The organism is Bradyrhizobium sp. SSBR45G, assembly GCF_030159255.1.
Lineage (GTDB): Bacteria > Pseudomonadota > Alphaproteobacteria > Rhizobiales > Xanthobacteraceae > Bradyrhizobium.
In genome coordinates this window covers 1-55,757 of the sequence record NZ_BSCT01000047.1, presented here as the reverse complement: position 1 = coordinate 55,757, position 55,757 = coordinate 1, and the positions used below count along the sequence as shown (strand labels likewise).

Sequence of the window (55,757 nt, the reverse complement as noted above, 5' to 3'; positions counted from 1 at the left end):
TGGCAACCGCACTGTCACTGAGATTATCGTGTCTCACTTGAGGGGTGCAGTCCAGCACTGTCACCAAATTGGCAAAGAACTCGAACAAGCAGGCGAGTTCGCCGCCTAGCCATTCATTGCGATGTCGGATCTCGTTGAGGCTGCGAACCCCTCGATATTTGGCAGGCGCAGCGAGAGGCTCACCTCGGGCTCAGGCCGGGCGCGTCTCCACGCCGAGCGAGCGCAGCGCATCCCAATAGCCGGGATAGGTCTTGCCGACGCAGGCGGGGTCGAGGATGACGATGCCGCCGATCCGCAAGGCGGCGAGCGCGAGGCTCATGGCGATGCGATGGTCCTCGTAGGTTTCGATGCGCGCCGGCAGCGTCTGCCCGGCGAGCGCCGGATCGGCGGCGACGACGAGGTCGTCGCCGTCCTCGCGGCCGAGGCCGGGACGGATGCGCGACAGCTCCGTGGCCAGCGCGCGGATGCGATCGCATTCCTTGACGCGGAGGTTGGCGATGCCGGTGAAACGGACCGGCGTGGCGTTGAAGGCGGCGAGCACCGCCAGCGTCGGCACGGCGTCCTGCATCTGCGACCCGTCGATCACCGCAGGCAGGTGCGGAAACGTCCTGATCAGCCGCGCGGCCTGCGCGTCGGGCTGGGTGAAGGCCTCGATCGGCACGCCGAGGTCGATGCGGCCTTCCGTCAGCACTTCGGCCGCCCACAGATAGGTCGAGGCCGAGGCATCGGGCTCGATGACGAAGTCGGTCGCGCGGTAGCCGGTCGGCTCGACGCGCCAGGTGGTGCGGTCGACCGCCGTCACCCTGGCTCCGAACGCCGTCATCGCGGCGACCGTGAGGTCGACATAGCCGCGCGCGTCGAGGTCCTGGCCGGCGAGCGCGACATCGATCGGACCTTCGCCGCAGGCCGCCGCCATCAGCAGCGCCGAGACGTACTGGCTCGACAGCGAGCCGTCGATCTCGACCCGGCCCGCACCGAAATGCCCGCGTCCCTCCACCGTCACCGGCGGGCAGCCGGTCGCCGCGCCGGCCGCGATGCCGAGCGACCGCATCGCCACGAGAAGCGGGCCGATCGGGCGCTTGCGCATGGCGTCGTCGCCATCGAGAACGACGGTCCCCCGGCACAGCGCCACGGCCGCCGTGAGAAAGCGCATCGCCGTTCCGGCATTGCCGAGCATCAGCGGTCCGTCCGGCCTGCTCAACGCCCCTGGGCTCGTGACGACGAAGCTGGTGTCGTCGGGCTCGTCGACAGCAACCCCCATCTGCCGCAGGGCCGCCGCCATCAGCGTCGTATCCCTGGACTTCAGCGCACCGGTGAGATGGCTCCTGCCGCGCGCAAGCGCGGCCAGCAGCAAGGCGCGGTTGGTGATCGACTTGCTGCCGGGCGGCGTGACCCTGCCGACGAGCGGATGCGTGGGCGGAATGATGGCGAGCGGGGGCGAGGACATGACCATGCCAGTGGCACAGGCTTGCGATGGCCGCAAGTGACGGCGGCGCGAGCCGTGGTCCTGCACCAGCGGACCGCACGGATCCCCAACCGCGCTTGTAAAACTTGCAACCCGCTCAGCGCGGATGACGACGCCTTGAGCGCACGCCATCCCGCTGCCAAAACCGCCCCGTGCTGCCCAATGCGCTCCGACCTTGCCAGCTTGAGGCCGGATGCTTGCCCACGGCCCTCCCGCACACCGCTCACTTTTTTGTACGGCTTGAATGTCAGGTCGACGTGTCTCTTATCGCGTCCTTCAACGGCACTTAGACATGCCTAGGCGCAAGCTAACCTGGGCTGCGCCGGCCGGTGCATGTCACCGACTTCGGCTGCGACTCCAAGGCGAGTTCGCATCGACACGACTTGCCTCCGTACCGTCTGGCAGACTCAACAACTCAATCAATGAAGAATCAAAGTCGAAGAGATGCCCAATGCCAACAACGCGGCATTCAGAAGGTTCGTGGGAAGATCCACACAAGAATTGCCAAACTCCATCTGTGTGATCCACCAGCAAAATTGGTCTGTGACGCAAAGCTACGTGAATGCAGGCGTAAGCTTTACTGTGGTAGTCTTTGAAAGTTACCTCTGTCAATTCCAACTCCGTCGCAGCCTAAACCACTTTCCCCTGGACCGTTGCTTACCCGACACGCGGCTTCCACATTAAACGCCGTCGATGCGCCACCTTTCGAAAAGGACCACCAATGATCATATTGTTTTGAGTCTGGTGATCCAGGATTCGGATCGAGTTATTTGACGCGGTAGAAGCACTCTCGTTTTCCGGTTGCAGGATTTCGAGTACGGCGCCTTTAGCACGCGCCGCCCCTTCGGCTGCGATATTAAGTGCACTGTCACCGAATTGACCTACCCTCGCTCGTTCAGCATCGGGAAGCCGCGCTGGTGCCAGACCGGATAGGCTGGCGGGGTGTCGCTGGCGGCGTCGAGGCGGGCGATTTGCTCGGGGGTCAGGCTCCAGCCGACGGCGCCGATGTTCTCGATCAGCTGGGCCTCGTTGCGCGCGCCGACGATCAGGGTCGAGACGGTCGGACGCTGCAGCAGCCAGTTCAGCGCCACCTGCGGGATGGTCTTGCCGGTGTCCTTGGCGGCGGCGTCGAGCGCATCGACGATGCGATAGAGCCGCGCTTCCTCGAACTGCGGACCGGTGCCGGCGATGTCATGGGCGCGGGTGCCGGGCTTGGCCGGCTGCCCCCTGCGGATCTTGCCGGTCAGCTTGCCCCAGCCGAGCGGGCTCCAGATCACCGCGCCGACGCCCTGGTCGCGGCCGAGCGGCATCAGCTCCCACTCATAGTCGCGGTTCAGCAGCGAGTAGTAGGCCTGGTGCGCGACATAGCGCTGAGTGCCGTAGCGCTCGGACGACGCCAGCGACTTCATCAGGTGCCAGCCGGAAAAATTCGAGCAGCCGATGTAGCGGATCTTGCCGGCGCGCACGAAGCCGTCGAGCACAGCCAGGGTCTCCTCGACCGGCGTGTTGTAGTCCTGGCCGTGCAGCTGGAACAGATCGATGTGGTCGACGCCGAGCCGCTTCAGCGAGCCGTCGACGGCGTCGATCAGATGCTGGCGCGACGAGCCGTAATCGTTCGGACCGCCGCCCCTCGGAAACGTCGCCTTGGTCGAGATCAGGAGCCGGTCGCGCTTGCCCTTGATGGCCTGGCCGAGAATGCTCTCGGCGAGGCCATCCGAATAGACGTCGGCGCTGTCGAACATCGAGATGCCGTGATCGAGGCAGACGTCGATCAGCCTCGCGGCGCCGCCCGCGTCGGTGGCGCCCCAGGCCTTGAAGAAGTCGTTGCTGCCGCCGAAGGTCGCGGTGCCGAAGCTGAGCACCGGCACCCGCAGGCCGGAATGGCCGAGCCGTCGATAGTCCATCATCTCGCTCCGTCGTATCGCCCGGTCTCGCCGGGCGGTTCCTGGCGCAATCCATACGCCGCCGCCCGGCCCGCGACCATCGGGCGATGCGCATGGCTTTGTTGCGCGCGGAACCGCAGACGCGAGGCTCATGGAACGGTGGTGATCGCACGCGCGCTCTGCCTTTGCCGCTGCAGGCGGAGGTCGTCGCGGCCGCGAGGACGATTCCGGCCGCCGATTGAGCGGGTTGCGCCCTACTCCGTCTTGGCCGCCCCCTTGATCTCCTCCTTGGACTTGCTCTCGTCCTTGGTCTCGTCCTTGGCGGCGTCGAGCATCTTCTTGCAGGCGTCCGCCAGCTGCGCATAGTTGCGCGTGAGGCAGCCGATGATGCGGCCGCCGCCGGGGATCATGCCGAGGCAGAACCTGTCATAGTCGGCCTGGCAGGCGGCGCGCTGCGCGTCGGTCGGCACCATCTGCGCGCGCGCAGCGGTGACGGCCACCGACAGCGTGAACAAAACAGCAAGTGCGAGCTTGAACATCCGGCCTTCTCCCAGCGCTTTCGGCATCATGAAGATCGCGACCTTCAACATCAACAACATCCGGCGCCGCCTCCCGAACCTGCTGCGCTGGCTGCGCGCGGCCAGGCCGGACATCGTCTGCCTGCAGGAGCTCAAATGCACGCAGGCCGATTTCCCGGCGGATGAGATCGCCAAGGCCGGCTACAGCGCGGTGTGGCAGGGCCAGAGGACCTGGAACGGGGTCGCGATCCTGGCGCGCAAGGCCGAGCCGGTGCTGACCCGCACCGCTTTGCCCGGCGATCCCAGCGACACGGACGCCCGCTACATCGAGGCCGCCGTGCGCGGCATCGTCATCGGCTGTCTCTATCTGCCGAACGGCAATCCGCAGCCGGGACCGAAATTCGACCATAAGCTCGCCTGGTTCAGGCGGCTGCACAAGCATGCGGCCAAGTTCATCAAGGACGATCTGCCGGTCGTGCTCGCCGGCGACTACAACGTCGCGCCTGATACGCTCGACATCTACCCGACGAGATCATGGGACAAGGATGCGCTGGTCCAGCCGAAGAGCCGGGCGGCGTTCAAGGCCCTGGTCGACCAGGGCTGGTGCGACGCGATCCGCACCTTGCACCCGGACGCACCGATGTTCACTTTCTGGGACTACAAGCGCAACCGCTGGCCGCGCGATGCCGGCCTGCGGCTCGATCACCTGCTGCTGAGCCCGCAAGCCGCGCCTCGCCTCACCAAGGCCGGCGTCGACCGCGCCATCCGCGGCGAGGACGGCGCCAGCGATCACGCACCGGCCTGGATCGTGTTGCAATCGACCCGCGCCTCTCCGTGAGCACGCTGCTTATGACCAAACTGCTGCGGCGATCTCGGAACCCGCCCCTCATGGTGAGGAGCGCCGCGCCGACAAAGCCGATTGCCAAGCAAGGTCATCGTTCGCGGCGCGTCTCGAACCATGAGGCCGCGCCGAGGCCTCGCCCTTCGAGACGCCCGCCTTGAGGGCGGTCTCCTCAGGGTGAGGAGCAAAAGTGGTGCGAGAGGGAAACGAACAAACAGAACTAACAAACAGGACGAACAAATAGGACGAGATCGCGAGATCTGATCAGCTGCGATCCGGCCAGATCTGCTCGAGGTTGGTCGAGCGCTCCGGCAGGCCCTCGGTCAGTACCGCCATGCCGCCGCACACCGGTAGATGCACGACGAGGCTCGCGGCATCCGGGACGTTCGACCGCGGCGTCACGTTCCACAGCATGATCTCCTGGCGCGTGCGGCGGATCTCCTTGAACTCGTAGGTGAAGGTCTCGGCTCCGCGCGGATATTCGCGCCAGATGTTGCCCTCCTTGCGGAAGCTGCTCTGCGTGCCGCCGAAGCGATCGGGATAGGTCAGGCAGGCGGGGAGGTTCAGCGTCTCCAGCACGGCGGCGCCGATGTTCGACGCGGCGGGGATGACGCTGTTCACCGCGCCGATCGTTGCGAACACCGTGGTCAGCACGCCGGCCGCCATCGCGAGCCAGCCCGTCTTGGATCCGCCGGGCTGCGAAGCGTTGGCCTTGGAAGCGAGAACCTTGGACGACGACGTCAGATGGAGCTGGGCCATGACTGCGATCTCCGATGTTTCGGGAATGCTGACCAACCGGGTCCGTTCATCGGAGATTAATCTTGCAGGTCTCGACCCCGGCGAATGTGAGGCGGATCACAACCAGGACTATTGGCCAGCGGCCGCCACACGGCTGACGGTCAGCACCCCTGCCCTGTGTCAATCCCGGCCCGCATCCATGATCGCCTGCGCGAGCCTGCCGGGATCGGAGAAGCACAGCTCGTGGCTGCCCGGCACCTGAACCAGCCGGAACAGGCCGAGCTTGCCGGACAGACGCGGATGCCACGGCAGGCTGTGCGGCAGCGCCGTGTCCTCGGTGCAGTTGATGTAGGATTTGGCGATGGCCATCTCGGCCGGATTGGTGGTCAGCCTGATCGGGTCGGTGAAGGTCTTGTTCGGATGCGGATTGAGCACCTCATAGGTGCGCGTCGCGGTGGCGAGGTCGGCATCGTTGATGAAGGCCTCGCGCCAAATCGGGAACGGCAGCACCACCGAGCCGTCGCCACGCTCGGCTGCGACGGCGTCGAACAGCGCGACGTAATGCGGCGGCACCATGTCGTTCAGGCATTCGCCATCGTTGGGCACGAACGCGTTCCAGTAGATCAGCCGGCGGATGCGCTCCGGGATGCGGTCGGCGACACCGGTGATGACCATGCCGCCATAGGAATGCCCCATCAGGACGGCGTCGGTGAGGTCGTGCGCGGTAAAGTAGTCGCAGATCGAGGTGATGGCCTCGTCGAGCCCGGTGGTCTTGACGTCACCGGGGCGGTTGCCGCGGATGGTCGGCAGATGCACGACATGACCGGCCGCGCGGATCGGCGCCGCGACCGGCTCGAGCTGGGCGCCGGTATGCCAGGCGCCGTGGACGAGGACGTAGGTTGACATGATGGAGCTCCCCTGCACTGTTGATGGCGGTGCAAGGATGATGGCCGGTCGGCGCCTTCAGCGCTTGGCTGCAACTGAACCCAATTGGTCTCGGAGTGAACCGATGCCGGGCGCGGAGCAGGAACGTCAGCGGAGCTGGAATACGGCCATGGTGCGGCCGAAAGAGCAGTTCGCCTACTATCGCGAGGCGATCTGCCAGTCCTTCATGAACCTCACGCCGGAGCCGACCCGCGGCATCGGCTTTGCTGCAAATGTGCAGAGCGTCACCGTGGCGGACGGCGCGATCAACCGCGTCATTTTTCCCGAGCACATCGTGCGCCGCTCGCGCAGCGATATCGCGGCCTCCGGCCAGCGCTGCTTCTATCTCAATCTCAAGCTCGCCGGGCGCTGCACGATCCAGCAGGACGACTGCGAGGTCAGCCTGTCCGCCGGACAGGTCGGCATCTTCGACAGCGACCGCACCTTCGTGCTGCAGCACGATCGCGGGCCCTCGCTCGGCGTCATCTCGTTCCGCGTCCCGGCCGATGCACTGTTCGGCCGCTTGCCAACGGTGCTGGACATCGCGCCGACGCGGCTGTCGGACGATCCTTGCGTCGGCGCGCTGATCGTCGAGACGGCGCGCTCGCTCAACGCCAATGCGCTGCGCCTTGCGCCCGATGAGGCCGCCGCGCTGTTCGGCGTACTGCTCGATCTGGTCGCGCTGGGCCTGTCGCGCGGCAGCCGCAGCGAGGCGCATGCCACCGCCTCCTTCGCCGACGCCACCACGTTGGCGCTGCGGCGCGCCATTGACGCGCGGCTGCGCGAGCCGGGGCTGACGGTGGCTGCGATCGCAGCGACGGTCGGGATCAGCGAGCGCTACGTGCACAAGCTGCTGGCCCGTGCCGGCACCAGCTTCTCCGAGCTCGTGATGGCGCGCCGGCTCGACGGCGTCGCCCGCGACCTGCGCGATCCCGGCTGCGCGGGCCGCGACATCGGCGCCATCGCCTTCGACTGGGGCTTTTCGGACCTGTCGCACTTCTCGCGCCGCTTCAAGCAGCGCTTCGCCATGCGGCCGCGCGACTGGCGCGCGCAGCTCGATCGGCCCGCCCGCTGACGACGCCTGACGTCAGCGCGGATGGGGTTCGCGTGCCAGGCCCCACAACCAGATCGCCGCCAGCAGCACCAGCGAGCCGACGAACGCTGCAACGACGTCGCGCAGCGAAATGACGATGCTGCCCATCCCTGCAAACAGCCCAAACAGGTTGAACAAGACTCCCCCGATGAGGGCGCCGACACATCCCAACCCGATGTTGGTCAGAAGCCCGAACCCTGCCCGGCGGCGCTTCACCAGAATTCCGGCAAGGCCGCCGCCGATCAAGCCGACGACGAGCCAAGTGCCTGCGTGTGCCAGTGTGAACATTCCTCACTCCGTCAGTCTGCCATCGCCCCTGCTCCGGACCCCATGGCCAAGCCGCGAGATCATGAGGGTAAGCCGCAGAGCAAGGCGCGACCGTCCGGTGCGACATCGGCGCGGCCGGATCAGGGGGCTTGCTCAAGGAGCCACACGACTCGCTCGCCGACAGCTTACATGGATTTCATTGCCGTCCACTGAACTCTGCCGGCATCAACTCCAAATAGGCGTCCCGGTGCTTGCTTCGAGCTGGCAAGTTCGCTTCGTCGCGTCGTTCATTCGCGCAAAATGACACTCATTTGAATCCAATGTTCGATGCATCGATCGTCGCTTATGCAAGCCATTCTCGATCATTTCCGCCAACTACGTAGTTCACCCGAGTTCATACCGGCGTCGGAATCAGAAACAATGCCTCCCGCAGAGCGTGTGAGGACGACCGCATGTGTATGGCGTATGATTGGGCCAGATTGCGTGGCTCGCGACGGCATCATCTGAACGCCGTCGACCAGACCGAACCGCCACCACGCCAGTCGGTGCAGGCCGGCGTTGCATCGCTGTCCGTTCCGCTCTGCACGACATTCACCAGACCAAGGTGCTGATCACCATCATGGACGGTCGGGCGAGGCCCGAACGACAAGCCTTTGGCCCAGCGCCTTCGCGGACCGTCACCCCAATGACGACATCGACGCCCGGACCGATCTTCGAGAATGCGGAGACCCACATGATTGATAGAAGAACGCTCATCAAAGGCGCAGGCGCTGCGCTTGCCGCCTCCGGGCTCGGTCTTCCGGCCGCGCGCGCCGAGTCTCCCGATCCGCTCTGCTACGCGTCGGTCGGCGAGCTCATCGCGATGTTCCAGGCCAGGAAGGCGTCACCGGTCGATCTCTTGAAGGCGCAGATCAAGCGGATCGAAGCCTACAACACCAAGGTCAACTGCATCACCTACGAGCACTTCGATCAGGCGCTCAAGGAGGCCAAGCAGTCCGAGGACCGCTATCGGCGCGGGACCGCAAGGCCACTCGAGGGGATCACGGTCGCCATCAAGGACGAATTCAGCAGGCCGGGTTGGCGGATCACGCAGGGCTCGCTCATCTACAAGGACTCGCCGCCCGCGACGGAGAACTCCGCGATCACCGACGCGCTCGATGCGGCCGGCGCCGTCATGCCGTTCCAGACGACGGTGCCGGAGTTCTACCTTTTCCTCGGCGCGTCGACCCGCGCCTGGGGCACGACACGCAATCCGTGGAATCTCGAATACTCCCCGGGCGGATCGTCCGCCGGATCGGCGGCGGCGCTGGCCGCAGGCTTCGCCACGCTCGCGGTGGGTTCGGACATGGGCGGCTCGATCCGAATTCCGGCCTCGCAATGCGGCGTCTATGGCTTCAGGCCACCGTTCGGGCGGGTCGCGGGTGGCGAAATCCCCTACTCGACGTCCGGCCCGCTGGCGCGACGCTTCGACGACCTCGTCCGCTTCCAGAACGCGATCGTCGGTCCGTCCGATCGGGTCATGGCCGCGATGCGCCCTCGCCTCGACTATCCCATGCGCTATCAGCGCCTGTCGGGATGGCGTATCGCCGTGGACTGGGGCGACGGCATTGCCGACGTCATTCCGTCCGTGAAGGCGGCGATGCGCAAGGGCATCGCGGCGTTGCGCGCTGCCGGCTGCACCGTGGACGAGGTCGACTGCGGCCTGACGAAGGCCCACAAGATGGTCTTCATACGCGGGCTGATGGCGACATCCATTGGCACCGCGATCGAGATCTCGAATTCCCATCGAGATCAGCTCTCGCCCTATGTGACCGAATTGCTCGACCAGGTCGGCCCCGTCGGACCGCGCCAGGCTGAAGAAGCCGAGGAGTTGCTGCAACGACTGCACCGCCAGGTCCAGCAGCGCGTGTTCGGGAAGGGCTACCGCATCCTGCTGATGCCGACCATGGCGACGCCTCTCGTCGCAGCCGACATGTTCAAGAGCAAGGAGAACAAGGTGGACCCCTGGGTGGGCACCGGTCTGGGGTTGGCGCTGACGTGGCATTGGAATTTGCTCAACCGCTATCCGGTCGTCGATGTCCCTCTCGGCGTGGTCGAAAACCGCATGCCGTCGGGCATGCAGGTCATCGGCCAGACCTTCACCGATCTCGACACGTTCCAGTTCGCGTCGAACTGGTCTCGCCTGCGGCCGTCGCTGTTCGCGGGCGAGCGCTTCCCGACCTTCACATGACACAGCGGACCGGACGGGGGCGCTGCGAGGCAACCGCTGCAAGCGCAGCGCTTCGAGAGCGAGGTCGGCAATGATGCGTAGAGTTTTTCGACTTGCGGTTCTGCTGGTCCTGATCTCAGCGCTGTGTCCTGGCGCCGGCGCCTTGGCACAGCAGGCCAAGACGCCGTCTCTCGAAGATCTGGCCAAGGCGGCGCAGAACCCGATCGCGGACACGATCAGCGTTGGCCTCGAGACGATCGCCATGCCGAACACGGGTCCATACCGGCAGACGGCCGGCGTCTTCAAGATCGAGCCGGTCATCCCGTTCCAGCTCAATGCCGATTGGAATCTGGTGACACGCACCACCATTCCCGGCATCGCCCAGGTTCGCTTTTCGCCTGGGCAGGGCCGGATCGGCGGGGTCGGCGACATCAACCAGATCTTCGCGCTCACCCCGTCTCATTCGGGTCCCCTCATCTGGGGGCTCGGCCCGACCTTGTCCTATCCGTCCGCAACCGACCCGTCTCTCGGCTCCGGCAAATGGAGCGCCGGTCCGACCATCGTCGCGCTGACCATGCCGGGTCCATGGGTGCTGGGAGTGCTCGCCAACAACATCTGGTCGTTTGCGGGTCCGAGCGACCGCGCGCCGGTGAACCAGATGATGCTGCAGTATTTCATCACCTACAATTTTTCCGACGGCTCCTACATCAGCTCGAGTCCCATCATCAATGCAAACTGGCTGGCGAAGGGCAATGACCGCTGGGTCGTTCCGGTCGGTGCGGCAATAGGCAAGCTCTTCATGGTCGACAAGCAGCCGATCAACGCCGAGATCGGTGTCTACTACAATGTGCTGAAGCCGGACCTGGCGTCGCGATGGCAGTTTCGCGCCAGCCTGGCTTTCCTGTTCCCGAAGTGATGCTGCTCTCGGATGTGGCGTCGACCCGATCTTCTGCGGAGCTAACGAGGCGCGCCGATGTCGAAACGTGACCGGTGGTTGATCCTCCTGACCGTCTCCAGCGCGCTCGCGCTCGTCGTGATCGACATGACGGTGCTGTATACGGCGCTGCCCAGCCTGACCCACGAGCTCGGAGCAACGGCCTCGGAGAAATTGTGGATCGTCATGGCCTACGGGCTCGTCGTCGCCGGCCTGCTTCCCGGCTTCGGCTCGCTTGGCGATCGCGTCGGTCACAAGAGGACATTCGTTGCCGGCCTCATCGTCTTCGGACTGGCCTCGGTGGTCGCCGCCTATGCGCCGACCGCCCCGGTCCTGATCGGCGGGCGCGTCCTGCTCGCTGTCGGCGCCGCGCTGATGATGCCGGCGACGCTGTCGATCATTCGCATCACCTTTTCGGATGATCACGAACGCGCGCTGGCCATCGCGATCTGGGGCGCCGTCGCGTCCAGCGGAGCGGCGGTCGGCCCCCTGGTCGGCGGCGTGCTGCTGGAATATTTCTGGTGGGGCTCGGTCTTTCTCATCAACGTGCCGCTGGTCGTCCTCTCGCTGATCGCCGGCCTCGTGCTGATTCCTGCGCCGGCAGATCGTGCTGACCGCGACTGGGACCTGGTCGGTTCCGCGCAGGTCATGGCCGGATTGATCGGGTTTGCCTATGTCGTCGAGGAGCTCGGCAGCCCCCATTCCTCTTATGCCGTCGTCGCTGCCGCAGCCGTCGCGACGATCATCATGCTGACCATCTTCGTGCGCCGCCAATTGCGCCTCAAGGATCCCTTGATCGACTTCACCCTGTTCCAGAACGGCGAGTTCACGCTCAGCGTCGTGACCGCGATCGTCGCCTCGCTCGCGATCGCCGGCACGGAGCTGGCGATCAGCCAGCGCTTGCAGCTCGTCCTCGGCTATTCGCCGCTGCAGGCCGCGCTGTACATCCTGCCGGCGCCGGTCGGCGCGTTCGTCGGCGGACCGATCGCGAGCCTGATGCTCCGTCACGTCGGGGCCGCCACCACGATGTCCTGCGCGCTGTTGATCGCCAGCATCGGCGCGGCCGGCTACCTCCTCTGCTACGACGGCAACCTGGTGCTGCAATTGATCTGCATCGCGGTCAACGGCCTCGGGCTCGGTGCATCGATTGCAGCCGCCTCAAACGCCGTGATGAATCACGCACCCGAAGGCCGCGAAGGCATGGCCGCATCGATCGAGGAAGTGTCGTTCGAGCTCGGCGGCACAATCGGCATCAGCATTTTCGGAAGCATCCTGTCCGGAGTCTATACGGCATACATGGTGCTGCCCGACGGCCTCGGCATTCCCGCGGCTGCCCGCGACAGCATCGACGAGGCGCTGATCGCCGCTGAGCGCCTTCCGACCGAGCTCGCTGCCCTCGTTACCTCACATGCCCATCGCGCCTTCAATCAGGCGTTTCTGATTGTGGTCCTGGTTGCGATGCTCGTCCTGCTCGGCACCGCTCTCCTGGTCCGGCCCAGAACAGAACGAACAAGATCGAACGAGGCTCGCCAGCCTGTGCATTAGACAGACAACGACGGCGCATCATGTGCCGTCGTCGCTCGTGGCAATCGACACGCTCGCCAACGCAATGTCGCCATCCGTCACGTAGTGATTGACGCGTTCGGGCAGGCTCTCACCAGCCTTGTACAGCTCCACGGTCTCGATCGATCGCGTCCTGATCAGCTCGGCCATGATGTAGTCCCGCTCGGCGTTGGCATCAGGATCGGTGGCGTGCGTGACCTGGAACGTCAGCCGGGTGAACGACAGGCCAGTGTCCTTCGTGCCGGCACCGACCCAGAGAACGGCTTCATCGGCTGCCGGCTGGTCGGTGTTTGACCAGAAATCGCCGGTGTTCCAGCTCTTCTCCGCGCGTGCCAGGCCAACGGCCCAGAACCGGACGTGATGGCGCTGTCGCGGGCTATTGCCGATGGCCTTCTGAAAGCCGATGTCCTGGCCGCGTCCGAACAGATAGAGCGTGCTGAATGGCGCGGTGGGGTATGGCGTGCCGAGGACGAAGGCGCGGATCATGCCCCACGAGCTCGCCAGCCCCAATCGGTCCGCCTCAGACCAACCGACCGCCGCAAAGCTGGCACGAAGCTGTTGAAGCGTTCCGATCAGAGCGACATTGACGGGATCGCCGGGCAGCCCATCGCCCGTGATCGTGTAGCTGGGCACCCGCCGATTCTGGAGAATCCTGAGGCTCAGCCGGATCACGCGCGGAAGAACAACATAGGCAGCGAATGCGTAGCTGACGCCGACGGCGAGAATCCAGGGCAGCCTTCGGTTCGCCGTCTCGAACACCACGAACACGATCAGCCAGACCGTGAAGATGCCCAACCCGGCGACCAGCACGCGTTGCACAAGGCGTATGACCAGTCGCACCTGGAGTGGTCCGGCGAAAACGAGGTGATCAGCAATCGCGTTCTCGGCAGCGTGTCCGATCTTCCCTTCGATGGCAACACCGCACGCGGAGGCATGGGGCGGCCCGGCCGCCGGCGCTACGGCAGGCTTGTCCGCGCCGGGTAGCGCGACGTCTGCCGGCCGTAGCAGGCAGTCCCGAGGAAGCCGGATTGTGCGTGCTTACGCCGACAGCCGCTCGGCGTTGGCCGCGACATAGTCTCGATAGAGATCGACGATCGCCGCCGGGCTTGCGCCGGCCATCAGCTTCGCCGTCGCCTCCAAGGCCGCGGCGATCTTCTCGCGGACCATCAGCTCCGCCTCCTCGCCCGCATCGGCCTCGCCGCGCGCGAACTTCTCCAGCCGCAGCCGGATCACCTCGCTGGCTTCCATGGCCAGCATCGCGGCCGTGAACCAGGGAAACTTCGCATCGGCGGTTGCCGTCGTGGACGGCTGCATCTGCAAGGACATTGGCTTTTTGCTCGTCGTCATCGTCCGAAAACAGCAGCGGACATGCGATGAATACGCTTCAACTTTTAAAGGTGCAGACGCACAATCATCGCTGATTTCGATTCTCGCCGAACCATTCGTTAACCACGGACTGATCTCTCCCCCGTCATTGCGAGGAGCGAAGCGACGAAGCAATCCAGGGCCACGCCCGTCGCCCTGGATTGCTTCGCTTCGCTCGCAATGACGGAGGAGGGAGTCGTCAGCGTCGCGGAGGCGACATCTTGGGCTTTCTGTTCGTCCTCGCGGTCGGCCTCGTCGCCGGCACCCTGTCCGGCATCGTCGGCACCGGCTCGTCGATCATGCTGATGCCGGTGCTGGCCTATGAGTATGGGCCGAAGGAAGCGGTGCCGATCATGGCCGTGGCGGCTGTGATGGCCAATTTCTCACGCATCCTGGCGTGGTGGCGCGAGGTCGACTGGCGCGCCTGCGCTGCCTATTCGGTGACGGGCATTCCGGCGGCGGTGCTCGGCGCACGCACCTTGCTGATCCTGCCGTCAAGCGCTGTGGACATCACCATCGGCCTGTTTCTGATCGCGATGGTGCCGATGCGTCACATCCTGGCGCGCTACGCGCTCAAGGCCAATCTGTGGCACCTCGCGCTCGGCGGTGCGGTGATCGGCTTTCTGACCGGCATCGTGGTCTCGACCGGGCCGCTCAGCGTGCCCTTGTTCCTGTTCTACGGGCTGTCGAAAGGGGCCTTCCTCGCCACCGAGGCCGCCAGCTCGCTCGGGCTCTATCTGGCGAAATCCGTCACGTTCCAGCGCTTCGGCGCGCTGACGCCGGACATCCTGCTCAAGGGCCTGATCGCCGGCGGCTCGCTGATGGCCGGCGCCTTCGTCGCCAAGCGATTCGTGCTGCACATGAAGCCCGACGTGTTCCGGCTGGTCATGGATGGCATCATGATCGCCGCCGGCCTATCTATGCTATGGAACGCCACCCACTCCTGACAGCAACGATTCTCCCCCTCCATGGCCAAGACCACGCTCTCCTTCGTCTGCCAGAACTGTGGCGCGGCCTACGGCCGCTGGCAGGGCAAGTGCGAGGCCTGCGGCGAGTGGAACACGCTCGCCGAAGAGGACACCACGGGCGCGACATCGGCGCCGGTCTCGCTGCGCTCCAAGCGCAAGGGACGGACCTTCCAGCTGGAATCGCTGAGCGGCAAGAGCATCGATGCGCCGCGCCTGTCGTCGGGAATGGCCGAGCTCGACCGCGTCACCGGCGGCGGCTTCGTCCGCGGCTCCGTGCTGCTGGTCGGCGGCGATCCCGGCATCGGCAAGTCCACCCTGCTGACCCAGGCCACCAGCATCATGGCGCGGGCTGGCCATCGCGCCGTCTATATTTCCGGTGAGGAAGCGGTCGCCCAGGTCCGTCTGCGCGCCGAGCGCCTCGGACTGGCCGACGCGCCGGTGCAACTGGCCTCCGAGACCTCGGTCGAGGACATCATCTCGACCCTCTCGGAAGGCGGCGTGCCGCGGCTGATCGTGATCGATTCGATCCAGACGATGTGGACCGACACGGTCGAATCGGCCCCGGGCACGGTGACCCAGGTGCGCGCCTCGGCCCAGAAGCTGATCCGTTTCGCCAAGAAATCCGGCGCGGCCATCATCCTGGTCGGCCACGTCACCAAGGACGGCCAGATCGCCGGCCCCCGCGTCGTCGAGCACATGGTCGACGCCGTCCTGTCGTTCGAGGGCGAAGGCTCGCAGCAATTCCGCATCCTGCGCGCCGTCAAGAACCGCTTCGGCCCGACCGACGAGATCGGCGTGTTCGAAATGACGGGACTAGGTTTACGCGAGGTCACCAACCCCTCGGAGCTGTTCCTGTCCGAGCGCGATCTCGGCAGCCCGGGCACAGCGGTGTTCGCGGGCATCGAAGGCACGCGGCCGGTTCTGGTCGAAATGCAGGCCCTGGTGGCACCGACCTCGCTCGGCACGCCGCGGCGTGCGGTGGTCGGCTGGGACCCGAGCCGGCTGTCGATGGTGCTGGCGGTGCTGGAGGCGCATTGCGGCGTCAAGCTGTCGGGCCACGACGTCTATCTGAACGTCGCCGGCGGCCTGCGCATCAACGAGCCGGCGGCTGACCTGGCTGCCGCGGCGGCGCTGGTGTCGTCGCTGGTCAACGCGCCGCTGCCGCCGGATGCGGTCTATTTCGGTGAAATCTCGCTGTCGGGCGCGGTGCGGCCGGTGGCGCAGACCTCGGCGCGGTTGAAAGAGGCCGCCAAGCTCGGCTTCCTGCGCGTGGTGCTGCCTGAGCGCGCCCGCGGCGAATCCGGTGGCGATGCCGGCCTCAGCCTCAATCCCGTCGGCGGCCTCACATCGCTCGTCGCCGACATCGCTGCCCGCGGGACGCCGCGCGCGCGCCACACCAGCGGCCGCGACGACGAGGATTCGCGCGATCAGGGCCGCCGGGGCCCGAGCCATGCCGAAAAAAATGCCACACCAGCGAGATTCCGCCGCCAGGACGGCTAGCCGGACCGTGACGTTCGCATGACTCGCCGCTATACAACGCCGCAACCGGGCGCCACGCGGGATCGTGCTGTGTCCGGACATGCCGGGGAACCCTGCTCTCCTCCACCGGGAGGAGCGGTCCTCCGTCGACCAGAAGCGAACCTTGAAGCGAACCTTGGACCTGTGAAGCGGACCTGAGCAGCCGATGCCGATAACGATCCTCGATCTCATCCTGCTCGGCGTTATGCTCGTGTCGGGACTGCTCGCAATGGTCCGCGGCTTCATGCGCGAGGTCCTCTCGATCGCCGCCTGGGGCGCAGCCGCCCTGGTCACGCTTTATTCATTCTCCAAGCTGCTGCCGACCGCGAAGACCTACTTCAACAACGATACCGTCGCGAGCGTGGTCGTGGTCGCCGGTACTTTCGTGGGCACCCTGCTCATCGTCTCGGTGATCACGGTCAAAATCTCCGACATGATCCTCGATTCGCGGATCGGCGCGCTCGACCGCACCCTCGGATTCCTGTTCGGGCTCGGCCGTGGCCTCCTGATCGTGGTGGTCGCCTTCCTGTTCTTCAGCTGGCTGGTGCCGGACAAGCAGCGTCCGGACTGGGTCACCACGGCAAAATCCCGGGTCGTCCTGCAGGGAACCGGGGATTGGCTGATGTCGCTCTTGCCTGATGATCCTGAGAACACCATTTTAAAGAAATTCAAGAAGAACAAGCCGGACGACGACCAGACTGACACCGAGTCGCCCGCAGCGGGCGGCGATGGGTACAGCAAGCCTGCCCGCGACAGCTTGAAGAAGCTGATCGAGAAACCCGCGGCCAAGTGAGCGAAGCCCAGAAGAGAGGCGCGATGGACCAGCACCACGATTCTTCCGGCGAAGCCCAATCGGATCTGGACTTCGGACCTCAAGCCTACCTCAGAGACCCAGACCTGGACGGAGACACGCTGCGCGAGGAGTGCGGCGTGTTCGGCATTTATGGGCATAATGATGCCGCCGCGATCGCCGCGCTCGGCCTGCATGCGCTCCAGCATCGCGGCCAGGAAGCCGCCGGCATCGTCTCCTATGATGGCGCGCGCTTCCACAGCGAACGCCGCCTCGGCCTGGTGGGCGACACCTTTTCACGCCGCGAGGTGATCGAGCGCCTGCCCGGCAATGCCGCGATCGGCCATGTGCGCTACGCGACGACCGGCGCCACCATCCTGCGCAACGTGCAGCCGCTGTTCGCCGAGCTCGGCGCCGGCGGCTTTGCGGTCGGCCACAACGGCAACCTCACCAACGGCCTCACCTTGCGTCGCGAGCTGGTGCGCGCTGGCGCAATCATGCAGTCGACCACCGACACCGAGGTCATCCTGCATCTGGTCGCGCATTCCCGCCGCACCAACTTCATCGACCGCTTCATCGAGGCGCTGCGCGCGATCGAAGGCGCCTATTCGCTGGTCTGCATGACCAACAAGAAGCTGATCGGCGCCCGCGATCCCCTGGGCATCCGCCCGCTGGTCTATGGCGAGCTCGAAGGCTGCCCGATCCTGGCGTCCGAGACCTGCGCGCTCGACATGATCGGCGCGCGCTACATCCGCGACATCGAGCCGGGCGAGGTCGTGATCTTCGACGAAACCGGCATGCACAGCCACAAGCCGTTCCCGCCGAAGCCGGCGCGCCCCTGCGTGTTCGAATACATCTACTTCGCCCGCCCCGATTCCGTGGTCGGCGGCCGCTCGGTCTACGAGGTGCGCAAGGCGTTCGGCGCCCAGCTCGCGCGCGAGAGCCATCCCGATGTGGACGTCGTCGTCCCGGTGCCGGATTCCGGCGTGCCGGCGGCGATCGGCTACAGCCAGCATTCCGGCGTGCCGTTCGAGCTCGGCATCATCCGCAACCACTATGTCGGCCGCACCTTCATCCAGCCGACCCAGGCGATCCGCGAATCCGGCGTGCGCATGAAGCACTCGGCCAACCGCGCCGCGATCGAAGGCAAGCGCATCATCCTGATCGACGATTCGCTGGTGCGCGGCACCACCTCGCGCAAGATCGTGCGCATGATGCGCGACGCCGGCGCCACCGAGGTGCATTTCCGCCTGGCGTCACCGCCGATCCTCTACCCAGATTACTACGGCATCGACCTACCGGATCGCGGCGGTCTGCTGGCAGCGACGCATTCGCTCGAAGAAATGCGCGAGCTGATCGGCGCCGATTCGCTGGCGTTCCTGACGATCGACGGCATGTACCGCGCGATGGGCGAGCCGGCTCGCGACCCCGCCGCACCGAAATACGCCGACCACTGCTTCACCGGCAGCTATCCAACCCACCTCACCGACCAGTCGCTGGTCGAGCCGACGCAGCAGCAGCTGTCGCTGCTGGCGGAGGCGAGCTGAGGCTCTCTCCCCACGGCGTCATTCCGGGGCGATGCGAAGCCACCGAACCCGGAATCGTGAGCTTCGTGATTCCCGTCCCACCTCGGGATTCCGGTTCGAGGCCTGCGGCCTCGCCCCGGAATGACGACGTTTGGGGAGCCGTCGTACCGGCAAACGCCGGGACCCATAGCCACCGTATTCTGTTTGACGGGCAGGACTAGCCACGGCCAGCCAAGTCCCTCATAACGGCCGCGGAGTATGGGTCCCGGCGTTCGCCGGGACGACGACGTCAGAGATTTGCGGCCATGACCCTTCCCCTCGCCAATCGTATCGCCCTCGTCACCGGCGCCTCGCGCGGCATCGGCCATGCGACCGCGCGGGCGCTGGCCCGTGCCGGCGCGCATGTCGTCGCCGTGGCCCGCACCCAGGGCGGGCTGGAGGAGCTCGACGACGAGATCCGGAAAGAGACCGGCAGCAGCGCCACGCTGGTGCCGCTCAGCATGACCGACAGCGACGGCATCGCCCGGCTCGGCGCCGCGCTGCACGAGCGCCACGGCAAGCTCGACATCCTCGTCGGCAATGCCGCCGTGCCCGGCCCGTCCTCGCCGCTCGGCCATGTCGACCTCAAGCCCTGGAACGACGTCGTCGCCGTCAACCTGACCGCCAACTTCCAGCTGATCCGCTGCATGGAGCCGCTGCTGAAGGTCTCCGATGCCGGACGCGCGGTGTTCGTCACGTCTGGCGCCGCCCACAAGGCGCAGGCCTATCTCGGCCCCTATGCCGCGACCAAGGCGGCACTCGAGACGCTGGCGCGCGTCTGGGCCCACGAGACCGAGCGCACGCCCCTGCGCGTCAACCTGTTCAGCCCCGGCCCGATCCGCACCCGCATGCGCGCCACGGTGTTTCCCGGCGAGGACCCGATGACCCTGGAGACCCCCGAGCAGGCCGCCGAGTCCATCATGCAAATGTGCCTGCCGTCCTGGACCGAGACCGGCAAGTTCTACGACTACAAGAACCGCACGCTGAAGAGTTTTCAGCCCCCGGCGTAGCGATTACCTCACGGTCATGTTGCCCGCCGAGACCTCCACGAGATTGATCGCGCGCTCCGGACACGCCACCACGCACAGGCCGCAGGCGAGGCAGCGATCGCTCTTCGGTGTGTAGGCCGTCTTCATGCCGTGAAAGCGGACGCGCATCTTGCCGAGGAAGGACAGCGCGCGGAAGTCCGCGTCGCTGATCGGCGCGACGTCGAACACGTCGTAGGGGCACACCTCGACGCAGTCGCCCTTGGCTTCGCATTTGTTGCGGTCGACCACGGGAACGAAAGTGGCGGGCTCGGCCTTGCAGCCGAGCCCGGGCCGCTTCGGATGTTGCGCGGCCTTGCGGACCTTGGCGGCATTGGTGCGTTTCGAGAGTGTCGGCTCAGTCTGGTCGGTCACGCGTTCGACTCCATTTGGAAACGCATCAGGCGTCGGCCGTCAGCACGAGGGTGTTGGCCGCGGTGTCGCGCAGCAGATGCCGGCCACGATCGATGACGACATCGTCCTGCCCGCGCAGTGCCGCTTCGAGGCGGGCGTGTCTCTCGAAGCGGATGGTGACGGCGCGCAGACTGACGGCGCCGGCAGCTTCTACTTCGCCGCCGGACTGGCGGCGGGATTGGTCGCAGCAGGCTTTGCAGCCCCAGCCTTCACCGCAGCCGGGATCTGCCGATCGCCGACCGCAGCCAGCTCCTTGCGCAGCTTCTCCTGCTGCTCCGGCGACAGCACTGGACGCGGGTCGTCGTGGGGCACGTCGTTGACGGGGAGATAGTTGTAGGTGTTGTGGAACTGCGTGGTCGCGTCCGGCGGCGGCGTGGACGACGTCGCGCAGCCGCCGAGCAGCAGCGGCATCAGCAGCGCGGCTGCGGCCAGCGCGGCGCGCGTGGGAGCACTCATTGCAGAGCCATAACCGAGCCGGATCATCGTGCGGCCGCCGCCAGAGTACGCGAAGGAAGCTGGGCCGTGAGACCTTGCTCGTTGGATTGCAGGCCCGGCAGGCTCTTCACCCAGGGATAGCCGCGCCGGCCCATCTCGTAGCCGCGATCGAACAGAGCGGTCATGTAGCTGCGGTCGAACGGCCCGTCGGCCTTGACCTGGAAATCCGCAGGCACGCTGGCGAGGTTGAAGTCGATGCCGTTGAACTTTGCCACCGAATAGATCCGATAGATGTCGCCGATGCCCTGGTTCTTGATCAGCGTCGACAGCGAGCGCTGCGTCACCGAGAGCACGTCGGCGCCGACGCTGTCCCATTGCGGGTCGATGCGGGCGTTGCGGATGACGTAGAGATGCGCGCCGCTCACGCTTCGCCGCGGACCGCGGCCGGAGACGAGGCGCAGCACCGACGGGCCGATGAACACCTGCCGCGTCACACCGCCATCGACATGCAGCTCGTCATAGTCCTTGTCGCCGATCCGCACCTTGATGCGGACAGGCGCGAAGGCGCCGGGCACGGTGGCGGAAGCGAGCAGCACCTGGCGAAACAGGTCGATGGCCTCCGGCGTGTCGACGGCTGCGATACGCCCCATGTCCCACAGCACCGGCCGCTGCGCGTCGAGATTGGTGGTGCCGACCAGCAGCACCCTGCCCTTCGCACTCTCGCGGGCGACGTCGCGCAGGAATTCGCGGTCGACATACTTCTCGATCAGGCGCGACAACGGCGTGTTGTCGGCCAGCGCCGAGCCCTGCAGCAGGCCGGGAACGTTGACGGTGAAAATGTCCTTGCGCTCATAGGCGGTGAAGATCTCGCGCAGCCGGTCGTCATGCGCGCGGCCAAGGAAGACGAAGGGCGCGATCAGCGCGCCCGAGCTGACGCCCGTCACCATGTCGAAGGTCGGCCGGTTGCCGGCCTCGCCCCAGCCGGCCAGCAGCCCGGCGCCGAACGCGCCGTTCTCGGCGCCGCCGGAGATCGCCAGGAAATTCAGCGGGCGCGAGGCCGGGATCTCGGCCAATGCCCGCGGCATCGACGCCTCGGCCATTCGCGGCGACGGCTCATCGCCCCAATAGCGGACGTCGCGGAAGCCGACCGGCTCGGCGCTAACGGCGGCCAGCTCGGGCGCCGAATTGCGCGGCATGATCGCCGCGCATGCGGCCAGTTGCAGCGACGTGACGAGCACGGCAGCAAGGCGCACGACGACGGCACGGAAGGTGGCAGCGGGCTTCATCGCGTGGGTTGCTGCTCCATGCTCGCGACCTCTGGCGACGGCGGTGGTGGCGTCGGCCTGGCCTCGTCGGCGCCCTTGTCGGTCCAGCCGGGCGGCAGGCCAAGGCCGGCGCCGACGAAACCCTTGAGGCCCGGGAAGCGACCAAACTGCTCACATGCGGCATATTTAGGGGCACCGCCGAACCTCGCCGGCACGCTCGATACGGATGGCAACGAACCCAGCGACGCGACGCCGCCGAACGGCGACTCGCCGGTCGACACCAGCTTGGCGAAATCAGCGCCGAACTCGGCGGCGAGGTCATAGGCATCGCCGTCATTGGCCATGCGCGCCGTCGACACCGAATTGGCGCCGCGCGCCCAGACCATCGCAGCCTTCTGGAAGCCGGCGAAATCACGCGCCTCGGCTTCGACGGACAGGGTGCCGAGCCCGACCGGCAGCCGTGGCACCGGCACCGGAACGCCCGGCAGCGCGACGCTCTTGGCAATCGAGGCCGCCTGCGAGGCCGCGGAAGCCGTCGCATTGGTCGCCGTCGCATGGGTGACGGTCGCCTTGACCGTCAGATCGGCCTCCTCGCGGGGCCCGACGATCTGGAATCGCTCACTGAGCCGCAGGCACATTTCGCGGCTGATGGCGTTGGCCACCAGCCTGCGCTCGCCCTCGTCCAAGGCGACATCCGGGCGCGGCGGGAAGGCGGTCGGTTCGATCCGGACCGTCTTGGCCTCGAGCAGCTCCTTCTTGTTGGCCTTGATCTGCGAGCGCGTCACCAGCCCGTTGGCGTCGGCGAGACGGTCGTAGTTCTTGAGCGAGCCGGCCCGTTCGAGCGGGGCATTGGCACAGCCGGCAGTGGCCAGAGCCAGGGACGCCAGCGCCGTCCACGTCAGCGGGGCGAGACCCGACATACCGGAGAGACCCATTGATAGATAACTCACTCTAATTAAGTCTCACAAGCCATAGCGCTTGTCCAACCAAATTAGATCAAATTCTCTACAATAGAGCGCCGGGAAATATTATTTTATATTACAACGAGTTGGCGGAGACGGATAAAGTGAGGCGGGAGTTGGGCAAGCGGGATCAGGGGCGATGAGGAAGGTCGATCCGGTCAAGCACGAGCAGAAGCGCCGGGAGATTCTCGAGGCCGCGCTGTCGTGCTTCGTCAGGAACGGATTTCACGGTGCCAGCACCACGGACATCTGCGCCGCGGCCAGGATCAGCCCGGGCCACCTCTATCACTACTTCGGCAGCAAGGAAGCGATCATCGAGGCGCTCGTCGAACACAGCCTCGCCAATGCGGCAGCGCGCTTCGAAGCGATCCTGGCCTCCCCCGATGTCATCGAGGCGTTCCTGACGGAGCTCGAGACGACGAGCATCCGACGCCGCGAAGCCCAGGTCCTGAGCGCCGAAGCCCTGGCGGAAGCCTGCCGCAATCCGAATTTCGCCCGCATCGTCCAGGACCAGGGCCGAGGGATCAGGCGGCTGCTGGTCGACTTCCTGGTCAAGGCGCAACAGCGCGGCGACGTCGATCCCGGCCTCGATCCCGAAGCCACTGCGAACGTCCTGGTTGCGATCGTCGATGGCGCGCGCGCGCTGCCGATCCGCAATCCCGCGGCCGACATCAAGCAGAGCACGAACCATCTTCGCATCATGATCACGCGCTTCCTCCGTCCGCCTGCCATGCGGGGGCGAGAGATCGCCGAGGCGCAGCGCGCGGACGGCGGCGGCAATTGACACTGCTCCCGGCCCGCGATTGACTGCCGCAACAAGCGGTCGACCGCAGCATGACAAGGGAGGATGGCATGACGCGCACATCGCGCGGGCCGGCGATCGGATTCGCCCGGGCTCTGACGCTGATCATCGCCGCCGCGAGCCTGCTGCTCCCGCGCATGGCGGCTGCGGCCGACATTCCGGCCTTCGCCGTCGAGCCATCCTGGCCGAAGCAGCTCCCCAACAACTGGATTCTCGGCCAGGTCGGCGGCATCACCGTCGACGCGCAGGGCCACATCTGGGTGATTCACCGGCCGCGCTCGCTGACCGATGACGAGAAGGGAGCAGCCCTCACGCCGCCGCGTTCGAAATGCTGCATTTCGGCGCCGCCCGTGCTCGAATTCGACGCCGACGGCAATCTGCTGCGCGCCTGGGGCGGCCCGGGCCCGGGCTATGAATGGGTCGGGCGTGAGCATGGCATCGAGGTCGATGAGCGCGGCTTCGTCTGGATCGGCGGCAATGCCGACAACGACAATGCGATCCTGAAATTCACCCTCGACGGCAAGTTCGTCGCACAGATCGGGACGATCGCGCCGAGCAAGGGCTCGAACGACACGACACAGCTCGGCAAGCCCGCCGAGACCGCAATCGACAAGGATGCGAACGAGATCTACGTCGCCGACGGCTACGGCAACCGGCGCGTCATCGTGTTCGATGCCACCACCCTCGCCTACAAGCGCCACTGGGGCGCTTACGGCCATGTCCCCGACGATGCCAAGCAGCCGCCCTATGATCCGAAGGCGCCGGTCGCCCAGCAGTTCGGCAATCCCGTGCACTGCGTGAAGATCGCCGACGACGGCCTCGTCTATGTCTGCGACCGCATCAACGACCGCATCCAGGTGTTCAGGAAGGACGGGACGTTCGTGACCGAGTGGTTCTTTGAAAAGAGCACCCTCGGCAACGGCGCGGTGTGGGACATCGCGATCTGGCCCGATCCGAAGCAGAGCTACCTGTTGTCCGCCGACGGCGAGAACAACGAGATCCGCATCATCCGCCGCGACGACGGCAGCGTGGTCGGGAGCTTCGGCCACAATGGCCGCAATGCCGGCCAATTCCACTGGGTGCACGCGATGGCGGTCGACAAGCAGGGCAACGTTTATACCGCCGAGGTCGATACGGGTAAGCGCATCCAGAAATTCAGGCTGACCTCGGACGCGCTGCGTTAACGCTCAGGCGAGGCGCACAAAGCTTGGGCGCGCCTCCCCCCTTTTGGCGCATTGCCGCAACTCACGAGACCGGCTATCCAAAGGGACCGACGGCAAGGGGCGCCAAAGAAGCCCGCCGTGACACGACACCAGGGAGGATTTGATGACGACGTCTCACGCGCGGCGGATGGCCGCGCTGCTTGCTGCCACCGCACTCAGCTTTGCCGGTTCCGCCTTCGCCGACGACAAGGTCGTCAAGATCGGCGTGCTCAACGACATGTCGAGCCTCTATGCCGACATCGGCGGACCCAACTCGGTCGCCGCGATCAACATGGCCGTCGAGGACAGCGGCCTGAAGGCCAAGGGCTGGACCATCGAGGTCATCAGCGGCGACCACCAGAACAAGCCCGATATCGGCGTCAACATCGGCCGGCAGTGGATCGACACCCAGAAGGTCGATGTCATCATGGACACGCCGAACTCTGGCGTGGCGCTGGCCGTCTCGAACCTGGTCAAGGACAAGAACGTGGTCCTGATCAATTCCGGCGGCGCGACTGCCGACCTGACCGGCAAGGCCTGCAACGCCAACACCATCTCCTTCACCTACGACACCTACATGCTGGCCAACGGCACCGGCAAGGCGCTGACCAAGTCCGGTGGTGACAGCTGGTTCTTCCTGACCGCGGACTACGCATTCGGCCAGGCGCTGGAGCGCGACACCTCGGCCGTCGTCACCGCCAATGGCGGCAAGGTGGCCGGCTCGGTCAAGCATCCGCTCAACACCGCCGATTTCTCGTCGTTCCTGTTGCAGGCGCAGGCGTCCAAGGCCAAGGTCGTGGGCCTCGCCAATGCCGGCGGCGACACCACCAATGCTATCAAGCAGGCGTCCGAGTTCGGCATCGTCGCGGCCGGACAGAAGCTCGCCGCGCTGCTGCTGTTCGTCAATGACGTGCATGCGCTGGGGCTGAAGGTCGCGCAGGGCCTGACCTTCACGGAATCATTCTACTGGGACCTCAACGAGCAGACCCGCGCCTGGTCCAACCGCTTCATCAAGCTGTCGCCGAAGGGCACGATGCCGTCGATGACGGTGGCCGGCAACTACGCCGGCACGCTGCACTACCTGAAGGCGCTCGAGGCGCTCGGCGGCAATCCGCATGACGGCGCCAAGGTCGTGGCCAAGATGAAGGAGATCCCGACCGACGATCCGCTGTTCGGCAAGGGCCCGCTGCGCGCCGACGGTCGCCGCCTGATCCCGGCCTATCTGTTCGAGGTCAAGAAGCCGGAAGAATCCAAATATCCCTGGGACTACTACAAGCTGGTCGCGACCATTCCGGCGGAAGACGCGGCCAAGCCGCTCGAAGCCAGCGAATGTCCGCTGGTGAAGAAGTAGTCGCCTGAACTCTCACGGCGAGGCGGCGCACCGCGCCGTCTCGCGACGATGCCGGCGTCCCCGTGTCCGCGCGGTGTGCTCACTCAGGATGAGGGTTTCGCATAGCTCGTGCGCAGCGTCCGCACCGCGACCACGAGCGCCACGATCAGCAAGCTCGAGGCCAGCAGGAATGGCGCGCCGGGCAGATGCAGCGGCGCGGCGGCGCCGATGAAATAGGCGAAGGTCAGCGTGAACAGGAAGGGGCCTGCGAGCTGGGCCATGCTCTGCACGCTCGACGTCGCCCCCTGCAGCTGCCCTTGTCTCTCCGGCGCCACCAGCCGGGTCATCAGCGCCTGGATCGCCGCACCCGAGACTCCCCACAGCGCCATCGCGGGAATGCCGAGCCAGCTCAACGGGCCGGTCGGCGCGAGGCCGAAGATCAGAAATCCCACCGTCCCCGAGGCCAGGCCGAGCATGAGCGCGCCGCGCTCGCCGAGCGAACGCACGATCAGCCCGACCGCCCCGCCCTGCACGATCATGGCGCAGACGCCGACGATCGCCAGCGTCAGGCCGACGGTGCGCGTATCCCAGCCATAGCGGTAGGTCGCATAGAGCACGAAGGTCGACGGCAGCACGACATGGGCGAGCTGGGTGATGAAGTTGACGACCGACAGTCCGGCGAGCGTGTGATCCGAGCGCAGCAATTGCAGCGCCCCGAGCGGGTTCGCGGTGCGCCACCGGAATGGACTGCGCCGCTCCGGCGGCAGCGATTCCGGGAGCACCAGCAATCCATAGAGCGCATTGGCGAAGCTGAGCCCGGCGGCCGCCCAGAACGGCAGCCGCGGATCGATGTCGCCGAGCAGGCCGCCGGTGGCGGGCCCGAGCACGAAGCCGGCGCCGAACGCCGCGCCGATGCGGCCGAACACCGCCGCACGCCGGTCCGGCGGCGTGAGGTCCGAGATGTAGGCGAATGCCGTGGAGACGCTGGCCGAGGTGACGCCGGAGATCAGGCGGCCGACGAACAGCCACGCGAGCGACGGCGCCAGCGCCATCAGCACGTAGTCTGCGGCGAGGCCGAAATTCGACATCAGGATGACGGGCCGCCGGCCGAACCGGTCCGACAGGCTGCCCAGCACCGGCGAGAACACGAACTGCATCAGCGCCCAGGCGGTTCCGAACAGGCCGAAGATGCGCGCTGCATGCGCGGTGTCATTGCCGACGAAGCTCTCGATCAGCTTCGGCAGGATCGGCATGATCAGCCCGAGCGCGAGCATGTCGAGCAGGATGGTGACGAAGATGAACGCGACCGCGCCGCGGCGCGGGGCCTGCGGCGACGGCATGCCGTCGGATGTCGTGACGTCGGGTTCGACCATGACCTGCCATTGGAGGACCGCCGGCTGCGACCGCAGCACGGGGGGCCGACTTATACACGCACGGCCGAGGTCAGCAATCCGCGGCGCCGAGGTCTGCCGGCGCGGCAGATCGCAGCGCGCGCCATCGCGTCGTGTGCACGATCCCGATGCGGCGCCCTGAACGCGTCGCACCTTCATTGTGTCGGCAACTCCCGCCGGGCGTGGCCTGCCACGCGCCCTGCCCCGCGGCGCGAGTCGCATGAGCCAGAATTCTCGTTCTGCCGTGGAGCGTCTCACCGTGTCGATCACGCACCAGCACGACCGAGTCACACGACAATCAGCAGGGTTGAGCGCTCGGCGCGCCGCGACTTGAAGTCCGCACCGCAGCAGACGCAGAGCAGCAAGCCTGCATCCACGCTGGCGTAACGGCATGAGAATTGCTCAACTCACACATCAATTCGTCGCTTGCGGAGACCTGCGAATGCTTGAAGGAGCCGAAGTCCGGCTGGCCGTCGATATCGGCGGCACATTCACCGATATCGTTCTCGACATCGGCTGCAAGCGTCGAACGCGCAAGCTGCTGACCACACCAACGCAGCCGGAGCAGGCCGTGCTGGACGGCACCCGCCTCATCCTCGCCGATGCACGTGCGCGAATCTCCGATATCGACGTCTTCATCCACGGCACCACGCTCGCGACCAACGCCATCATCGAGCGCCGCGGCGCCAACACGGCGCTGATCGCCACGTCAGGCTTCCGCGATGTTCTGGATATTGGAACTGAGAGCCGCTACGACCAGTATGATCTCTCGATCGACAAGCCGAAGCCGCTGGTGCCGCGTGCCCTGCGCTTCACCGTGCCCGAGCGCGTCGATGCTCATGGCGAGGTCAGGCTGCCGCTCGACGAAGCGGCGGTGCGGGCATTGGTGCCGCAGCTGCGCGCGCTCGATGTCGCGAGCATCGCCATCGCGTTCCTGCACGCCTACGCCAATCCGGCCCATGAGCGTCGCGCGGCAGAGATCCTGAGCGAGGAGCTGCCGGGCATCTCGATCACGATCTCCTCGGCGGTCTGTCCCGAAATCCGGGAATATGAGCGGACCTCGACGGCGGTCGCCAACGCCTATGTGCAGCCGCTGATGGACAGCTACCTCGCGCGCATGGAGCAGGCGCTGAGGATCGAGCAGTTCCGCGGCGCGATCTACCTCGTCACATCCGGCGGCGGCGTCACCTCGATCGCGACCGCGCGGCGCTTCCCGGTGCGGCTCGTCGAGTCCGGCCCTGCGGGCGGTGCAATCTTCGCCGGCCAGATCGCGGCACGGCTCGGCGAGCGCAAGGTGCTGTCGTTCGACATGGGCGGCACCACCGCCAAGATCTGCCTGATCGAGAATTTCGAGCCCGAGAGCTCGCGCGTGTTCGAGGTCGATCGCGCCGCGCGCTTCCTGAAGGGCTCCGGCCTGCCGGTGCGCATTCCCGTGATCGAGATGGTCGAGATCGGCGCCGGCGGCGGCTCGATCGCGCGCATCGACGCGATGAAGCGCGTCACCGTCGGACCCGAAAGCGCCTCCTCCGAACCGGGCCCGGCCTGCTACGGCCGCGGCGGTCTGCGTCCGGCCGTCACCGATTCCGACGTCGCGCTCGGCATGATCGATCCCGACGCGTTCGCCGGCGGCACCATCAAGCTCGATCCCGAGCTGTCGAAACAGGCCCTGCTCCGCGACGTCGGCGCGCCGCTCGGCCTCGACGCCGAGACCGCAGCCTATGCCGTGCATGAGGTGGTCTGCGAGAACATGGCAAGCGCGGCGCGCGTCCACGCCGTCGAGCGCGGCGCAGTCATCGGCCAGCACACGCTGATCGCGTTCGGCGGCGCCGCGCCGCTGCATGCCGCCCGCGTCGCCGAGAAGATCGGTGTTTCCCGAGTGATCGTGCCATCCAATGCCGGCGTCGGCTCGGCCGTCGGCTTCCTTGCAGCCCCCATTGCCTATGAGCTGGTGCGCAGCCGCCATGCCCGGCTCGATGATTTCGACACGGCGCTCGTCTCCGGCCTGCTGCAGGAGATGGCCGATGAGGCGCGCGCGCTGGTCGAGCCGGGTGCCGCGGGCGCTCCGGTGCGCGAGCGCCGCGCCGCCTTCATGCGCTATGTCGGCCAGGGTCATGAGATCAGCGTCGCGCCGCCGAACCGTCCGCTCACCGCGGACGATCTGCCCGCGCTGCGCGCGTCGTTCGAAGCCGGATATGCCGCGCTGTTCGAGCGCGCCATTCCCGGTGCCGCCATCGAGGTGCTGAGCTGGTCGGTGCTGGCGACCACGGACGCGCGCCAGCCGGCCACCGTTGCCGCTGTGACGCGCAAGCCCGCGGGACAAGCCGCCGGCCACCGCAAATTCTTCGACGGCCGCGCCGGGCACTTCGTCGAGATCCCGCTCTATCGCCGCGAGCAGATGGCGCCGGGCGCGGTCATCGCCGGCCCCGCTGTCATCGCCGAGGACGAGACCTCGACCTTCGTCTCCAACAGTTTCGATGCGCATATCGACGGTGCCGGCAGCATCGTCATGGAACGGAAGGCGGCCTGAGATGAGCCAGTCCCAAACCAGCCTGATCGACCTGCAGATCATGTGGCACCGGCTGATCGCCGTGGTCGAGGAGCAGGCGCAGGTGCTGCTGCGCACCGCCTTCAGTCCGATCGTGCGCGAATGCGGCGACCTCTCCGCCGGCGTCTTCGATCTCAAGGGCCGCATGCTGGCGCAGGCGGTCACCGGCACGCCGGGCCACGTCAACTCGATGGCGGAATCGGTGAAGCACTTCATCGCGCATTTCCCGATTCATACGATGAAGCCGGGCGACGCCTACATCACCAACGATCCCTGGATGGGCACCGGCCATCTCAACGATTTCGTCGTCACCACGCCCTGCTTCAAGGACGGCCAGCCGGTCGCGCTGTTCTCCTGCACCAGCCATCTGATGGACATCGGCGGCATCGGCTTCGGCCCCGATGGCACCGACGTGTTCATGGAGGGGCTGTACATCCCGATGCTGAAGCTGATCGACCAGGGCCTCGTCAACGAGACGCTGATGGCGATGATCCGCGCCAACACGCGGCTGCCGGTCGACACCGAAGGCGACACCTATTCGCTCGCCGCCTGCAACGATGTCGGCTGCCAGCGCCTGGTCGAGATGATGACCGAGTTCGGCATCGCCTCGCTCGACGAGCTCGGCGACTACGTCTGCGACCGCTCGCGCGAAGCTGTGCTGGCCGAGATCGCGAAACTGCCGAAGGGCACCTGGCGCAACGAGATGGTGGTCGACGGCTATGATGCGCCGGTGACCTTGAAGGCGGCGCTGACGATCTCGGAGAGCGGCATCCATGTCGATTTCGACGGCACCTCGCCCGCGTCGAAGTTCGGCATCAACGTGCCGCTGTCCTACACCACGGCCTACACCGTGTTCGGGCTCGGCTGCGTCGTCGCCTCCGAGATCCCCAACAATGCCGGCTCGCTGTCGCCGCTAACCGTCTCGGCGCCGTCGGGCGCGATCCTCAATGCACCAAAACCCGCGCCGGTCGCCTCGCGCCACGTCATCGGCCAGATGCTGCCCGACGTCGTGTTCGGCTGCCTCAGGCAGATCATCCCGGAGCGCGTGCCGGCTGAGGGCACCTCGTGCCTGTGGAATCTCAACGTCCGCGGCCAGACCCGCTCCGGTGCCGGTGGCAATTATGGGTTCTCGATGGCGGTGACGTCGAACGGCGGCACCGGCGCCCGCTTCGACAAGGACGGGCTGTCGGCGACCGCCTATCCCTCCGGCGTGCGCGGCACCCCTGTCGAGATCGCCGAGACGCAGACCCCGCTGATCTTCTGGCGCAAGGAGCTGCGCCCGGATTCCGGCGGCCCGGGACGCACCCGCGGCGGCCTCGGCCAGATCATCGAGGTCGGCAGCGGCGTCGACGCCCCGTTCGACATCCTCGCCGCCTTCGACCGCATCGATCACCCGCCGCGCGGCCGCGACGGCGGCCACAATGGCCAGGCCGGCTATGTCGGGCTCAAGTCAGGAAAGAAGCTGCGTGGCAAGGGTTTCCAGACCGTCCCGCCGGACGACCGTCTGGTGGTGCTGACGCCGGGCGGCGCGGGCATCGGCGATCCCCGGGAGCGTGCGGCAGAGCTGGTGCAAGGCGATGTCGAGGCGGGGCTGGTGTCGGCGGACAACGCGGCCGCGGTCTACGGGCAGGTGCGGTGAAATTTCATGCCCGTCGAAACACTTGTGGCCTCATGGTTCGAGACGCGTCGCAAGAGCGACGCTCCTCACCATGAGGAGCAGCATCTGGCCGCGAACCGTGTCCTCATCCTGAGGAGCCCGCCGCAGGCGGGCGTCTCGAAGGATGGCCGCGACCACACCGCTCGACACGCCTCTTCCATTTTCCATAGCTCAGCAACGAACCGGAGACACCCATGATCACGCGACGGACGTTCACGGCAGGTGCAGCGACCCTGCTGGCAGCCGGCCACGTCTCAACGAGGGCCCGCGCCGCCACGACGAACTGGGACATGTCCACCGTCTGGCCCGACGGCAACTTCCACACCCAGAACGCGATGGCGTTCGCGGAGGAAGTGAAGAAGCAGACCGGCGGCGCGGTCAACATCACCGTCAAGGCCGGCGGTCAGCTCGGCTTCAAGGGGCCCGAGCATCTGCGCGCCATTCGCGACGGGCTGGTGCCGCTGGCCGACGTGCTCAACATCCAGCAGGTCGGCGACGAGCCGTTCATGGGCGTCGAGAGCATCCCGTTCCTCGCCGGATCGATGGACGAACTCAAGGTGCTGCACAAATATGTGCGGCCCGAATACGACAAGATCGCCGCGCGCAACAACCAGAAGATCCTCTACATCGTGCCGTGGCCGACGCAGTATCTGCATCTGAAGGTCAAGACATCAGACGTCGCAGGGCTGAAGAACATCAAGATCCGCGTGCCCGACAAGAACGCCGTCGACATGCTCAACGCCGTCGGCATGGCCGCTGTCATGATCCCCTGGGGCGAGACCATTCCGGCGCTGGCCTCCGGCGCGGTCGCGGGCGTCTCGACCTCGTCGGTGTCGGGCGTCGACGGCAAGTTCTGGGAGTTCCTCAAATACGTCTACCCGACCAACCATGTGTGGTCGTCGCAGATGCTGAACGTGAACCTGGATTCCTGGAAGGCGCTGACGCCCGAGCAGCAGAAGATCGTCAGCGACATCGCCGCGAAGATGGAGCCGACCTTCTGGGCCAACTCGGTCAAGGCCGACGTCGACAGCCTCAACCGCCTGAAGGAAGGCGGCATGGAGGTGGTGCCGGTCTCGGACGCGATGATGACCGAGATCCGCGCCAAGACGGCGCCGCAGATGGAAGCGTTCCTCAAGCGCGTGCCGGCAGCAGAAGCGCCGGTGAAGGCCTATCTCGCCGAGATGAAGCGTGGCTGAGGCCGTCGTGGAGCCATCGCCGGGCCAAACGGCGAGCCTCAACGCAGCAGCGCCCGCGCCGCTGCGCATCCTGCTCGACGTCATCGACCGGCTCGGCCGGCTCGATGGCTGGATCGGCGGCGGCTGTTTGCTGACGCTGACGACGCTGATGCTGGCGGAGGTGACGACGCGGGCATTGTCGAACGTGCTGCCGTTCTTCCCGCCGACGATCTCGATCGCCTGGGAATACTCGTCCTACCTGATGGCAGCCTCGTTCACCTTCGGCGCCGCCATGACGCTCCGGGTCGGCGGCCACATCCGCGTGGTGCTGCTCTTGAAGAACGTGCCGGCGCCACTGCAGCGCGCGATGGAGGTGCTGGCCGCGGCCGCGGGCTTCGCCTTCATGGCGTTCCTGACCTTGGCGATGACGAAGTTCGCCTGGAGCTCATTCGTCCGTGGCCAGGTTTCGACCTCGAGCGACACGCCGCTGTGGTTTCCACAGGCGGTCGTCACTTTCGGCATGCTGCTGCTCACCTTGCAATTCCTCGCCCGCGCGATCCAGGCCGCGCTGGGATTGCCGGTCGAGGATCACAGGATGAAGGCTTCGCCGGTCGAATGAGGAAGCGGGGACGACCCGAAACGATCGTGTGGCCGCAGCCCGCCACTGCCAGAATTGGCAGCATTCGTGGCTACGCCGGCAGGCGAGCCAGCGCACCGAATGCTCGCTGGGACGCCCGCCCTCTCCACGCGTCGTTCCGGGGCGCGCGGAGCTTGAGGCCGACGCATGTCGGCCTCAAGTCGGAGCGCGAGCCCGGAACCCATAGCCACAGAATGTCCTGTGGGGCACGCTCGAGGTTGGCACATCGCTCCACCATATCGGCCTGTGGTTATGGATTCCGGGCTCATTCGCGCTGCCCCGAAATGGCTTCGCCATTTCGCGCGCGAATGCCCCGGAATGACGGAGTGGGCGGGCCATCCCCCTCCTCCGCCCCGCCTCTCCCGCCCGCCCCCCTCACCGCGGACCGCATCGCCCCATGACCATCGAAGTCATCGCCCTGTTCGTCATCCTGTTCGCGCTGCTGGCCGGTGGGCTGTGGATCGGGCTCACGCTCGCGCTCACGGCGACCTTGCTGCTGGCGATGTTCCGCTCGATCCCGCTGGACAAGCTGCTTCCGCAATATGCCTGGAACATCCTGACCACCCAGGAGCTCTTGGCGCTGCCGCTGTTCATCCTGATGGGCGAGCTGTTGTTCCGCACCCGCCTGTCGCGCTCGCTGTTCCAGGGGCTGGCGCCGTGGGCCGGGCTGCTGCCGGGCCGCCTGCTCCACGTCAACGTGATCGGCTGCACCATCTTCGCCGCGATCTCCGGCTCCTCCGCCGCGACCACGCAGGTGATCGGCCGGATGTCGCTCAACGAGCTGTTGCGCCGCGGCTATTCCCGCGACATCGCGATCGGCTCGCTCGCCGGCGCCGGCACGCTCGGCTTCCTGATCCCGCCGTCGAACATCATGATCATCTATGGCGTGCTCGGCGACGTTTCTATTTTAAAGCTCTTCACTGCCGGCGTGCTGCCGGGCCTGCTGCTGGCCGCAACCTTCATGGGCTGGGTGATGCTGCACACCACGCTGAAGCCTTCGATGGTGCCGAAGGCCGAAGCGCTGCTGTCGCAGGTGCCGTGGGCCGAGCGCTTCGCGGCGCTGAAGGATCTGGCGCCGGCCCTGTTCCTGATCGCCTGCGTGCTCGGCTCGATGTATGGCGGCCTGGCGACGCCGTCCGAGGCCGCCGCCGTCGGCGTGCTCGGCGCGGCCCTCGTCGCCTATTTCCAGGGATCGATGTCGCTGCAGGTGGTGCGCGACGTGATGATCGGCTCGGTCATCACCTGCTCGATGATCGCGCTGATCGTGCTCGGCGCGTCGATCCTGGGCAATGCGGCCGCGTTCCTCGGCATTCCCCAGGCCGTGGCCGCGTTCGTCAAGGGCCTCGGCCTGTCGCCGTTCATGCTGATCGCCGTGCTGATCGTGTTCTACCTGATCCTCGGCTGCTTCCTCGACGGCTTCTCGATGATCGTGATGACGCTGCCGATCGTGCTGCCGATCGTGAAGAGCGCCGGCTTCGACGAGGTCTGGTTCGGGATCTTCCTGGTGCTCGCCGTGGAGATAGCCCAGATCACGCCGCCGGTCGGCTTCAACCTTTTCGTGATCCAGGGCCTGACCGAGGACGGCCTGGGCTATATCGCCCGCGTGACCGCCCCCTATCTCGTCATCATGATCGCCTTCGTGCTGCTGCTCACCCTGTTTCCGGGGATCGTGACCATCCTGCCGCGGCTGCTCTACGGGTGAGCCGCCGCGTCAGGCCGCGCGCATCCCATCGAGGAATTTCTGCACCTCGGCCTTGAGCCGCAGGCTTTCTCTGGACAGCACCTGGGCGGAAGCGAACATCCGGTTGGAGCTTTCGCCGGTCTCGCCCGCCCCGCGTGCGGCGCTGCGGATGTTGTTGACGACCTCGGCGGTGCCGCTCGCGGCCGAGCGGACGCTCTGGGTGATGTTCTGGGTGGCGGCACGCTGCTGCTCGACGGCGGCCGAGATCGACGCGGCGATCCCGTTGATGCGCTCGATGGTCGAGCCGATCGCCTTGATGGCGTCGACCGACTCCTGGGTCACGGTCTGCATGTTGGCGATCTGGCTGGAGATCTCCTCGGTCGCCTTGGCGGTCTGGCCGGCCAGCGTCTTGACCTCCTGGGCAACCACCGCGAAGCCGCGGCCGGCATCGCCGGCGCGGGCGGCCTCGATGGTGGCGTTGAGCGCCAGCAGGTTGGTCTGCTCGGCGATCGAGGTGATCAGCTTGACGACGTCGCCGATACGGTTGCCGGCGTCGGACAGCTCCTTGATACGCTGGTCGGTTGCGGTGGCCTGGTTGACCGCCTCGGCCGCGATGGCGTTGGATTCCTGCACGCGGCGGATGATCTCCCCGATCGAGCCGGACAGCTCGTCGGAAGCGGCGGCCGCGGTGCGGACGTGCTCGGAGGCGGTTTCCGAGGCGCCGGCCGACTGTCCCGACAGGTCGGCTGTGGTGCGCGCGGTCTGGGTCAGCTGGCGCGCCTCGCGCTCGAACTCGCTCGACGAGGTCAGCACGTTGTCGATGATGCCGCCGATGCTGGCCTGGAACGAATCGACGAAGCGCTGCAGCTCGGCCTTGCGCTGCTCGACCGCCGCGGCGGCCGAGGCGGTCTGCTCCTCGCGCATCCGGCGCCGCTCGCTGGCAGCGCTGCGGAATACGACCAGGCTGCGGGCGATCTCGCCGATCTCGTCACCGCGGTCGTCGGACTTGATCTCGACGTTCTCACGTCCCTCCGCGATCGCGGTCAGAGCATCCGTCACGGCACTCAAGGGCTTGGTGACGCGACGCACGGCGAGCATGGTCAGTGCAAGCACCAGCAGCGCCGCAATCGCCGCCGCGATGATCATGGTCTGCATCGCCTGCGAGAGCATCGCATCGAGCTCCGCCATCGGCACGCCGACATAGAGGATGCCGATCACCTTGCCCGCGGGGGTGGTGACGGGGAAATAGGCGGTCATGAACGGCTTGCCGAACAGCGTGGCCGGCCCCTTATAGGCTTCGCCCCGGCGCAGCAGCATCTGCGCCGGGTGATCGGCCGCGAGCTGCGTTCCGACGGCGCGGTCGCCGTTCTCCTTCTTGACGTTGGTCGAGCGGCGCACGAATTGTCCGCTGTCGTCGACCACGAACAGCGTCGCGCTGCCGCCGACATAGGAGACCGCACGATCGACGATCGCGTGATCCTTGATCTCGGGGATCGCAGGAATCTCAATACGGGTGACAGCGCCGTTCTGCACGCTGACCTTGGCGTCCTTGAACGTTTCGGTGAAGGTCAGCGCAAAGGTGCGCAGATTGCCTTCGATGTCGCGCTTGGCACGATCAGCAAAGTCGGAGGAAAGCGACCAGTAGGCCGCGCCGACGACGAGGGCTGTGTTCACGGCGATGACCACCGCGGCGCCAATCAGCGCCTTGGTGCCAAGCTTCAACTTTACGGACAACGTCTTTTACCTTCGAGAGAGTGCAACTGAATCTCAAACTGCCCGTACTTGGTTTCCATCTGATTATTTCCGGCAGGAAGAATACTGTCGCATCGCAAAAAAGAGCATCAAGATACCTGATCATGTCAGCTGCCCCTATCATTGTATGGTTTCGCGAGAGCCTGCGACTATCTGACCACCCGGCGTTGCATACAGCCGCGCTGTCGGGCGCCCCCGTCGTGTGTAGTTACGTCTACGATCAGGAGAGCCCGGGACTCCGTCCCCTCGGCGGCGCGACGCAGTGGTGGCTGGCGCAATCGCTGCGTGCACTCCAGGCCGAGTTGAAGACGCTCGGCAGCGATCTGGTGATCCGCCGCGGCCCGGCGGTGAAGGTCATCCACGAGCTGGCGCGCGAGACCAAGGCCGGCGCCGTGTATTGGAACGACGTCGCCCAGCGCGGACCACGCACTGTGGCGGCGGCCGTGGATGCCGCGCTTGGCGACATCGGCGTGAAGTCGCGCGTGTTTCCCGACGACCTGCTGGTCGACCCGGCCGAAATGCGTGGCAAGGATGGACGCGGCCCGCGCGTGTTCACTCCGTTCTGGAAGCGCGTGCTGGCCCTTGGAGATCCACCGAAGCCGCTGCCGACGCCGGCGAGGATGTCAGCGGCGCCTGCGGTCACCAGCTTGACCGTCGACCAGCTCAAGCTGGAACCTGCCAAGCCGGATTGGGCGGGCGGGCTGCGCGCGGCGTGGCAGGCCGGCGAGCGCGCCGCACAGCAGCGCCTCGGCAAGTTCCTCGAGACCGCCGTCGGCAGCTACGCCGCCGAGCGCGACCGCCCCGACATCGAGGCCACCTCGCGGCTGTCGCCGCATTTACGCTTTGGCGAAATCAGCCCGCGCCAGATCTGGCACGCGGCACGCTTTGCCGCCGAGGAGCGCCCAGCCCTGGCGAAAGGGATCGACAAGTTCCTGAGCGAAGTGGGCTGGCGCGAGTTCAGCCGCCACCTGCTCTACAACAATCCCGAGCTGTCCACCCGCAACCTGCAACCGTCGTTCGACGCGTTCCCGTGGACCCAGGACGATGCGGCCCTCGCCGCCTGGCAGCATGGACAGACCGGCTATCCGATCGTCGACGCCGGAATGCGCGAGCTGTGGCACACCGGCAGCATGCACAACCGCGTCCGCATGGTGGTCGCCTCGCTGCTGGTGAAGCACCTGCTGATCGACTGGCGGCAGGGCGAACAGTGGTTCTGGGACACGCTGGTGGACGCCGATGCCGGCAGCAACCCGGCCAGCTGGCAATGGGTCGCCGGCTCCGGTGCGGATGCCGCCCCCTACTTCCGCGTCTTCAATCCCGTGCTGCAAGGCGAGAAGTTCGACTCCAATGGAAGCTATGTACGGCGCTGGGTTCCAGAGCTGTCGCGCCTTCCCGCCGGGCTGACTCATCAGCCCTGGACGGCAAAGCCGCTCGAGCTCGCCGAGGCCGGCGTCACGCTCGGCCGCTCCTACCCCGCGCCGATCGTCGATCACAAGCACGGCCGCGAGCGCGCATTGGCGGCTTATGCGAGCTTGCGCACAAGTGATTAGTTGCGCTCGCTTTGACAGCAGAGAGAATCCAGCTATCGTCGCAAGGTTTCCAACACATCGGGGGACCGATATGGACGACACCACACTGACCGACCCGACCGTCGCCGCGCCGAGCACACCGCCCGAGGCTGCGACCGATCCCACGACTGCCGCGGCGCCGAAGGCGAAGCGGGCTTCCAAGAAGACGGCCAAGAAAACGGCCAAGAAGGCCGCCCCCAAGCGGGCTGCCGCCAAGGCCAAGAAGGTCGCCACCAAGAAGTCGGCCAAGAAGACAGTGAAGAAGACCGCGAAGAAGGCGGCAAAGAAGACCGTCAAGAAGGCCACCAAGAAAGCGGCCAAGAAGACGAAGAAGGCCAAGCGCTAAGACCTGTCTGGTTCGGGACTGAGGGCAGCCCATCAGCTTCCCTGACCATCCCGGCGAAACAATCCAGTGCCCGGTAGTGGGGACGATCTGGCGCTGGATTGTTTCGTGTATTTTACCCGTTCTGGCGCCGTTCGGAATTCCGCTGCCGCCGCTCGCCGGGATGGAGCGCGATCTTGCGCTGCTGCGCAATGCCGGCCTTCCGTCTTGCTTGCCCGGAGTCATCACCTCCGGCTTCGACGACGCAGCTACGCCGTCCGTTGCCGCCCCGACGGGCACGCTGCGATGCGAGATGCCGCGCCCGGACAGCGCTAAAGGCTCACCAGGAATCGGGACAGGGGTCGACGATTTTCCAGAGTTCTTCGCCGTTGGTGATTCGCTTCATCTCGGTCGTCAGCCCGCCATTGCGCCGGATCCAGGACCTCACCGTCTCCGGATAAAAGGACATCAGCTCCGACGTCCCCTCGAGGCTGGTGACCTTGATGCCGAACGTAAAAGCCTTGTCGTAGTACGCCTGATGAAAGCCGAGACTCGCCCTCGGCGTGACGCAGATCCTGTTCAGCGGAACGATGCCGAACACCAGCGTGCAGGCGGAATTGCAGATGCCGTCGATGATCACGCGCTGACGCGTGTCCCGGATGTGCCTGTACTTGGCCTTGTACTCTTCGATATATCCGCCATGATCCCGCGTGATGTGCAGATCCGCAGACGCCGGTGTCGCGGCGATCAGCGAAAGCACGACGCTTGGGATCAGGCGGTTCATGGATTGGACAGGAAACCCGGTCTCATCTCGGCGCGGTCGCGGCAGGGCCATTTGGCCCGATGGCGGTCGCCGGACTTTGTCATGGATTCGTTAAGCATGCGGAAAAAGCCAAAATTTTGGCGAGGTGGTCGCCTTTGCGCACCCTTTCCGCCTCGGTCAGGTTGAATGTCCGGCCAGATGGCTGGCCTTAGCGTCCTTTCTGGAGGAAAAACATGAGCAAGCTCGCATCGTCCGTCGCCGCCCTGATCGTGGTTGCCGCGGCCCTGGCCCCGGCGTTGTCGGAGGCGCGCAGCCATCACCGGCACCATCGCCATCACCATCACCACGGCCTGCCCTACGCGATCAGCTTCCTGCACAATTATGGCCCGGGTCCGCTGCCCGGCACATTCGCCTTCTACGACGGCCCCTCGACCAACCACTGCTACCAGAGCTCGGCCGCCTATATCGGCCAGGACCGCCGCCGGCATCCCTGCTTCTGACGCAAGCCGAAGGCCCGGCGCCGCGACGGCCTGTCGCCGGGTCGACTGGCCATGAGCGGCGAAGACTGGTCTTGCCCGTCCAAGTCTGATATCCGGATCCACACGGGGGATTTGCGTCCGTCGGCAGGCGCTCGTAGCTCAGCTGGATAGAGCATCGGATTTCGATTCCGAGGGTCGGGAGTTCGAATCTCTCCGAGCGCGCCACGCCATTGTTTGGACCTGTGGAGCATCTGCCCCGGGCGGACAGCCCGGTCGGTTTGCCTGCAGCCGCCAATTGCAGCGACAAAAGCAACTCAGCCCGCCGCGGCTGCGAAGTGCCAGGACGAAGTCGCAACGTGACGGCATCTGAACGTGAATGACGACCAACGATTCATCGGCTCGCTGACCGGCCTGCGTTTCGTCGCGGCTGCGACCGTTGCGGTCGGACATGGCGCACCGTCATTGGGGCGTGGCTGGCCGGCGGAGTTGATTGCCCAGGTCAGCAGCATCGGCATGACGATGTTCTTCGTGCTGAGCGGCTTCGTCCTCTGGCTCAATTATGCCCGACGCTTTCAGGCTGAACACGTCGCAGCCGCGCTTCGCGAATTCGCGATCGCTCGCTTCGCCCGCCTCTATCCCATGTACGCCGTGGTCGTGATCGCGATCGTCGGCTACCTCGCGATCGCCCGAGGGTTCTCCGCGCCCTCGCTCGGTTTCATCCTGACGATGACGCAGGCCTGGTTTCCGGTTCAGAACAGCACCATGCTGGTCGCCGTCGTCCCGTCCCTCCAGCACCTCTGGTCGATCAGCGTCGAGCTGTTCTTCTACCTGCTGTTTCCGTTCGTCTGTTTCGCACTCGCCGGCGTCGTCCGACTATCAACGATGATCTGGCTCGCGCTCGCGAACATCCTGGCGTTTGCGCTGACGATCGCTGCATTCTTCACGTTCGGCGACGCTGTGTTGCAGGCGCTCGTGCCGAGCCTCCAGCACGATGGGATGCAGTGGCTCACCTACTACGCGCCCTATCTGCACGTGGCCCAGTTCCTGGCCGGATGCTTTGCGGCCATGATCTACCAGAACCGCAGCGTGTCACAGCCTGATGCAGCAGAGCGCCGGACCGTGACGGCCGTGTTCTGGCTGTCGGTCGCGAGCCTGGCCTGCGCCCCTGTGCTGCTGTTCCTGCAGCCGCGCCTGCCCGGCTGGTCGTTCTCGATCGAGCTCGCCGTACGGCTCATCGAGATCGTCGGGTTCTCGATCGTCTTCGTTGCCGCCAGCGGTTACGGCCATGCACGCTGGCTGTCATCCCGCACGATCATTATCGGCGGCGAATGCAGCTACTCGATCTACCTGCTGCACCCCTTTCTCATCCGGCTCGCCATGATCGGCAAGTCCGATGCGCCCGGAGTCCTGGAGCTCCTCCTCAGGCTCGGCCTGTTCGTGGCCATCGTCACGGCCGTCGCCTGGATCACCTACATGCTGATCGAGTCTCCGTCGCGGGCGTGGATCCGGCGGGCCTTTGGCACCAGCGCGCCGTGCGAGGTGATCCATGCAAAGGCGAGCTGAAGCAAGCATCCTCCTGAAGCTTCGGACCGCATTATAATACCTCCAGTTTATTCGGAGCATTTTGTGCGAATTTAACAGGAGTTCGGCAGTATCCCGGCATCCGAAGCGGCATGGGATGCAACGATGATTGTTGAGATCAAGGCGATGTGCGAGGCCAATGGGTCCGTCCTGGCGGCCGCCTATTATGACGATAGCGATCAGCAGGCTCGCGCGACCGCCGTCATCGGCTTGCTGGAGCAGGTCCTGGCCTACTCGGAGAACGCCGACGATCAGAGGCTGTTCACCCTGGACATCGGCACGGTGGCTTCACACGGAGCCCCATCGTCCGACACCTGAGTTGGACATGCGGAGGCCCCCGCACCAGGGTCATGCTTCCGTGGCTCATTTCGCGATGCAGGCCTTGGCTTGCCGGCTCCATCTGAAGGCCGCGCCGCATGGCGGCCTCGGCCGCGCACCCGCGGGGCATTCGTTCCACACCGGGGCACCCGCCTCCCAGCCGTCAACGACGCAGCCGCCGTTGCGGGCAACGTGACACCCCGGACCGCAGGACTCGTTGGCCGTTGCGCTCCCAGCCGTCGAGAGACCCGCCAGCAGCACGGCCAGACATATCAGCCTCATTGCTTCCCTCTCTTGGCACCCAAACCGGCCGACAAACGTCGGCCGCCGCACTGAAAAGCGTGAACGGCTCGCTCTGTTCCGGCACGCGCGTCCTGCGAACCATGCCCGCGAAGCTCTCGCCGTTCTCTCGCCTTTTGCCTGTGACGAAACACCGCGCCACCCACCACACGGCGGCCTTGCTCTGTGCACGACTACGCCACAGCCGATCATCGAAATGGATCGAAGTCGGCGCGGCGAGAAGGTTTTCACCATGTCGGCGGCGATTGTGAGGACCTGGGCACCGCGGAAAGACAAAAGTCATCTCTTCACATCAAATGTAACAAAAAGAACCGAATTCCACCGCGAAGCAGCGACAGCTTCGGCTAGATCAGGGCGAAACGCTCAGACAGGGTCCGAGATCATGGCTCGAAAATTCACGCCCCGCGAAGTCATCGCCAGATCGTATCCGAGCTGGGATTACGCCATGGCCGATCGATTGATCGCATGGCTCGATCACTGCGGATACGAGATCGTCGAGAAGAGACAGGAGCTCGATGCGGCCATTGTCCCGCACGACGAATTGAAGGCGCGTGTGGCCAGCGCCTGCTGATCAGCGGCCCTGCTCCCGTTGACCATCGAGGCTGCGGCACCGCGCTCGCGCGATGTTCAAGGAACCGGCCGGCAGCCGGTGGGTTCAACAGCCGTACGAGAAGCGTCGATTGAAGGTTACGAGGTCAGACAGCAAGGACAGCCATGTCTCGCAAGCTCACGCCACGCCAAGTCATCGCCCGCTCATACCCGACCTGGGACTACGCCATGGCCGACCGTCTCATCGCCTGGCTGGAAGAGTGCGGTTACGAGATCGTCGAGAAGGCAGCGACGCAGCCGGAAGCGAGCCTTGCTCCGGCCGCGCCGGAGACGACAGCATTGCTGGAACGAGCGCACTGATCGCTCGCAGCCGCCGTCTCGACGCGTGAGCCCGCCGGCCTCTTCGGACCGCGGCACCGCGCCGCCGGCTCAGGCCAGCAGCTGCTTCTCGATTTCGTAGACCGGCAGCTTCACCAGGTCCTTGTGGACTTCGCCATGCAGAACCTTGCGCACGGCGTCGGAGTAGTCCGCACGGATCATTCCGAGCGCGCGCGGCGAGGCCACCATGGTCAAGGACTTGGTCTCGCCCGACAGCACGGCGTGGTGGAGCCGGTCGGCGATCTGCTTAAGGAAGGCCCGTTCAGCCTGATCGTGCCAATCCGTCTGCTCCACCGAGCTGCGCGCGGAGCCGAACGACTGCTGCACCGACCCGGGCGCATCGGTTCCTTGCGCGCTCGTGCGCTCGTTATCATGTTCATGAACCTCCTTGGTGTGCAGGTTCGGAAACATGCTGTCGCCAACGTTCTCCAGGATCAGCGCCTTGCGTCCATCGCAAACGACGACCCAGTCGCCAGTCCCGACCTTCATCTTGTCCATGACCCTACTCCCTCATGGCGCGCATCGCTGATGCGGCGCGCGCCCGACAGTCCAAAGGCTAGAGGCTTTCTTCGAAATCTTCCAAGGAGAGACCGAACTCCGACAGCGCCTCCTCCAGATAGTCGCCGAGCATCGGCGTCTCGATCAGATAGGTTGCCGTGCGATTGTTGTGCGCCTGGGCCGCCTGCGCGCGAAGCTCGTCCCAGGTCTCGAGCGAGCCGTCTCCGCGCCCGAGCCAAGTCAGCGCAACCAGGTCGATCTGCTCGTCGACATTGAGACCCTTGATGAAGCTGACGAGTTCCGATCGGTCCGTATTCTGACCGCGTCCGCCGGTGCCCGGCGCCGAGTCGTCATCCGTCAGATCTGCCAGCAGGTCCGGCTCGGCGGCTTCCATCTCATACTGATGCGCCTTCGTCACAACGAAGGCGACCTTCTCCGGTGAGATCGAGAGGTTGGGCGGGGTGCTGGTCATGCTGCGTCTCCCTGGGGCCGAGGCCAACGCGCCCCGATCCCATCGAGGTAACGCTAGGCGCTCCGGAGCACGTGCACTTTGCGCAAGATCAAGGCAGTCTGGCGGCGTCGGAGGCGGCGATGCCGCAGTCCGTCAGGCGCGAGGTCCTGCGTCGGATCGCATCGCCCAGACGCTACCAAGTGGAATCGAACAAGCCGAAATGCGGCTGCTGCGCCACCAGGATCATCGGTTTGCCCGGATGCGCCTTCGCGGTCTTCCGCTTCTTGTTGTCTGCCGGTTTGGTCGTGGTCTCTGAAATCTTGGCCGCCCCACGGGGCATCTCGACGGCCGTCGTCGCGACAACCTGCCGCTTGGTGTCGACACCAGGCATCTGGGCAAAAGCGTCGCGCGGATTGCCTCTCGCCGGCTCGGCGGCTGCGACCGGCGCAGGCTGCACCGCCTGCGCGACGATCGCCGGAGGTGGCGTCGATGTGTCCAATACGATCCGCTCCGGCCACTTGCGGGCAGATTGGATGCGTATTGCCGGCAAATCGGAGGCCGTTGATGTCAGTGCTGTCGGCAAAGGTACGCTGGGCAGCACGGCGTCCGCGAGGACCAGCAGCGCAATCAAAGTACCGCCGACAAACAGAAAGTAACGCAAGATAGGCATAATTTACCGCTCCGTCGGCTCGCCCGAGCCGACCATCCACCCTAACGGAGGCCATGAAAGTAAGTTCCCGGGACAACCGATCAGGTTCAACGTCCGCCGGAAACTAGCGCGACATAATTAGATTTTCGTCGCTGCAACCAGCGCGCATTTCGCCGTGCTGACATTAACGTTGACAAATCCGACATGGACCGCAGTGAAGGTCCTGCGGCCTTGCGGGCGCACGTCGCCCTGGACGACGCGCCGGCGATCGGTGACGTGGCTGCCGTCACGCCGGCTGAAGGCGCAGCTGATCTCCACGTCCTTGATTGCGAACGTGTTGGCGTTGCGCAGCGTAAAGGTCACGAGCGCCTTTGATCCGAGACCGCCGCGTCGCCACGACTGGGAACTGATGCGCAGGCCGGACGGAACAGCCGGTCCGGGCGCCGCGGTTCGCTCCGGCTGCACGACCGGCGCGAGGCTGGCATTGGCGTCCATCAGACTGCTCCCCGAGCCGGCCGCCGGGACCGACGAGGCAGTTCCCGTACCGTCAGCCACACCAGGCACAACGGGGAAACCGCGCGACGGCTCGGTCCCGTCCTCATCGTCTTGGTATTGCCTGCTGGCGTTCACCGTGAGCTGAGCAAGGCTGGCGTCAGCCGTCTCACCATCATCCACCGTGGTGACGACCCAGCCGACCCCGACAGTCATCATCAGCGCGAGCGCCAGCAGCCCGATCAGACCCGCTCCCAACGGGATCTGCGCATCGCCGCGGCGCCCGGCCGGAGAAGCCGTTGCGCCGAGCTTGCGCTCCAGCAGTCGAGAGAGGCCCACGCTCATGTCTGTCTGCACCATCGGCTGCCCGGCAGGGCGTTTGGAAGCTTCAATTGGCAAACGTCGCGAACATTGCATGCAAAGCCGACAATTGGAGGGCAGCCGCGATGGCAGAGAGTTGGCCGCTCTGGTCTTGCCGCCGGCGAGCCGGTAAACAGGCATGTCGCTGTCGACACATCACAAACGCTGCCGCTCCTCGGGCGGTTCACTCTTCGAAAGATCTCGACGATGTTGCATGTCACCTGGGACCACATCCATCTGCGCAGCCCGGACCCGGAAGCGACCGCCAACTGGCTGCACGACATTCTCGGCGGCGAAATCGTCCGCAATCCCGGCCGCATCGACGTCAAGCTCGGCGGCGCCAGCGTGTTCATCGCCAAGGTCGAGCCCGGCGATGGCGTCAATGCGCCGCCCGTGACGCCACACCAGGGCCTCGATCATTTTGGCCTCACCGTGAAGGACATCGACATCGTCGCCGCCGAGCTGAAGGCCAAGGGCGTCACCTTCACGACCGAGCCGACCACGATCCGCCCCGGTGTACGCATCTGCTTCATTCGCGGTCCGGAGGGCATCTCCATCGAGCTGCTGGAGCGCGACAAGAAATACGCCTGAGCCATCGCGCGATTCCGACTACGTCATGCTGCCCGGCATGAAGCAGCGGATCGACAGGCCCTGATAGCCGCGCATCGGCCATACCATCGTCCGGCCGACCCGATTCGGTTCGGTGATCACCGCCTCGTCGGGAACATCGAGCCATTCGCCTTCGATGCGGACGCGATAGTGGCCGCCTTTGGTCTCCCAGTCGACGTCGCTGACGGCGCTGCCGTCAGCATCGGAGCAGCACGGGCCCTTGCCGCTGCGCAAGCCGTCGAACCACGCCTTCATCTCCGGCGACGAGTTCGCGTACTGGCCGCGGTCGCGCCCGAGCGATGGCGAACTGGCCAGCGCCAGCAGCAGGGCTGCACCCGTCACCTGGACGGGCGGCTTCCACCGTCCGGCCTGTCTCGAACCCGTGTTGCTGATGCCGATACGATCAGCGCGATGCGGCTCATGGCCGCTGGACACGATCCATTTGCTCATTTCCATCTGGCTCCTGCACCACCTCTGGGTGCGCTGATGGAGATGCATCGACCGGGCCAGAATTTGATTCGATCGCGGCAACGTGAGAGTCAATCCGGGCTCTCACGTAGTTGTGCGACATGTCGCCGAAGTGTGGCAGATCGCCCCTATTCCGCCGCCTGCTCCAGCGGAGCGACGCGCGGCAGGATGATCTGAACGCGGGTGCCCGCGCCCGGCTCGGAGTCGAGATCGAGCCGGCCACCAAGCCTGTTGGTCACGATGTTGTAGACGATATGCAGGCCGAGGCCGGTGCCGCCCTGGTCGCGGCGCGTCGTGAAGAACGGATCGAAGGCGCGGCGGCGGACATCGAGCGACATGCCGCAACCATTGTCGGAAAAGATGATCTCGACATTGTCGCGTCCGGACTCGCGCGCCCGGATCTCGATCACGCCGCTGCGTCCCTCGGGAAACGCATGTGCGACGGCATTGAGGAACAGATTGGTCAGCACCTGCCCGTAAGGGCCCGGATAGCTGTTCATCACCAGATCGGGCTGGCAATCCACATTGATCGTCAGGTTCTGTCGACGCACACCCGGGCGCAAGCTCATCACCACCTGCTCGGTGAGATCGGCCAGATCGAACGTGCGCTGGTCGGAGTAGTTGCGATCCGCCGCCACCTGCTTGAACGACTGGATCAGCTCGGCCGCGCGGTTGAGATTGGCCACCAGCTGCGACGCGGCGTTGCGGCTGGTCTCGATGAACTCGTTGAGGCTCGAACGCCGGAGCTCACCCCGCGTCACCGCCTCGCTAAAGCGCTCGGTCTTGCGCTCGAGCGCGGAGGCCACCGTCAGGCTGATGCCGACAGGATTGTTGACCTCGTGCGCGACGCCCGCGACCATGCGTCCAAGTGCGGCGAGCTTTTCCGCCTCGATCAGCGAGGCCTGGGTCTCACGCAGGTTCCGGAGCGCCGTCTCGGCGGCCTCCTTGGCCTTGCGCATCTCGTGTTCGCTCTTCTTGCGCTCGCCAATGTCGAGCGCCACGGTGACGATCTTGTCGACCTCGCCCTCGGCATCCAGCAGCGGCAGCTTGTTGACCAGCCACTGCCGCATCACGGAGCAGGAATCGAGATACTCCTCCTCGTAGAAGCCGAGGCCGCCCTTGGTCGCCAGTACGCGCTTGTCGTTGGAATCTGTCTTGCTGGCGCCGTAGCGCGACATCAGCTCGCCCGTGGTGCGGCCCAGCGCATCCTCGGGTTCGACGTTGAAGATGCCGGCCATGTAGCGGTTCATCAGGACGTAGCGCAGCTCGCGATCCTTGACGTTGATGACCGCCGGCACGGTGTCGATGACCTGCTGCAGCAAGCGCCGTCCCTCTGCAATCGCATCTTCCGCGCGCTTCTGATCGGTGATGTCGCGGACCACGCCTTCGTAGCGGACGACCTCGCCGCTCTCGTCGCGCGCCACCGTGGCGCTGTCCGACAGCCAGCGGATCTCGCCATTGCGCCGACGCACCTGGTATTCGAACTCGCGCACCATGCCGTCGCGCCGCATCAGCCGCTGATAGCGCTCGCGTGCCAGGGGGTGGACATAGATCGTATCGGCGATGTCGTTGACGCCCTGGATCAGATCGCCGGGCGACTCGTAGCCCATGATGCGCGCGAGCGCCGGATTGGCGTTGAGCACGAGGCCGCTCGGGGTGGTCACATAGATGCCGTCGATCGAGGCCTCGAACAGCTTGCGATAGCTCTCCTCGGCGAGCCGCTGCTCGGCGAGCGCGCGCACCGCCGCCTCGCGCGCCGCATCCGCGTCCTGCAGCGTCTGTCGGAACACTTCGGCGGCGCGTGCGATATCGCCGATCTCGTTCTGGACGTCGGTCTGCGGAATCGACGTCGCCTTCTCACCCGCCGCCAGCGCCCGGATCGAGCGCGCGATCGAGGCGAGCGGCTTCACCGTGCGCCGCACCACGAACGACGCGGCAAAGATGCCGATCAGCACCCCCGCCGTTCCGAAAATGATGCTCTGCCATTTGGTCTCCGCCAGCGTGCGGGCGAAATCGCGCGACAGCACCTTGCCCTGGCTGGCGCTCAGCGCGCGCAGCAGCTCGGTCACCCGGCCGATCAGCCGGCCCTCGATGCCGAGCACCTCCTTGTCGAGCCGCGCGATCTCGTCCTCGGTGCCGGCAATCGCGATGATGGCCTCGGCGTAGCGATCGGCGGCCACGCGCAACGTGCGATCCTCGATCGGCAGCGCGCGCATGCTCCGGGCCGCCTGCTCGGCTCCCGCCGGATCCCGCGCCAGCAGCGCCGCGCCGATCTGGTTCTGCACCTGGAAGAGCGCCCGCGCGGTGCCGCGCTCAGTGACCCCAGCGATGGCTTCCTCGAAGCCTTCGCGCGCCGCCGGCAATCCTGACAGCAGCTCGGCGCGCTGCGCGATCAGCGCGCTGATCCGGTCGATGCCCTCGCGATAATTGGCCAGCCGCTGCGAGACGCCATCGATGGTCGCCTGCTGCTCCGGCGCCAGCTGCAGGCGCGTCTTCTTCAGCAGCACGGAGAGCTCCGTCGCCGCCTCCATGACGCGGTCCGAGCGCGAGGCGGGATCGGTGACGAAATCGCGCGCCGCGAGCCGCAGCTCGTTCATGCGCTGGTCGATCTCCTCGGCGAGATCGCCGACGCCCTGCAGCCGCTGCAGCTCGGCAAAGGTCGAATCGATATGGCGGATGGCGATCACGCTCGCCATGCTGGTCGCGGTGATCACGGCGAGCAGCAGCAGAAAGCTGCCAAAGATCATCCGTCCGATCGTCATGGATCGGAGGCGATCGCAGGCCAGGCCGAAATCAACTGGTTTACTCATGGGATCCGATGGTCGGAACCACACTATATACGAGCCGCAGCGCAACCCAATGAACAAATCGAGAACAACAGGCGCCGGCGCATCATCCGCCGGACAAAAAATAATTCGTGCGGTTAACCCGCCGCACCGAACGCGAACACCTCCCCATCATAGCCGGCCTCGCGCGGAATGCGCAGCTGGCGGCCACCATCGGCCGTCCTGGTCATGACCGGCATCACGGTCACGATCTCCATGTCTCGCGCCGCCGCCAGCGCATCGGCGACCGCCGGCTGTTTGCCGAGCCGGATCAGGTTGCGCGTGGTCGGGAACGGCAGCTTGAAGCGGCCGTCCTCGCCGCCGGCGAGCGCCTCACGCGGCGATACCCAGATCGAATCGGTCGATTCCCGGCCGTCATGGGCGCCGAGCTGGTCGGGCGGCGCAGCCGCCAGGAAGAACCAGGTATCGAAGCGCTTGGGCATGCCCTCCGGCGTGATCCAGTGCGCGTAAGGCACCAGTGCATCCAGCGCCAGCACCAGGCCGTGCGCTTCGACGACCTCGACGAAGCTGGTCTTGCCCTCGCACAAGGCCAGGCGATGTGCGGCCTCGATCTCGCGGGCGGCCGCGGCATCGATCAGCGCGTCCGAGCCCTTGGCGCGCGCCAGCAGAATGCCGCTCTCCTCGAAGGTTTCGCGGACGCCGGCAATGCGGAAGCCGAGCGCCTCGGCTTCCAACCCGTCGTCGCCGGCATAGAGCTCCGGCCTGGCGGCGATCTCCCGATCGCCCTTGTCGACGCTGCCGCCTGGAAACACCAGGGCGCCCGAGTTGAACTCGATCTGATGGTGACGCACCATCATGAACACCTCGATCTCCCGGGCCGCCGCGCTGTCGCGCAGCAGCAGCACGGTCGAGGCGGGACGAACGGCGGCAACGTCGGCCATGGTTACTCCGCAGCGCTGGCTCGGGGTTGCAGATTGGCGCGGGCATCGTAGCGCGCAACGCGCGACAGCAGATAGTCGACCTCGGCCTTGGCCGCGGCACTGATGCCGGAGGCCGGCTTGCGCTGGGCGCTGGAGGCGATCGCGCCGCGCTTCTGCAGCACGTATTTGCGCACCGCGAGCCCTGCGCCCGGCTGCTGCTCGTAGCGCACCAGCGGCAGATGCGCGTCGAACAGGTCGTGCGCGGCGTCGCGTTGTCCCGCCTGCGACAGCTTCACGACGTCAACCAGCATTTCCGGGAAGGCATAGCCGGTCATCGCGCCGTCGGCGCCGCGATCCATCTCGAAATCGAGGAACAGCCCGCCATTGCCGCACAGGATCGACAGCGGCCGCAGCGAGCCGTCCTTCTGGAAGCCGCGAAGCGCCGAGATCTTCTCCAGGCCCGGCCAGTCCTCGTGCTTGAGCATCACGCAGGAGGCGCTGTCCATGACGATCTTGCGGATGACGGCGGGGGTGAAGACGACCTGCTGCGTCAGCGGATAGTCCTGCAGCACCCAGGGAATGTCCTCGCCGATCGCCTCCTGGGCCTGCTTGAAATAGCCGGTGATCTGGTCGTCGGTGCGGAGCGACGGAGGAGGCGCGATCATGACGCCGGCGGCACCGGCGTCCATGGTGGCACGGGCCAGCGCGCGCATCGTGGCGAAGCCCGGCGACGACACGCCGACGATGATCTGCATGCTGGTCGCCCGCTTGACGAAGCGGATCGCGACCTCGGCGGACTCAGCCGCATCCAGCTTCGGCGCCTCACCCATGATGCCCAGCACGGTGATGCCGTCGCAGCCCGCCGCGGCATAGAAATCGACCAGGCGATCGATCGAGGCCTCGTCGATGCGGCCGTCATCATGGAACGGCGTCGGCGCGATCGCGAAGGTGCCTTTGGCGGCGGGCGTGAGCTTCATCGTCTGGTCTCCCATTCATCTGTCGTCATTCCGGATGCGCCGCCAGGCGCAGGCCCGGAATCCATAATCCCGATCGTGGTTATGGATTCCGGGCTCGCCCTTCGGGCGCCCCGGAATGACGACCTGCATACATCAAAACCGCCGGGCGGACTTTCGAATCTCGGCCTCCGAAAAGAATATCTCCTCTGCATGAGCAGCGATGTCCTCCGCCTTCCAGGCCGAGGACGGCGGCGTCCAACCGTCCATTTCCATCATGCGCAACTCGCGCACCCCGCGGGCGGCGGAAACGCCGAGCACCTTGCCGGTCTGGTCGCCGGAGAGAGGGCTCACCATGTAGAGCACGGCCGGCGCGATGCCCTCCGGCGTCAGCGCGGCGCCCGGGTTCTCCTTGTAGCGCGGCAGGTCGGCGGTCATGCGGGTCAGCGCGCCCGGCGCCAAGGTCCACACCCGGATGTTGTACTTGCGGCCCTCGATCGCCAGCACGTTGGACAGGCCCCAGATACCGCCCTTGGCCGCGCCATAGTTGGACTGGCCGAAATTGCCGATCAGGCCCGAGGTCGAGGAGGTGTTTACGATGACGCCGCCGCCATTCTCGCGCATCCATCTGAACACGGGCAGCGTGCAGCAGAAGGTGCCTTTGAGGTGCACCTGGATCACCTTGTCCCAGTCCGCCTCGCTGGATTTCGCAAAGGTCTGGTCGCGCAGGATGCCGGCATTGTTGACCAGGATGTCGGCGCGGCCGAAATGGCGGATGGCATCGTCGAACACCGACTGGCCGCCGGCCACGGTCGAGATGTCGGCGGCGTTGGCGACGGCGCGGCCGCCCTCGGCGGTGATGGCCGCCACCACCTGCTCGGCCATCGACAGGTCCGAGCCGGAGCCGTCGCGCGGACCGCCGAGATCGTTGACGACAACCGCCGCGCCTTCGCGTGCGAACAGTTTGGCGTAGGCCTCGCCGAGGCCGCCACCTGCCCCGGTGATCAGTGCCACCTTGCCGTCGAGCAGTCCCATGGGTGTCTCCTCCGCTGATGTCTGCGGTCCATTTCGCCTTCCATTCCGCCCTCGCGAAGAACGGTGGGAGGTGCCCTCGATCCCTGAGACGCGAGCCACTGCGGCTTGCTCGGTGCACCTCGCCCCGCTTGCGGGGAGAGGTCGGATTGCATCGAAGATGCAATCCGGGTGAGGGGGTACAGGTCTCACCACGGACACTCCCCGTGCGTCTGCCCCTCACCCCACCCTCTCCCCGTGAAGAACGGGGCGAGGGAGCCAACGGCCCATGCGTCCCTAACTAGCCCAGCACCGTCTTGCCGTTCTTGATCACGGTGACGTTGCGCGACTTGACCCGCGCCTCGAACGAAACAACGTCACCGTCTCTCCACAGGTCGACCGTCACGGTCTCGCCGGGAAACACCGGCGAGGAGAACCGCGCGGCGTGCTGGCGGAAGGCCGACGCATCGTAGTCGGCGTAGGTCTGCAGCACGGCGCGGCAGGTCAGGCCGTAGGTGCACATGCCGTGCAGGATCGGGCGTGGAAAGCCGGCGCGGCGGGCGAACTCGGGATCGGAGTGCAGCGGATTGCGGTCGCCGCACAGGCGGTAGATCAGCGCCTGGTCGGGCCGTGTCGCAATGTCGACGCTGCGGTCGGGCGCGCGCGACGGCACCGGATGCGGCTCGGGGATGCCGCCGGACGGACCGCCGAAGCCGCCGTCGCCGCGGGCGAAGCGCGAGGCCACGAGCGTCGCCAGCGGGGCGCCGCTCTCATCGCGCAGGATGGTCTGGTGGCGGATGACGGCGCCCTTGTCTTTGCCCTTGTCGGACACCGCGAGCACCGAGGAATCGGCGGTGATCTTCGCCGCCACAGCCAGCGGCTTGTGAAAGGTGATGTCGCGCTCGCCGTCGACGACCAGCACGCGGTTGAGCTTCATGTCGCCGGGGCCGGAGCCCCAGGCCGCGACGGAGGCGAAGGTCGGCACCACCTTCAGCGGCCGCGGCTCGGCGGTGGCCTCGTTGACGAAGGCGAGCTCTCGCTCGTCCATCGGATCGGCGCCCATGCCGATGCCATAGGCGTACAGCATCACCTCGCGATCACCGTAGGCATAGGACTGCCCGATCGCCTTCATCGCCATCAGCTCATCGTAGTTGATCGGCATGTCGCCTCCCCGAATTCGGTTCTTGTAGGGTGGGCAAAGCGAAGCGTGCCCACCGCCTTTTCGTCTTGTTAGAACGGTGGGCACGGCGCTCCGCGCCTCGCCTTTCCGGCGCCAATTGCTGCGCCCTCTCCCTTTGCGGGAGAGGGCTCCACAACTATCAGCGCCAACGTCACTCGGGTGAGGGGTATGCCTCCACAGAGGCACTGCCGATGCGGAGAGAAACCCCTCACCCGGCAGCCTGCGGCTGCCACCCTCTCCCGCAAGGGGAGAGGGTGCACCGAGCGCATCTCTACACCGGCGTGAAGAACGGCAGCGGGGCGCCGTCGGTGGGCTTGAAGACCACCTTCACCTTCTGACCGATCTTTAAGCTATCAAAGTCGCAATCGACGAAATTGGTCTGCAGCGACGGGCCCTCCTTCAAGGTCACGTAGCCGATCGCATACGGTCCGGTCGGCGACTTCCGCATGATCGAGAAGGTGTAGATCTCGCCCTCGCCCGCGCTCTGCTCCCACACCGTCTGGTCGGAGAAGCAGAACGGGCAGATCGAGCGCGGGAAATAGTGCGCCTCGCCGCAGGCGGTGCAGCGCTTGATCAGGAACTTGCCCTCGGCGGCGGCGTCCCAGAACGCCTTGGTCTCGGGATTGGTGATTGGGGCCGGCAGCTTCTTCGCTTCAGACATCACACGCGCTCCAGAATGCAGGTCGAGGCGGCGTGGCGGACGCCGAGCAGCCCGCCGGTGCCATGGGCAATGGCGAGATCGCAGTTTTGCACCTGCACCTTCGGGTGGGCTTCGCCGCGCAGCTGGCGCACGGCCTCGATCACCTTGGTCATGCCGCCGCGGTTGACCGGATGGTTGCTGCAGAGCCCGCCGCCATCGGTGTTGAACGGCAGCTTGCCGACGCCCGAGATGAGGTTGCCGTCGGCGACGAACTTGCCGCCCTCGCCCTTCCTGCAGAAGCCGAGATCCTCGAGCTGCATCAGCACCGTGATGGTGAAGCTGTCATAGATCGAGGCGTATTTGATATCCCCAGGCGTGATGCCCGCCTCCTCGAAGGCGCGCGGGCCGGACCACACGCCGGCGGAATAAGTCAGGTCGAGATCCTTGCCGCCGCGCGGCCCCTTCATCGCCTCGCCATGGCCGATCAGCCGCACCAGCGGCTTCTTCAGGCTCCTGGCAATCTCCGGCGTCGTCACGATAAGCGCGCCGCCGCCATCGGTGACGACGCAGCAATCCATGCGATGCAGCGGATCTGAGATCATCGGCGAGTTGATGACGTCCTCGACCGTGACGACCTCCTTCAGCATCGCATGCGGATTGTACTGCGCGTGATGCGAGGCGGCGACCTTGATCCAGGCGAGCTGCTCGCTGGTGGTGCCATAGTCGTGCATGTGGCGCATCGCGCACATGCCATAGGCGTTGTGCGTCGTCGCACCATAGGCCATCTCGAAATCGGCCTCGGCGCCGGCGGCGCGTGGCGGCATCGGCCCGGTACGCGGCTTGCCGGCCAAGGTGATCAGCGCAATCGAGCACTTGCCGGCGGCGATCGCTTCGGCCGCATGGCCGACGTGGATCAGGTAGGAGCAGCCGCCGGTCTCGGTGGAATCGATGTGGCGCACCTTGAGCCCGAGATAGTCCACCATCGGCCAGGCGCCGCCCGGCGCATCACCGGCGCAGAAATAGCCGTCGACGTCCTTGGCGCTGAGACCCGCGTCCTCCAGCGCGCCCTTGGCGACCTCGGCATGCAGCTGCGCAGTGGATTTGTCGGGTGCGTGCCGGGTCGGATGCTCGTAGATCCCGGCAATGTAGGCCTTGCCCTTGATGGTCAATTCCGTCTCCGCTTCCTGTCGTTTCGTCCCGAATGGTTGGAGATTTTTTGGACCCTCGCATCAGGCTTGGCAAGCGCGGAAAATATTCCGCGGGGTGGAGATGGTCGCCAAACATTCCGCTGTCGTCCCGGGCTTGACCCGGGACCCATACTCACCGGCCCACGTTGTTAGACTCGATGGTCGACCAGCGTGCGCGACAACGCCTCCCTGGGCTTATGGGTCCCGGGTCAAGCCCGGGACGACACCGGTGATGACGCACGATCGCTCACATCGAACTACACATGATGTCGCGTTCCCGCGACATTCCTGCCCGAGTCATGCTGATCTGTTTCACCCTCTCGAACATCGGAGGGCGCAGGGAAGGCCAGGCGTCGGCTGACGCCTGCGGCCCGCCTGCGA

54 protein-coding genes and 1 tRNA gene are annotated in these 55,757 nt (G+C 66.0%); 27 read left to right on the top strand and 28 right to left on the bottom strand.

The features are described from left to right. Positions 1 to 190: 190 nt before the first annotated feature. From aroA to QQL87_RS33580, 3 genes are all read right to left on the bottom strand, one after another. Positions 191 to 1,447: a 3-phosphoshikimate 1-carboxyvinyltransferase gene (gene aroA / locus QQL87_RS33590; RefSeq protein WP_284419260.1), complete on the bottom strand. Its 1,257-nt coding sequence runs from the start codon at positions 1,445 to 1,447 to the stop codon at positions 191 to 193. Positions 1,448 to 2,346: 899 nt separating this feature from the next. Beyond that, positions 2,347 to 3,369 carry an aldo/keto reductase gene (locus QQL87_RS33585; protein ID WP_284419508.1) on the bottom strand — a complete coding sequence of 341 codons (1,023 nt, stop codon included), beginning with the start codon at positions 3,367 to 3,369 and terminating at the stop codon, positions 2,347 to 2,349. A 233-nt stretch (positions 3,370 to 3,602) separates the two neighbouring features. Next, positions 3,603 to 3,938, bottom strand: a complete 336-nt coding sequence (locus QQL87_RS33580; protein ID WP_349817275.1) for a hypothetical protein — start codon at positions 3,936 to 3,938, stop codon at positions 3,603 to 3,605. On the opposite strand from QQL87_RS33580, the gene QQL87_RS33575 reads away from it, so the two are divergent. Continuing rightward, positions 3,916 to 4,704 (top strand): exodeoxyribonuclease III, encoded by a 789-nt coding sequence (locus QQL87_RS33575; protein ID WP_284419262.1) that lies wholly within the window; start codon positions 3,916 to 3,918, stop codon positions 4,702 to 4,704. The two genes, QQL87_RS33580 and QQL87_RS33575, sit on opposite strands and share 23 nt — an antisense overlap. Positions 4,705 to 4,971: 267 nt before the next feature. Here the strand turns inward: QQL87_RS33575 and QQL87_RS33570 are convergent, their stop codons facing one another. Together QQL87_RS33570 and QQL87_RS33565 are read right to left on the bottom strand one after the other, a co-directional pair. Then, complete coding sequence (locus tag QQL87_RS33570; RefSeq protein ID WP_284419263.1) at positions 4,972 to 5,466, bottom strand: hypothetical protein; 495 nt, start codon at positions 5,464 to 5,466, stop codon at positions 4,972 to 4,974. Between the two features lie 159 nt (positions 5,467 to 5,625). Next, the gene (locus tag QQL87_RS33565) at positions 5,626 to 6,351 is read right to left on the bottom strand and encodes an alpha/beta hydrolase (protein WP_284419264.1); all 726 of its coding nucleotides are present in this window, start codon (positions 6,349 to 6,351) and stop codon (positions 5,626 to 5,628) included. A 103-nt stretch (positions 6,352 to 6,454) separates the two neighbouring features. Here QQL87_RS33565 and QQL87_RS33560 point away from each other — a divergent pair, with 103 nt between their 5' ends. Further along, positions 6,455 to 7,444 (top strand): helix-turn-helix domain-containing protein, encoded by a 990-nt coding sequence (locus QQL87_RS33560; RefSeq protein WP_284419265.1) that lies wholly within the window; start codon positions 6,455 to 6,457, stop codon positions 7,442 to 7,444. A 12-nt stretch (positions 7,445 to 7,456) separates the two neighbouring features. Here QQL87_RS33560 and QQL87_RS33555 read toward each other — a convergent pair whose 3' ends face one another. Beyond that, positions 7,457 to 7,750, bottom strand: a complete 294-nt coding sequence (locus QQL87_RS33555) for a GlsB/YeaQ/YmgE family stress response membrane protein (protein ID WP_284419266.1) — start codon at positions 7,748 to 7,750, stop codon at positions 7,457 to 7,459. A gap of 712 nt (positions 7,751 to 8,462) precedes the next feature. Between QQL87_RS33555 and QQL87_RS33550 the strand changes: the two genes are divergently transcribed. The 3 genes from QQL87_RS33550 (at position 8,463) to QQL87_RS33540 (ending at position 12,417) form a co-directional block, all read left to right on the top strand. Continuing rightward, on the top strand, positions 8,463 to 9,959 hold the full coding sequence (locus QQL87_RS33550) for an amidase (RefSeq protein WP_284419267.1): 1,497 nt from the start codon (positions 8,463 to 8,465) through the stop codon (positions 9,957 to 9,959). A gap of 70 nt (positions 9,960 to 10,029) precedes the next feature. After that, positions 10,030 to 10,854: a hypothetical protein gene (locus QQL87_RS33545; protein ID WP_284419268.1), complete on the top strand. Its 825-nt coding sequence runs from the start codon at positions 10,030 to 10,032 to the stop codon at positions 10,852 to 10,854. Between the two features lie 57 nt (positions 10,855 to 10,911). Then, positions 10,912 to 12,417 carry an MFS transporter gene (locus QQL87_RS33540; RefSeq protein ID WP_284419269.1) on the top strand — a complete coding sequence of 502 codons (1,506 nt, stop codon included), beginning with the start codon at positions 10,912 to 10,914 and terminating at the stop codon, positions 12,415 to 12,417. Positions 12,418 to 12,435: 18 nt separating this feature from the next. Here QQL87_RS33540 and QQL87_RS33535 read toward each other — a convergent pair whose 3' ends face one another. Continuing rightward, positions 12,436 to 13,275, bottom strand: coding sequence for an LssY C-terminal domain-containing protein (locus tag QQL87_RS33535; protein WP_284419270.1), 840 nt, complete (start codon positions 13,273 to 13,275; stop codon positions 12,436 to 12,438). A gap of 198 nt (positions 13,276 to 13,473) precedes the next feature. Further along, on the bottom strand, positions 13,474 to 13,761 hold the full coding sequence (locus QQL87_RS33530) for a hypothetical protein (RefSeq protein WP_284419271.1): 288 nt from the start codon (positions 13,759 to 13,761) through the stop codon (positions 13,474 to 13,476). 260 nt (positions 13,762 to 14,021) lie between these two features. Here QQL87_RS33530 and QQL87_RS33525 point away from each other — a divergent pair, with 260 nt between their 5' ends. The 5 genes from QQL87_RS33525 to QQL87_RS33505 all read left to right on the top strand — a co-directional run bounded on the left by QQL87_RS33525 (position 14,022) and on the right by QQL87_RS33505 (position 19,651). Further along, complete coding sequence (locus QQL87_RS33525; RefSeq protein ID WP_284419272.1) at positions 14,022 to 14,747, top strand: sulfite exporter TauE/SafE family protein; 726 nt, start codon at positions 14,022 to 14,024, stop codon at positions 14,745 to 14,747. Positions 14,748 to 14,768: 21 nt separating this feature from the next. Further along, positions 14,769 to 16,268, top strand: a complete 1,500-nt coding sequence (gene radA, locus QQL87_RS33520) for a DNA repair protein RadA (protein WP_284419273.1) — start codon at positions 14,769 to 14,771, stop codon at positions 16,266 to 16,268. A 184-nt stretch (positions 16,269 to 16,452) separates the two neighbouring features. Continuing rightward, entirely contained in the window at positions 16,453 to 17,079 is a 627-nt protein-coding gene (locus QQL87_RS33515) for a CvpA family protein (protein WP_284419274.1), read from the top strand. Between the two features lie 23 nt (positions 17,080 to 17,102). Then, positions 17,103 to 18,623 (top strand): amidophosphoribosyltransferase, encoded by a 1,521-nt coding sequence (gene purF / locus QQL87_RS33510; protein WP_284419275.1) that lies wholly within the window; start codon positions 17,103 to 17,105, stop codon positions 18,621 to 18,623. Positions 18,624 to 18,907: 284 nt separating this feature from the next. After that, positions 18,908 to 19,651: an SDR family NAD(P)-dependent oxidoreductase gene (locus QQL87_RS33505; RefSeq protein WP_284419276.1), complete on the top strand. Its 744-nt coding sequence runs from the start codon at positions 18,908 to 18,910 to the stop codon at positions 19,649 to 19,651. A 3-nt stretch (positions 19,652 to 19,654) separates the two neighbouring features. On the opposite strand, the gene QQL87_RS33500 is transcribed toward QQL87_RS33505, so the two are convergent. From QQL87_RS33500 to QQL87_RS33485, 4 genes are all read right to left on the bottom strand, one after another. Next, positions 19,655 to 20,041 (bottom strand): ATP-binding protein, encoded by a 387-nt coding sequence (locus QQL87_RS33500; protein WP_284419277.1) that lies wholly within the window; start codon positions 20,039 to 20,041, stop codon positions 19,655 to 19,657. Between the two features lie 189 nt (positions 20,042 to 20,230). Then, the gene (locus QQL87_RS33495) at positions 20,231 to 20,536 is read right to left on the bottom strand and encodes a hypothetical protein (RefSeq protein WP_284419278.1); all 306 of its coding nucleotides are present in this window, start codon (positions 20,534 to 20,536) and stop codon (positions 20,231 to 20,233) included. Positions 20,537 to 20,559: 23 nt separating this feature from the next. Next, entirely contained in the window at positions 20,560 to 21,801 is a 1,242-nt protein-coding gene (locus tag QQL87_RS33490; protein ID WP_284419279.1) for a patatin-like phospholipase family protein, read from the bottom strand. Next, positions 21,798 to 22,715: a DUF3313 family protein gene (locus QQL87_RS33485; RefSeq protein WP_284419281.1), complete on the bottom strand. Its 918-nt coding sequence runs from the start codon at positions 22,713 to 22,715 to the stop codon at positions 21,798 to 21,800. Before QQL87_RS33485 ends, QQL87_RS33490 begins: the two co-directional genes overlap by 4 nt. Positions 22,716 to 22,881: 166 nt before the next feature. Here QQL87_RS33485 and QQL87_RS33480 point away from each other — a divergent pair, with 166 nt between their 5' ends. From QQL87_RS33480 to QQL87_RS33470, 3 genes are all read left to right on the top strand, one after another. Next, positions 22,882 to 23,526 (top strand): TetR/AcrR family transcriptional regulator, encoded by a 645-nt coding sequence (locus tag QQL87_RS33480; RefSeq protein WP_284419282.1) that lies wholly within the window; start codon positions 22,882 to 22,884, stop codon positions 23,524 to 23,526. A gap of 68 nt (positions 23,527 to 23,594) precedes the next feature. After that, positions 23,595 to 24,728, top strand: a complete 1,134-nt coding sequence (locus tag QQL87_RS33475; RefSeq protein ID WP_284419283.1) for an NHL repeat-containing protein — start codon at positions 23,595 to 23,597, stop codon at positions 24,726 to 24,728. A 142-nt stretch (positions 24,729 to 24,870) separates the two neighbouring features. Further along, positions 24,871 to 26,097: an ABC transporter substrate-binding protein gene (locus QQL87_RS33470; RefSeq protein WP_284419285.1), complete on the top strand. Its 1,227-nt coding sequence runs from the start codon at positions 24,871 to 24,873 to the stop codon at positions 26,095 to 26,097. An 83-nt stretch (positions 26,098 to 26,180) separates the two neighbouring features. Here QQL87_RS33470 and QQL87_RS33465 read toward each other — a convergent pair whose 3' ends face one another. Beyond that, positions 26,181 to 27,449: a TCR/Tet family MFS transporter gene (locus QQL87_RS33465; RefSeq protein ID WP_284419286.1), complete on the bottom strand. Its 1,269-nt coding sequence runs from the start codon at positions 27,447 to 27,449 to the stop codon at positions 26,181 to 26,183. 460 nt (positions 27,450 to 27,909) lie between these two features. Between QQL87_RS33465 and QQL87_RS33460 the strand changes: the two genes are divergently transcribed. The 5 genes from QQL87_RS33460 (at position 27,910) to QQL87_RS33440 (ending at position 35,183) form a co-directional block, all read left to right on the top strand. After that, on the top strand, positions 27,910 to 29,994 hold the full coding sequence (locus QQL87_RS33460) for a hydantoinase/oxoprolinase family protein (protein WP_284419287.1): 2,085 nt from the start codon (positions 27,910 to 27,912) through the stop codon (positions 29,992 to 29,994). Between the two features lies 1 nt (position 29,995). Beyond that, positions 29,996 to 31,651, top strand: a complete 1,656-nt coding sequence (locus QQL87_RS33455) for a hydantoinase B/oxoprolinase family protein (RefSeq protein WP_284419288.1) — start codon at positions 29,996 to 29,998, stop codon at positions 31,649 to 31,651. Positions 31,652 to 31,863: 212 nt separating this feature from the next. Next, positions 31,864 to 32,865, top strand: coding sequence for a TRAP transporter substrate-binding protein (locus QQL87_RS33450; RefSeq protein WP_284419289.1), 1,002 nt, complete (start codon positions 31,864 to 31,866; stop codon positions 32,863 to 32,865). Then, a complete protein-coding gene (locus QQL87_RS33445; protein WP_284419290.1) occupies positions 32,858 to 33,463 on the top strand; it encodes a TRAP transporter small permease subunit in 606 nt (201 codons plus the stop codon). Before QQL87_RS33450 ends, QQL87_RS33445 begins: the two co-directional genes overlap by 8 nt. Before the next feature lie 415 nt (positions 33,464 to 33,878). Then, entirely contained in the window at positions 33,879 to 35,183 is a 1,305-nt protein-coding gene (locus tag QQL87_RS33440; RefSeq protein ID WP_284419291.1) for a TRAP transporter large permease, read from the top strand. 9 nt (positions 35,184 to 35,192) lie between these two features. Here QQL87_RS33440 and QQL87_RS33435 read toward each other — a convergent pair whose 3' ends face one another. Then, the gene (locus QQL87_RS33435; RefSeq protein ID WP_284419292.1) at positions 35,193 to 36,896 is read right to left on the bottom strand and encodes a methyl-accepting chemotaxis protein; all 1,704 of its coding nucleotides are present in this window, start codon (positions 36,894 to 36,896) and stop codon (positions 35,193 to 35,195) included. Positions 36,897 to 37,018: 122 nt separating this feature from the next. Here QQL87_RS33435 and QQL87_RS33430 point away from each other — a divergent pair, with 122 nt between their 5' ends. Both QQL87_RS33430 and QQL87_RS33425 read left to right on the top strand, forming a co-directional pair. After that, positions 37,019 to 38,464: a cryptochrome/photolyase family protein gene (locus QQL87_RS33430; protein WP_284419512.1), complete on the top strand. Its 1,446-nt coding sequence runs from the start codon at positions 37,019 to 37,021 to the stop codon at positions 38,462 to 38,464. 70 nt (positions 38,465 to 38,534) lie between these two features. Beyond that, positions 38,535 to 38,828, top strand: coding sequence for a histone (locus QQL87_RS33425; RefSeq protein ID WP_284419294.1), 294 nt, complete (start codon positions 38,535 to 38,537; stop codon positions 38,826 to 38,828). A 316-nt stretch (positions 38,829 to 39,144) separates the two neighbouring features. Here the strand turns inward: QQL87_RS33425 and QQL87_RS33420 are convergent, their stop codons facing one another. Further along, a complete protein-coding gene (locus tag QQL87_RS33420; RefSeq protein ID WP_284419295.1) occupies positions 39,145 to 39,588 on the bottom strand; it encodes a hypothetical protein in 444 nt (147 codons plus the stop codon). A 212-nt stretch (positions 39,589 to 39,800) separates the two neighbouring features. On the opposite strand from QQL87_RS33420, the gene QQL87_RS33415 reads away from it, so the two are divergent. The 4 genes from QQL87_RS33415 (at position 39,801) to QQL87_RS33400 (ending at position 41,945) form a co-directional block, all read left to right on the top strand. Further along, complete coding sequence (locus QQL87_RS33415) at positions 39,801 to 40,067, top strand: hypothetical protein (RefSeq protein ID WP_284419296.1); 267 nt, start codon at positions 39,801 to 39,803, stop codon at positions 40,065 to 40,067. Between the two features lie 127 nt (positions 40,068 to 40,194). Continuing rightward, a tRNA-Arg gene (locus tag QQL87_RS33410) sits at positions 40,195 to 40,271 on the top strand. A gap of 147 nt (positions 40,272 to 40,418) precedes the next feature. After that, on the top strand, positions 40,419 to 41,609 hold the full coding sequence (locus QQL87_RS33405) for an acyltransferase family protein (protein ID WP_284419297.1): 1,191 nt from the start codon (positions 40,419 to 40,421) through the stop codon (positions 41,607 to 41,609). A gap of 123 nt (positions 41,610 to 41,732) precedes the next feature. After that, on the top strand, positions 41,733 to 41,945 hold the full coding sequence (locus QQL87_RS33400; protein ID WP_284419298.1) for a hypothetical protein: 213 nt from the start codon (positions 41,733 to 41,735) through the stop codon (positions 41,943 to 41,945). Between the two features lie 45 nt (positions 41,946 to 41,990). On the opposite strand, the gene QQL87_RS37365 is transcribed toward QQL87_RS33400, so the two are convergent. Then, entirely contained in the window at positions 41,991 to 42,227 is a 237-nt protein-coding gene (locus QQL87_RS37365) for a hypothetical protein (protein ID WP_502871250.1), read from the bottom strand. A 400-nt stretch (positions 42,228 to 42,627) separates the two neighbouring features. Here QQL87_RS37365 and QQL87_RS33395 point away from each other — a divergent pair, with 400 nt between their 5' ends. After that, entirely contained in the window at positions 42,628 to 42,816 is a 189-nt protein-coding gene (locus tag QQL87_RS33395; RefSeq protein WP_284419299.1) for a hypothetical protein, read from the top strand. A gap of 143 nt (positions 42,817 to 42,959) precedes the next feature. Then, positions 42,960 to 43,154: a hypothetical protein gene (locus QQL87_RS33390; RefSeq protein WP_284419300.1), complete on the top strand. Its 195-nt coding sequence runs from the start codon at positions 42,960 to 42,962 to the stop codon at positions 43,152 to 43,154. A gap of 69 nt (positions 43,155 to 43,223) precedes the next feature. Here the strand turns inward: QQL87_RS33390 and QQL87_RS33385 are convergent, their stop codons facing one another. From QQL87_RS33385 to QQL87_RS33370, 4 genes are all read right to left on the bottom strand, one after another. Then, positions 43,224 to 43,670, bottom strand: coding sequence for a host attachment protein (locus tag QQL87_RS33385; protein WP_284419301.1), 447 nt, complete (start codon positions 43,668 to 43,670; stop codon positions 43,224 to 43,226). A gap of 58 nt (positions 43,671 to 43,728) precedes the next feature. Continuing rightward, positions 43,729 to 44,142: a DUF3775 domain-containing protein gene (locus QQL87_RS33380; RefSeq protein ID WP_284419302.1), complete on the bottom strand. Its 414-nt coding sequence runs from the start codon at positions 44,140 to 44,142 to the stop codon at positions 43,729 to 43,731. Positions 44,143 to 44,314: 172 nt separating this feature from the next. Beyond that, entirely contained in the window at positions 44,315 to 44,791 is a 477-nt protein-coding gene (locus QQL87_RS33375; protein WP_284419303.1) for a hypothetical protein, read from the bottom strand. Positions 44,792 to 44,908: 117 nt separating this feature from the next. Continuing rightward, a complete protein-coding gene (locus QQL87_RS33370) occupies positions 44,909 to 45,607 on the bottom strand; it encodes a hypothetical protein (RefSeq protein WP_284419304.1) in 699 nt (232 codons plus the stop codon). A gap of 222 nt (positions 45,608 to 45,829) precedes the next feature. On the opposite strand from QQL87_RS33370, the gene QQL87_RS33365 reads away from it, so the two are divergent. Beyond that, a complete protein-coding gene (locus QQL87_RS33365; protein ID WP_284419306.1) occupies positions 45,830 to 46,213 on the top strand; it encodes a VOC family protein in 384 nt (127 codons plus the stop codon). A gap of 18 nt (positions 46,214 to 46,231) precedes the next feature. Here QQL87_RS33365 and QQL87_RS33360 read toward each other — a convergent pair whose 3' ends face one another. From QQL87_RS33360 to QQL87_RS33325, 8 genes are all read right to left on the bottom strand, one after another. Beyond that, the gene (locus QQL87_RS33360; RefSeq protein ID WP_284419307.1) at positions 46,232 to 46,681 is read right to left on the bottom strand and encodes a hypothetical protein; all 450 of its coding nucleotides are present in this window, start codon (positions 46,679 to 46,681) and stop codon (positions 46,232 to 46,234) included. 146 nt (positions 46,682 to 46,827) lie between these two features. Next, entirely contained in the window at positions 46,828 to 49,509 is a 2,682-nt protein-coding gene (locus QQL87_RS33355; protein ID WP_284419308.1) for a PAS domain-containing protein, read from the bottom strand. A gap of 113 nt (positions 49,510 to 49,622) precedes the next feature. Next, the gene (locus QQL87_RS33350) at positions 49,623 to 50,426 is read right to left on the bottom strand and encodes an NUDIX hydrolase (protein WP_284419309.1); all 804 of its coding nucleotides are present in this window, start codon (positions 50,424 to 50,426) and stop codon (positions 49,623 to 49,625) included. A 2-nt stretch (positions 50,427 to 50,428) separates the two neighbouring features. Then, on the bottom strand, positions 50,429 to 51,382 hold the full coding sequence (locus tag QQL87_RS33345; protein WP_284419311.1) for a dihydrodipicolinate synthase family protein: 954 nt from the start codon (positions 51,380 to 51,382) through the stop codon (positions 50,429 to 50,431). Positions 51,383 to 51,514: 132 nt separating this feature from the next. Then, positions 51,515 to 52,393 carry an SDR family oxidoreductase gene (locus QQL87_RS33340; protein ID WP_284419312.1) on the bottom strand — a complete coding sequence of 293 codons (879 nt, stop codon included), beginning with the start codon at positions 52,391 to 52,393 and terminating at the stop codon, positions 51,515 to 51,517. Positions 52,394 to 52,670: 277 nt separating this feature from the next. Beyond that, positions 52,671 to 53,531 (bottom strand): MaoC family dehydratase, encoded by an 861-nt coding sequence (locus tag QQL87_RS33335; RefSeq protein ID WP_284419313.1) that lies wholly within the window; start codon positions 53,529 to 53,531, stop codon positions 52,671 to 52,673. A 289-nt stretch (positions 53,532 to 53,820) separates the two neighbouring features. Next, positions 53,821 to 54,210 carry a Zn-ribbon domain-containing OB-fold protein gene (locus tag QQL87_RS33330; RefSeq protein ID WP_284419314.1) on the bottom strand — a complete coding sequence of 130 codons (390 nt, stop codon included), beginning with the start codon at positions 54,208 to 54,210 and terminating at the stop codon, positions 53,821 to 53,823. After that, positions 54,210 to 55,358: a thiolase family protein gene (locus QQL87_RS33325; protein ID WP_284419315.1), complete on the bottom strand. Its 1,149-nt coding sequence runs from the start codon at positions 55,356 to 55,358 to the stop codon at positions 54,210 to 54,212. The genes QQL87_RS33330 and QQL87_RS33325 overlap by 1 nt, the downstream gene beginning before the upstream one ends. Positions 55,359 to 55,757: the final 399 nt, after the last annotated feature.

Bases quoted from the DNA above. Each gene is read 5' to 3' on its own strand.
- QQL87_RS33375 (WP_284419303.1), bottom strand. From the start codon at position 44,791: ATGCCTATCTTGCGTTACTTTCTGTTTGTCGGCGGTACTTTGATTGCG.
- QQL87_RS37365 (WP_502871250.1), bottom strand. From the start codon at position 42,227: ATGAGGCTGATATGTCTGGCCGTGCTGCTGGCGGGTCTCTCGACGGCT.
- QQL87_RS33455 (WP_284419288.1), top strand. From the start codon at position 29,996: ATGAGCCAGTCCCAAACCAGCCTGATCGACCTGCAGATCATGTGGCAC.
- QQL87_RS33515 (WP_284419274.1), top strand. From the start codon at position 16,453: ATGCCGATAACGATCCTCGATCTCATCCTGCTCGGCGTTATGCTCGTG.
- QQL87_RS33400 (WP_284419298.1), top strand. From the start codon at position 41,733: ATGATTGTTGAGATCAAGGCGATGTGCGAGGCCAATGGGTCCGTCCTG.
- QQL87_RS33490 (WP_284419279.1), bottom strand. From the start codon at position 21,801: ATGAAGCCCGCTGCCACCTTCCGTGCCGTCGTCGTGCGCCTTGCTGCC.
- QQL87_RS33465 (WP_284419286.1), bottom strand. From the start codon at position 27,449: ATGGTCGAACCCGACGTCACGACATCCGACGGCATGCCGTCGCCGCAG.
- QQL87_RS33380 (WP_284419302.1), bottom strand. From the start codon at position 44,142: ATGACCAGCACCCCGCCCAACCTCTCGATCTCACCGGAGAAGGTCGCC.
- QQL87_RS33430 (WP_284419512.1), top strand. From the start codon at position 37,019: ATGTCAGCTGCCCCTATCATTGTATGGTTTCGCGAGAGCCTGCGACTA.
- QQL87_RS33475 (WP_284419283.1), top strand. From the start codon at position 23,595: ATGACGCGCACATCGCGCGGGCCGGCGATCGGATTCGCCCGGGCTCTG.
- QQL87_RS33345 (WP_284419311.1), bottom strand. From the start codon at position 51,382: ATGAAGCTCACGCCCGCCGCCAAAGGCACCTTCGCGATCGCGCCGACG.
- QQL87_RS33560 (WP_284419265.1), top strand. From the start codon at position 6,455: ATGCCGGGCGCGGAGCAGGAACGTCAGCGGAGCTGGAATACGGCCATG.
- QQL87_RS33330 (WP_284419314.1), bottom strand. From the start codon at position 54,210: ATGTCTGAAGCGAAGAAGCTGCCGGCCCCAATCACCAATCCCGAGACC.
- QQL87_RS33340 (WP_284419312.1), bottom strand. From the start codon at position 52,393: ATGGGACTGCTCGACGGCAAGGTGGCACTGATCACCGGGGCAGGTGGC.
- QQL87_RS33395 (WP_284419299.1), top strand. From the start codon at position 42,628: ATGGCTCGAAAATTCACGCCCCGCGAAGTCATCGCCAGATCGTATCCG.
- QQL87_RS33450 (WP_284419289.1), top strand. From the start codon at position 31,864: ATGATCACGCGACGGACGTTCACGGCAGGTGCAGCGACCCTGCTGGCA.
- aroA (WP_284419260.1), bottom strand. From the start codon at position 1,447: ATGTCCTCGCCCCCGCTCGCCATCATTCCGCCCACGCATCCGCTCGTC.
- QQL87_RS33365 (WP_284419306.1), top strand. From the start codon at position 45,830: ATGTTGCATGTCACCTGGGACCACATCCATCTGCGCAGCCCGGACCCG.
- QQL87_RS33425 (WP_284419294.1), top strand. From the start codon at position 38,535: ATGGACGACACCACACTGACCGACCCGACCGTCGCCGCGCCGAGCACA.
- QQL87_RS33550 (WP_284419267.1), top strand. From the start codon at position 8,463: ATGATTGATAGAAGAACGCTCATCAAAGGCGCAGGCGCTGCGCTTGCC.
- QQL87_RS33335 (WP_284419313.1), bottom strand. From the start codon at position 53,531: ATGCCGATCAACTACGATGAGCTGATGGCGATGAAGGCGATCGGGCAG.
- QQL87_RS33540 (WP_284419269.1), top strand. From the start codon at position 10,912: ATGTCGAAACGTGACCGGTGGTTGATCCTCCTGACCGTCTCCAGCGCG.
- QQL87_RS33420 (WP_284419295.1), bottom strand. From the start codon at position 39,588: ATGAACCGCCTGATCCCAAGCGTCGTGCTTTCGCTGATCGCCGCGACA.
- QQL87_RS33415 (WP_284419296.1), top strand. From the start codon at position 39,801: ATGAGCAAGCTCGCATCGTCCGTCGCCGCCCTGATCGTGGTTGCCGCG.
- QQL87_RS33545 (WP_284419268.1), top strand. From the start codon at position 10,030: ATGATGCGTAGAGTTTTTCGACTTGCGGTTCTGCTGGTCCTGATCTCA.
- QQL87_RS33460 (WP_284419287.1), top strand. From the start codon at position 27,910: ATGCTTGAAGGAGCCGAAGTCCGGCTGGCCGTCGATATCGGCGGCACA.
- QQL87_RS33360 (WP_284419307.1), bottom strand. From the start codon at position 46,681: ATGAGCAAATGGATCGTGTCCAGCGGCCATGAGCCGCATCGCGCTGAT.
- QQL87_RS33390 (WP_284419300.1), top strand. From the start codon at position 42,960: ATGTCTCGCAAGCTCACGCCACGCCAAGTCATCGCCCGCTCATACCCG.
- QQL87_RS33485 (WP_284419281.1), bottom strand. From the start codon at position 22,715: ATGGGTCTCTCCGGTATGTCGGGTCTCGCCCCGCTGACGTGGACGGCG.
- radA (WP_284419273.1), top strand. From the start codon at position 14,769: ATGGCCAAGACCACGCTCTCCTTCGTCTGCCAGAACTGTGGCGCGGCC.
- QQL87_RS33350 (WP_284419309.1), bottom strand. From the start codon at position 50,426: ATGGCCGACGTTGCCGCCGTTCGTCCCGCCTCGACCGTGCTGCTGCTG.
- QQL87_RS33385 (WP_284419301.1), bottom strand. From the start codon at position 43,670: ATGGACAAGATGAAGGTCGGGACTGGCGACTGGGTCGTCGTTTGCGAT.
- QQL87_RS33355 (WP_284419308.1), bottom strand. From the start codon at position 49,509: ATGAGTAAACCAGTTGATTTCGGCCTGGCCTGCGATCGCCTCCGATCC.
- QQL87_RS33585 (WP_284419508.1), bottom strand. From the start codon at position 3,369: ATGGACTATCGACGGCTCGGCCATTCCGGCCTGCGGGTGCCGGTGCTC.
- QQL87_RS33555 (WP_284419266.1), bottom strand. From the start codon at position 7,750: ATGTTCACACTGGCACACGCAGGCACTTGGCTCGTCGTCGGCTTGATC.
- QQL87_RS33505 (WP_284419276.1), top strand. From the start codon at position 18,908: ATGACCCTTCCCCTCGCCAATCGTATCGCCCTCGTCACCGGCGCCTCG.
- QQL87_RS33575 (WP_284419262.1), top strand. From the start codon at position 3,916: ATGAAGATCGCGACCTTCAACATCAACAACATCCGGCGCCGCCTCCCG.
- QQL87_RS33495 (WP_284419278.1), bottom strand. From the start codon at position 20,536: ATGAGTGCTCCCACGCGCGCCGCGCTGGCCGCAGCCGCGCTGCTGATG.
- QQL87_RS33470 (WP_284419285.1), top strand. From the start codon at position 24,871: ATGACGACGTCTCACGCGCGGCGGATGGCCGCGCTGCTTGCTGCCACC.
- QQL87_RS33580 (WP_349817275.1), bottom strand. From the start codon at position 3,938: ATGTTGAAGGTCGCGATCTTCATGATGCCGAAAGCGCTGGGAGAAGGC.
- QQL87_RS33565 (WP_284419264.1), bottom strand. From the start codon at position 6,351: ATGTCAACCTACGTCCTCGTCCACGGCGCCTGGCATACCGGCGCCCAG.
- QQL87_RS33480 (WP_284419282.1), top strand. From the start codon at position 22,882: ATGAGGAAGGTCGATCCGGTCAAGCACGAGCAGAAGCGCCGGGAGATT.
- QQL87_RS33530 (WP_284419271.1), bottom strand. From the start codon at position 13,761: ATGTCCTTGCAGATGCAGCCGTCCACGACGGCAACCGCCGATGCGAAG.
- purF (WP_284419275.1), top strand. From the start codon at position 17,103: ATGGACCAGCACCACGATTCTTCCGGCGAAGCCCAATCGGATCTGGAC.
- QQL87_RS33440 (WP_284419291.1), top strand. From the start codon at position 33,879: ATGACCATCGAAGTCATCGCCCTGTTCGTCATCCTGTTCGCGCTGCTG.
- QQL87_RS33570 (WP_284419263.1), bottom strand. From the start codon at position 5,466: ATGGCCCAGCTCCATCTGACGTCGTCGTCCAAGGTTCTCGCTTCCAAG.
- QQL87_RS33370 (WP_284419304.1), bottom strand. From the start codon at position 45,607: ATGAGCGTGGGCCTCTCTCGACTGCTGGAGCGCAAGCTCGGCGCAACG.